Origin of the sequence: Emticicia sp. C21 (assembly GCF_003418935.1) — a bacterium.
In the GTDB taxonomy this organism is placed as follows: domain Bacteria; phylum Bacteroidota; class Bacteroidia; order Cytophagales; family Spirosomataceae; genus Emticicia.
Genome location: NZ_QVMT01000013.1, coordinates 115,344 through 173,014, shown reverse-complemented (window position 1 = coordinate 173,014; position 57,671 = coordinate 115,344). Strand labels below are relative to the sequence as shown.

General features: G+C 37.7%; 36 protein-coding genes (1 of these 36 only partly in view). 18 read left to right on the top strand and 18 right to left on the bottom strand.

Annotated elements, in window-relative coordinates; genetic code table 11:
* The first annotated feature begins 49 nt into the window (after positions 1–49).
* The 3 genes from D0T08_RS23280 (at position 50) to guaA (ending at position 4,254) form a co-directional block, all read left to right on the top strand.
* Positions 50–952 (top strand): aldo/keto reductase family oxidoreductase, encoded by a 903-nt coding sequence (locus D0T08_RS23280; RefSeq protein ID WP_116985156.1) that lies wholly within the window; start codon positions 50–52, stop codon positions 950–952.
* Positions 953–1,068: 116 nt separating this feature from the next.
* Positions 1,069–2,658 (top strand): M1 family metallopeptidase, encoded by a 1,590-nt coding sequence (locus D0T08_RS23275; protein ID WP_116985155.1) that lies wholly within the window; start codon positions 1,069–1,071, stop codon positions 2,656–2,658.
* Positions 2,659–2,724: 66 nt separating this feature from the next.
* Complete coding sequence (guaA, locus tag D0T08_RS23270; RefSeq protein WP_116985154.1) at positions 2,725–4,254, top strand: glutamine-hydrolyzing GMP synthase; 1,530 nt, start codon at positions 2,725–2,727, stop codon at positions 4,252–4,254.
* A 102-nt stretch (positions 4,255–4,356) separates the two neighbouring features.
* Here the strand turns inward: guaA and D0T08_RS23265 are convergent, their stop codons facing one another.
* From D0T08_RS23265 to D0T08_RS23255, 3 genes are all read right to left on the bottom strand, one after another.
* Entirely contained in the window at positions 4,357–5,562 is a 1,206-nt protein-coding gene (locus tag D0T08_RS23265) for a glycosyltransferase family 4 protein (protein WP_116985153.1), read from the bottom strand.
* A gap of 105 nt (positions 5,563–5,667) precedes the next feature.
* Positions 5,668–6,231 (bottom strand): WcaF family extracellular polysaccharide biosynthesis acetyltransferase, encoded by a 564-nt coding sequence (locus D0T08_RS23260; RefSeq protein ID WP_116985152.1) that lies wholly within the window; start codon positions 6,229–6,231, stop codon positions 5,668–5,670.
* Between the two features lie 52 nt (positions 6,232–6,283).
* Positions 6,284–7,540 (bottom strand): prephenate dehydrogenase, encoded by a 1,257-nt coding sequence (locus D0T08_RS23255; RefSeq protein WP_116985151.1) that lies wholly within the window; start codon positions 7,538–7,540, stop codon positions 6,284–6,286.
* A 148-nt stretch (positions 7,541–7,688) separates the two neighbouring features.
* Here D0T08_RS23255 and D0T08_RS23250 point away from each other — a divergent pair, with 148 nt between their 5' ends.
* Complete coding sequence (locus D0T08_RS23250; RefSeq protein WP_116985150.1) at positions 7,689–8,015, top strand: DMT family protein; 327 nt, start codon at positions 7,689–7,691, stop codon at positions 8,013–8,015.
* A gap of 573 nt (positions 8,016–8,588) precedes the next feature.
* On the opposite strand, the gene D0T08_RS23245 is transcribed toward D0T08_RS23250, so the two are convergent.
* The gene (locus D0T08_RS23245) at positions 8,589–9,893 is read right to left on the bottom strand and encodes an amidohydrolase family protein (protein ID WP_116985149.1); all 1,305 of its coding nucleotides are present in this window, start codon (positions 9,891–9,893) and stop codon (positions 8,589–8,591) included.
* 40 nt (positions 9,894–9,933) lie between these two features.
* A complete protein-coding gene (locus tag D0T08_RS23240) occupies positions 9,934–13,002 on the bottom strand; it encodes an amidohydrolase family protein (RefSeq protein ID WP_116985148.1) in 3,069 nt (1,022 codons plus the stop codon).
* Positions 13,003–13,122: 120 nt separating this feature from the next.
* Between D0T08_RS23240 and D0T08_RS23235 the strand changes: the two genes are divergently transcribed.
* The 6 genes from D0T08_RS23235 (at position 13,123) to D0T08_RS23210 (ending at position 23,610) form a co-directional block, all read left to right on the top strand.
* Entirely contained in the window at positions 13,123–14,196 is a 1,074-nt protein-coding gene (locus D0T08_RS23235; RefSeq protein WP_116985147.1) for an aminodeoxychorismate synthase component I, read from the top strand.
* A complete protein-coding gene (locus tag D0T08_RS23230) occupies positions 14,174–14,749 on the top strand; it encodes an aminotransferase class IV (protein WP_158561337.1) in 576 nt (191 codons plus the stop codon). Before D0T08_RS23235 ends, D0T08_RS23230 begins: the two co-directional genes overlap by 23 nt.
* Positions 14,736–15,860, top strand: a complete 1,125-nt coding sequence (locus tag D0T08_RS23225) for an NAD(P)/FAD-dependent oxidoreductase (protein ID WP_229239034.1) — start codon at positions 14,736–14,738, stop codon at positions 15,858–15,860. Before D0T08_RS23230 ends, D0T08_RS23225 begins: the two co-directional genes overlap by 14 nt.
* A 197-nt stretch (positions 15,861–16,057) precedes the next feature.
* Positions 16,058–18,835, top strand: a complete 2,778-nt coding sequence (locus tag D0T08_RS23220) for an ELWxxDGT repeat protein (protein ID WP_116985145.1) — start codon at positions 16,058–16,060, stop codon at positions 18,833–18,835.
* Positions 18,836–18,866: 31 nt separating this feature from the next.
* A complete protein-coding gene (locus D0T08_RS23215; RefSeq protein WP_158561336.1) occupies positions 18,867–21,626 on the top strand; it encodes a 3-coathanger stack domain-containing protein in 2,760 nt (919 codons plus the stop codon).
* Positions 21,627–21,813: 187 nt separating this feature from the next.
* Entirely contained in the window at positions 21,814–23,610 is a 1,797-nt protein-coding gene (locus tag D0T08_RS23210) for a tail fiber domain-containing protein (RefSeq protein WP_116985143.1), read from the top strand.
* A gap of 56 nt (positions 23,611–23,666) precedes the next feature.
* Here the strand turns inward: D0T08_RS23210 and D0T08_RS23205 are convergent, their stop codons facing one another.
* The 8 genes from D0T08_RS23205 to D0T08_RS23170 form a co-directional block, all read right to left on the bottom strand.
* The gene (locus D0T08_RS23205; protein WP_116985142.1) at positions 23,667–25,793 is read right to left on the bottom strand and encodes a PQQ-binding-like beta-propeller repeat protein; all 2,127 of its coding nucleotides are present in this window, start codon (positions 25,791–25,793) and stop codon (positions 23,667–23,669) included.
* A 54-nt stretch (positions 25,794–25,847) separates the two neighbouring features.
* Positions 25,848–29,156, bottom strand: coding sequence for a hypothetical protein (locus D0T08_RS23200; RefSeq protein WP_116985141.1), 3,309 nt, complete (start codon positions 29,154–29,156; stop codon positions 25,848–25,850).
* Between the two features lie 293 nt (positions 29,157–29,449).
* Positions 29,450–30,589: a Gfo/Idh/MocA family protein gene (locus D0T08_RS23195; RefSeq protein ID WP_199538211.1), complete on the bottom strand. Its 1,140-nt coding sequence runs from the start codon at positions 30,587–30,589 to the stop codon at positions 29,450–29,452.
* Between the two features lie 189 nt (positions 30,590–30,778).
* Complete coding sequence (locus D0T08_RS23190) at positions 30,779–32,902, bottom strand: heavy metal translocating P-type ATPase (protein WP_116985140.1); 2,124 nt, start codon at positions 32,900–32,902, stop codon at positions 30,779–30,781.
* 38 nt (positions 32,903–32,940) lie between these two features.
* Positions 32,941–35,118, bottom strand: a complete 2,178-nt coding sequence (locus D0T08_RS23185; protein WP_116985139.1) for a TonB-dependent receptor — start codon at positions 35,116–35,118, stop codon at positions 32,941–32,943.
* A 104-nt stretch (positions 35,119–35,222) separates the two neighbouring features.
* Complete coding sequence (locus tag D0T08_RS23180) at positions 35,223–35,546, bottom strand: DUF6660 family protein (protein WP_116985138.1); 324 nt, start codon at positions 35,544–35,546, stop codon at positions 35,223–35,225.
* Positions 35,547–35,691: 145 nt separating this feature from the next.
* The gene (locus tag D0T08_RS23175) at positions 35,692–36,156 is read right to left on the bottom strand and encodes a hypothetical protein (RefSeq protein ID WP_116985137.1); all 465 of its coding nucleotides are present in this window, start codon (positions 36,154–36,156) and stop codon (positions 35,692–35,694) included.
* Between the two features lie 353 nt (positions 36,157–36,509).
* Positions 36,510–38,360 carry a CocE/NonD family hydrolase gene (locus D0T08_RS23170; protein WP_116985136.1) on the bottom strand — a complete coding sequence of 617 codons (1,851 nt, stop codon included), beginning with the start codon at positions 38,358–38,360 and terminating at the stop codon, positions 36,510–36,512.
* Positions 38,361–38,802: 442 nt separating this feature from the next.
* Here D0T08_RS23170 and hisG point away from each other — a divergent pair, with 442 nt between their 5' ends.
* The 4 genes from hisG to D0T08_RS23150 all read left to right on the top strand — a co-directional run bounded on the left by hisG (position 38,803) and on the right by D0T08_RS23150 (position 42,590).
* The gene (gene hisG / locus D0T08_RS23165) at positions 38,803–39,672 is read left to right on the top strand and encodes an ATP phosphoribosyltransferase (RefSeq protein WP_116985135.1); all 870 of its coding nucleotides are present in this window, start codon (positions 38,803–38,805) and stop codon (positions 39,670–39,672) included.
* Between the two features lie 21 nt (positions 39,673–39,693).
* Positions 39,694–39,909, top strand: coding sequence for a phosphoribosylpyrophosphate synthetase (locus D0T08_RS23160; protein ID WP_199538210.1), 216 nt, complete (start codon positions 39,694–39,696; stop codon positions 39,907–39,909).
* 89 nt (positions 39,910–39,998) lie between these two features.
* The gene (gene hisD / locus D0T08_RS23155) at positions 39,999–41,291 is read left to right on the top strand and encodes a histidinol dehydrogenase (RefSeq protein WP_116985134.1); all 1,293 of its coding nucleotides are present in this window, start codon (positions 39,999–40,001) and stop codon (positions 41,289–41,291) included.
* Positions 41,292–41,318: 27 nt separating this feature from the next.
* The gene (locus D0T08_RS23150) at positions 41,319–42,590 is read left to right on the top strand and encodes an amidohydrolase family protein (protein ID WP_116985133.1); all 1,272 of its coding nucleotides are present in this window, start codon (positions 41,319–41,321) and stop codon (positions 42,588–42,590) included.
* A 55-nt stretch (positions 42,591–42,645) separates the two neighbouring features.
* On the opposite strand, the gene D0T08_RS23145 is transcribed toward D0T08_RS23150, so the two are convergent.
* Positions 42,646–45,456: a hypothetical protein gene (locus D0T08_RS23145; RefSeq protein ID WP_116985132.1), complete on the bottom strand. Its 2,811-nt coding sequence runs from the start codon at positions 45,454–45,456 to the stop codon at positions 42,646–42,648.
* A 368-nt stretch (positions 45,457–45,824) separates the two neighbouring features.
* Here D0T08_RS23145 and D0T08_RS23140 point away from each other — a divergent pair, with 368 nt between their 5' ends.
* From D0T08_RS23140 to D0T08_RS23125, 4 genes are all read left to right on the top strand, one after another.
* Entirely contained in the window at positions 45,825–48,812 is a 2,988-nt protein-coding gene (locus tag D0T08_RS23140; protein ID WP_116985167.1) for a TonB-dependent receptor, read from the top strand.
* Between the two features lie 29 nt (positions 48,813–48,841).
* Complete coding sequence (locus D0T08_RS23135; RefSeq protein ID WP_199538209.1) at positions 48,842–50,374, top strand: RagB/SusD family nutrient uptake outer membrane protein; 1,533 nt, start codon at positions 48,842–48,844, stop codon at positions 50,372–50,374.
* Between the two features lie 75 nt (positions 50,375–50,449).
* Positions 50,450–51,352 carry a LamG-like jellyroll fold domain-containing protein gene (locus tag D0T08_RS23130; protein WP_116985130.1) on the top strand — a complete coding sequence of 301 codons (903 nt, stop codon included), beginning with the start codon at positions 50,450–50,452 and terminating at the stop codon, positions 51,350–51,352.
* Between the two features lie 85 nt (positions 51,353–51,437).
* Entirely contained in the window at positions 51,438–53,078 is a 1,641-nt protein-coding gene (locus tag D0T08_RS23125; protein ID WP_116985129.1) for a glucoamylase family protein, read from the top strand.
* Between the two features lie 66 nt (positions 53,079–53,144).
* Here the strand turns inward: D0T08_RS23125 and D0T08_RS23120 are convergent, their stop codons facing one another.
* The 4 genes from D0T08_RS23120 to D0T08_RS23105 all read right to left on the bottom strand — a co-directional run.
* A complete protein-coding gene (locus D0T08_RS23120; protein WP_116985128.1) occupies positions 53,145–53,918 on the bottom strand; it encodes a cupin domain-containing protein in 774 nt (257 codons plus the stop codon).
* A gap of 111 nt (positions 53,919–54,029) precedes the next feature.
* The gene (locus tag D0T08_RS23115; protein WP_116985127.1) at positions 54,030–54,401 is read right to left on the bottom strand and encodes a DUF4406 domain-containing protein; all 372 of its coding nucleotides are present in this window, start codon (positions 54,399–54,401) and stop codon (positions 54,030–54,032) included.
* 89 nt (positions 54,402–54,490) lie between these two features.
* Positions 54,491–56,248 (bottom strand): glycoside hydrolase family 9 protein, encoded by a 1,758-nt coding sequence (locus tag D0T08_RS23110; RefSeq protein WP_116985126.1) that lies wholly within the window; start codon positions 56,246–56,248, stop codon positions 54,491–54,493.
* 266 nt (positions 56,249–56,514) lie between these two features.
* Positions 56,515–57,671, bottom strand: the 3' portion of a protein-coding gene (locus tag D0T08_RS23105) for a glycoside hydrolase family 44 protein (protein WP_116985125.1). It continues 724 nt past the right edge of the window; 1,157 of the gene's 1,881 nt are visible here — the last part of the coding sequence; the start codon falls outside the window, past its right edge; the stop codon is at positions 56,515–56,517.

Below are 57,671 nucleotides of genomic sequence, written 5' to 3'. Positions count from 1 at the left end.
AATTTGTAAAATTTGACTATTTTTGTGGCGATACAATTAATCTGACCTAATGAAAAAAGTTTACCTAAGTGATTCGGGACCTAAAGTATCAGAAGCAATTTATGGTTTCTGGAGATGGAGTGATGAAGGACAAAGTACCACAACAAAAATTGAGAAAATAATTAATCTCTGTTTAGAATTAGGCATCAATACTTTCGACCACGCCGATGTCTATGGTAATAATACTATAGAGGAACATTTTGGTAAAATTATTAAAAGTAAATCGTTCAAGCGTGAAGATATCGTGTTATTTAGTAAATGCGGTATCAGACATTCTGATGATGGTTCTTTCGATTATTATGATACGTCCAGAGAGCATATTTTGAAGAGCGTAGATAATTCACTTAAAAGACTTAAAACCGATTACTTAGATATTTTTCTTTTACATCAAAGTGATTTCCTGGCAGACCCTGAACAAACTGCTATGGCATTAGCCCAGGTTGTTAATTCGGGTAAGGTAAATCATATTGGTGTAGCTAATTTTACAGTTTTCCAACATCAATTATTAGCTTCATATCTTACGATACCAATTGTAACTAATCATATTGAACTAAACTTGATGAATACGGCTGCTATTGAAGATGGCCGGATAGACTTCATCAAACAAAGTTTTAGTAAACCCTTGGCCTGGGCTCCTTTAGCAGGAGGAAGAATACTTAATGGTGATGATGAAAAGGCTGTTAATATAAGAGCCAAATTAGAAAAAATCGGAAACAGATATGATGCTAATATTGAGCAGACAGCTGTAGCCTGGTTAATGAAATTAGGTACATTACCTATTATCGGATCAATTTCTGAAAACCGGATCAGGAATGCGGCAAGTGCTACAGGAGTAAAACTAAACCATCAGGAGTGGTATGAAATTTATAATGTAGTATGTCCTCCAAGAAATACTGATATTTCGCATGAGTAAGTAAGTATCTTAAAATTATATTTTTAATCCATTACCAGGTCAACGCTTTGTAATGGATTTTTTATTTGATTTATTTATCTTTGTTAAATACAATCAAATACTTCATTCCCTGAACTATGAAATACTTATACTTCTTCATTTGTTTATTTTTAAGCGCTAGTATTTTTGCTCAAAAGAATAAATCAGGTGGTTTATTAAAGCCGGAACAGGCATTAATGGATATCCGTCATTATACAGTGGCCTTAGAAGTGAAACCAGTTACGCAAAGTATTAATGGTTATACAGAGATTGATTTGATAACCAGTAAGAGCACCGATGTACTTCTTTTTGATTTGGTAGAAAGTTTTACAATAGGTAAAGTCTGGGTAAATGGAAAGGAGGAGTTATTCAGGTTCGATAATGAATTAATCAGAATTTCATTGGCCTCACCCTTAGTGCCTGGAAAAGCAAAAGTTAAAATCCAATACGGAGGCAAACCAATTATTGCTTCTCGTCCACCTTGGTCAGGAGGTTTCACATGGGCTGCGGATACCACAGGTGCTTCATGGGTGTCTATTACCTGTCAGAGTCAAGGTGCAAAAATGTATTTCCCTTGTAAAGACCATCCAAGCGATGAACCAAATGAAGGTGCTGACCTGATTATAACTGTGCCGAAGGGTCTGGTAGTAGCTGGTCCTGGTCTTTTGCAAAGTCAGGTAACTAAAAAGGACAAAAGTACTTTTCACTGGAAAACCAATTATACCATCAATAATTACAGTATTCTCTTCAATGTCGGTAGATTTAAAGTGGTTTCAAGAAATTATACTACCATTGATGGACATACAGTACCCATGCAGTTTTATGTACTGGAAGAGCATGCTGATAAGGCCGAAAAACATTTGGATATTTTCGAAAGGATTGTTCGGACACAAGAGAAATACTTTGGAGAATACCCGTGGATAAAAGAGAAAATAGCTATTTGTGAAACCCCACACTTAGGGATGGAACACCAGACTATGAATGCGTATGGTAATAAATTCAGATACACCATGGTAGGAGGGAAAGAATTTGACTGGCTGATGCACCACGAATTTGGTCATGAATGGTGGGGCAATAAAGTAACGGGCATTGATTGGGCTGATATGTGGATTCAGGAAGGAATATGCTCGTTTGGTGATGCTATGTACACACTTGAACATGAAGGAGAAGAGGCATATCTGAAAAGAATGGAAAGAACAGGCCGTGCCACACAAAATAAATTACCGGTTGTATTGGGCGAACATATGAATGCCGATACGGTTTATCATGGCGATATTTATAGTAAAGGGGCATTTTTCATGCATACACTTCGCTATGTAATAGGGGATGATATTTTCTTTCCTGCTTTGAAAAAAATTGCTACAAGCCCTGAATACACTTATGATAATCTGGTGAATACTAATAATGTAGAGACTTTTTTTAGCAGAGAATCAAAACAGAATTTAAAACCTTTATTTGATTTTTATCTGCGTACAACAAAGAAACTAGAAGTAGATGTCAAGAGAACTGGTGATGAAGAGTATCAAATTACAACCCTTAATTACGCAGATACTTTACCTATTGATATTCAGTCAGATGGTCAGATTGAGCGAAAAATGATTAGCTCTATCCCCATAAAAGTCAAGAGTAAAACGACTCCTGTCATTGATCCGAAGACTTATTACCTTAAAAGAGTGATATATGAGTAATACTTTTTCAAAAACGTGTTGGAGGGAGTAGGTAAATCTGCTAATTTTGCATTTTAGAAACCTATCATGACAGAACAAATTCTTATTCTTGATTTCGGCTCGCAATTCACTCAATTAATTGCCCGAAGAGTTAGAGAACTTAATGTGTATTGCGAAATACATCCTTTCAATAAAATTCCAGCCATCACTTCCGAAATTAAAGGTATCATCCTTTCAGGTAGTCCATGTTCAGTGCGTGAAGAAGATGCTCCAATTGTTAATTGGCAAGACTTCCCGGCCGAAGTACCGGTTTTGGGTGTTTGCTATGGTGCCCAGATGATGGCACAGACAGGTGGTGGAGAAGTATTACCATCATCTATCAGAGAATATGGTCGTACGATTCTGAATAAAGTTGATAATCGATATGCCTTGTTTAAAGATGTAGCTGATAATACGCAAGTATGGATGTCACATAGTGATACTATCTCAAGTGCCCCTTCAGGTTCTGATATTATTGCCTCTACTGATACAGTAAAAGTAGCTGCTTTTAAACTCCATGATCAACCTCGATATGGTATTCAGTTTCACCCGGAGGTTACACATACACTACAGGGTAAAACTATTCTGAAAAATTTCGTGGTTGATATTTGCGAATGTTCTCAGAACTGGACACCTGATTCATTTGCAGAGGCATCAATCAAGGAATTGAAAGAGAAATTAGGGTCTGATAAAGTAATTATGGGCTTGTCTGGTGGTGTGGATTCGTCTGTGGCGGCTACTCTAATTCATCATGCCATTGGCAAAAATCTCTACTGTATTTTTGTAGACAATGGCCTTTTACGTAAAAATGAATTTGAAGAGGTTTTAGAATCATATAAAGGCTTAGGGTTAAATGTAATAGGTGTCGATGCTAAAGATCAATTCTATAAAGCCTTAGAGGGCTTAACAGACCCGGAAGCTAAACGTAAAGCCATTGGTAAAACTTTTATTGATGTTTTTGATGCTGAATCACATAAGGTTGAAGGAGCTGCCTGGCTAGGTCAGGGGACTATTTATCCTGATGTTATCGAATCTGTTTCAGTAAAAGGCCCTTCAGTAACCATTAAATCGCATCATAATGTAGGCGGGCTGCCAGATTTTATGAAGTTGAAAGTAGTTGAGCCATTAAGACTTCTATTTAAAGATGGTGTTCGCGAAGTTGGTAAATCTTTGGATATTCCTCAAAATATCCTTGGTCGTCATCCATTTCCGGGCCCAGGGTTAGCTATCCGTATTTTAGGTGATATTACTGCTGAAAAAGTACAGATTTTACAAGAAGTTGATGCTATATTTATCAATGCTTTAAAAGATAGTGGTTTGTACGATAAAGTATGGCAGGCAGGAGCTATCTTATTACCAGTACAAAGTGTTGGGGTAATGGGAGATGAAAGAACTTACGAAAAAGTGGTTGCGCTTCGTGCCGTTACCAGTGTTGACGGTATGACAGCTGATTGGGCACACTTGCCTTATGAATTCTTAGCTGATGTATCGAACGAAATCATTAATAGAGTAAAAGGGGTGAATAGAGTGGTATATGATATCAGTTCAAAACCACCGGCAACTATTGAATGGGAGTAGGATTTCAAGAATATTCATAAAGTAAAAAAGGCTCTTTCACCGAAAGAGCCTTTTTTACTTTATGAATATCTTCAAACACGATTTGAAAAATCGTGATACATTTTAATTAGCACTTATTTCTCCGAATTGTAATTTTTCCGGATTAGGTATTTTATCTGCTGTTTTGGCATCTGCTGGTTTCACTTCAGCTCCGGCTATAATTCCTTCTTTGGCTTTCCTGGCTTGAAATCGTCTTACTTCCAGCCAATTCGCAACTAAGAAATAACAGACCAAAAGGAAAAGAATAAAGAAACAAAGCTCTGTATTGCTGAAATAGAGTCTCGCCGAGTAAGTCATAACAGTTAATACAATGGTAACAGCATAAAGCGTAAATGATGCCTGCATATGTGTCAGATTGTTATCAATCAACAAATGGTGCATATGCATTCGGTCTGCTTTAAATGGAGATTTGCCTCTTAAAATACGTATTGAGAATACCCGAATAGTATCAAAAATCGGAACGACTAAAATTACAATGGCAATAATTGGGGCACTTACAAAAGAACTTGATGGATCCCAGGCATGTAATACGTTAAAATGAATGAATTTCACCGCAAGAACCGTAATGATATATCCAATAATCAACGAGCCGGTATCGCCCATGAAAATCTTATTATTCTGCGAGAAATTGAACCTTAGAAACCCTAACAAAGAGCCAGAAAGACATAGAGCCAAACAAGCCAATGAATAATGGTGGTTAATTAAGAACCAAAGTCCGAAACCACCGCTGGCAATCATACCAATACCTCCGGCCAGACCATCAATTCCATCAATCAGATTGAAGGCATTAATCATGGCAACAAATATAAAAATGGTAAGCCCGATACTAAGCAAATAAGGTATCTCACCGACACCAAAGATGCCGAACATATCAGAAATCCTTAAATCACAACCTACAACAACAATAGCCGAAGCAATAATCTGAATACCTATTTTTTTGGTAGGAGATAGAGCATATAAGTCATCTTTAATTCCTAAGAAGAAAAGAATGGTCATTCCGGCAAAAACTTTATGGAGCAAAATCCCCTCATCGCCAAAATTCCATATCATGTAGCCGATTAATATACCTGCAAAAATGGCAACGCCACCGAAAGTAGGTGTAGGGGTGCTGTGTGAACTTCTTTTAACCGGATTATCCATCAGGCCACGAAGACCGCTTATATTAATAATAACAGGTATTGAGCGCAGACTTATAAAGAGTGCGATAATAGCTGAAATAAGAATCTGGATGTTTTTATCAGGTATTAGTGATTCAAATGTGGGAAACATTAGATTTTGATTTAGAAAATACTTTTGGGGTATCTAATTTTACAAAATAAACACTTTTTTTTGTGTTTTTAGAAAAAAGTGAAATTCTTTTTGTTGAATTTTTTATCAAATGGTGATAATTCTTTCTCGAACGGCTTTGGCAGGGTTGCCCTGATATATCTGATAGGCATCAAGATTATGTGTGGCAACAGAATTTACAGACAGCACAGCATGTGAAAAACAGGTTACACCGGCACAAACAACAGCTCTGGAACCTATCCAAACACCATCTTTGAGTACAATATCATCAATAATAAGGTCAAACGTCTCTTTTTTATAATTATGGTTGCCAGAGAGTAATAAAGCACCTTGCGAAATACAAACATTATTGCCAATTCTGACTTTTCCTATATTATCTATCCAAACGCATTCACCTACCCAAACATTGTCTCCGATTTCTAAGTTCCATGGTGCTTTTATATTTACCATGGGTTTTATAGTTATACCTTTACCAATTTTTGCGCCAAAGAGTTTCAAAATGGCTACTTTAAGAGAAATTGGGAGCGGTAGATAAGAATTTATAAAAATACTGTTGGTAATAAACCATAAGATTGTTATCAAAGAACCTTTGGTAAGAGGCGATTCCTTATACCAGTCATTGTTATATTTTGATAAATCTGTTTTATTCATTGAGAAGTGGTTTTATGAAAAAGTAACAATGTGTATATTCAATTGTTGATTTTTAAATACTGCGTAGTTTATTAATTAATAGTCCACTTTTATATCTACCTTCCTCCAAACGCGGAGCAAGATATTCTTTAGTCGCTTCAAAATGTTTTTTATAGCTTTCTTTATCGCCCATTTCTACAATATTTGCCCATTCATGCACGGCCGTATGGAAAGCTAAATCTTCACCTCTGATACTTTTATCAAACAAAGCTGTTTTGATGGTTTCCTCTAACAAATCTTCGTTCATAAATAAATATTCGGCCATTCCTACTCTTAATTTGAATGGGGGAGTCTGACAGACGAGATTTTTATAAGGATTTGTCCCTAATCTATGCCAGGTATCAACCATTGCTAACAGACTTAAATGCGAATTTGGTTTATGTCCGGTATCCAGGCTTAAACTAAATTCACTCATGATTTTATCATCAAGCATCAAGGTTTCTTCTTTGTCTTTGAATACATGATCACGAGCAGTGTAAATGCGTCTGCGGAATTTTTTCTCATTTTCTTCAATCATCATCTCAAACAATTCCATCTCAGAATTGGCATACTTCCTCACATCTTTTCGAGCATAAGGATTCTGTAAAGCCAGACCCGAGTACACATGGAATTTATAGCTATAGATTCTTAAAGTCATAAGAAACTTTACATTATCCAAACCATTTGGGTGTAATGGATTTTCCCAGGGATATACTTTTCTATGCATGCAGGCGGTACCAATGCTTTCAAAGCCCACATGGGTAATTGCCTGAATATCAGCCATCATTTTGTCATGCTCGTGATAATCCTTTAATTCATGGATAATAGAGCCTATTTTACTGAAAACATTCACGGCCTCATCAAATGCCTGATTACTTGCCCGATGATTAATTATAACTAAAGTCTGAGTTTCCGGATTTACCCCAGGACCATATAAAGCATGACAGGTGACAATCTGAGTATCTTTCGGAAGATATTTTTCAAAGGCAGCTATTTCAGGAGTTTTTACAGAAGTTTGTCCGGCTACAATGGCTCCGAACTTAGTAGAACCACCACATTGTGCTACTACTTTTTCAATATTTTCGGCTTCAACAGAGTATAGTATAAAATCACAAAGGCGAGAAACTGCTATCCCATCTTTTAAAACTTCGATTCCAAAAGGGCTTAGTTCGGTTTGTAAACTTTCGTAATTTTGTGGGAGGTCACAACCAAAAACCTGAAAACCTGCTTTTGTCCACAATCGGGCAAACATTTTTCCCATATCTCCCAAACCAATAATTCCTATCTTCATTTCGTGCTTTTAATTAGGCGGTTCAGATTTATGCCATATTTTTGTGCGATTTTAGCAAAATCATACAAACTTTTCGTTTTTGCATAAATCGATTTACAAATTAACAACAAATCTGAATCAATAAGAACCCAATTTCTAAATTTTGCCCATGCGAACTATCCTGTTGCTACTCGTTTCAAATACATTTATGACCTTTGCCTGGTATGGCCACCTGAAAAGACCTGATTTGCCAATATGGAAAGCTATTGCCATCAGTTGGGGAATTGCCTTTTTTGAATATCTCTTCATGGTGCCTGCCAATAGAATTGGTTACGGACAATTTAATGCTTTTCAACTCAAAACTATTCAGGAGGCCATTACGCTTGTAGTCTTTGTCGTTTTTGCCGTTTTATATTTAAAAGAACCCCTTAAATGGAATTATTTAGTTGGTTTTGGACTGATATTTCTGGCTGTTTGGGTGGTTTTTAAGAAATGAAATTACTGAATATTTACCCCTTTAAAAAAGGTTCCCACTAGATTGGTAACCTTTTCTGATTCAACCTTATTAGTTGGTATTTGGAAGCCATTCCTGTCGTTTTTTGAAGGTTCCTACCATACTGGTAACCTTTTTGGACTTCACTTTCGTGGTTGGTAATTGGAAAAAATCGCTGTCCTAATCAAAAAGGTTCCTACCAGATTGGTAACTTTTCATGAAGCAGTCAGTTATGCCTTTGCCACTTGTATTCACTTTCTTTTCGCTTTCATCATGAAAATAGTTGTTATTTGGATTGAAATTCAAGCCTCGACGTTCTCAACTCAGCGTCTTCTAAATTTCTGACTTAGAATTGTGCTTTCAAAGCGTTTTACAGGTCTTTGATATAATCAGACTGTTTAGTGGTAATTATATACTGATTATGTTGTCTGGTACTAATATAGTTTTGTATAAACGTAGTGTTAGGTGATCAGGAATTGGGTAAATAGAAGTAAAGAAAAACACTTTCAATAATGTGTTTAAACAAAAAAAGGATTGCAAATTTCTTCGCAATCCTTTTTTTGAATGTCAGGCAGACTATTTTTCTGTCAAACCATATTTACCCACATACTTTTTATACAATCTCTTTTGTTTATCATCAAGGTCAATTTTCTTGCCTCTGATAAACGCTTGTTCAACTTTGCTCGTACGCATATCCAGAATGTCACCTGCAGAGACAACGATTGTTGCCAGTTTACCAACTTCTAAAGAGCCCACTTGCTTGTCGATTCCTAAGATTTTAGCATTGTTAAGCGTAATCATTTTCAGAGCATCCTCCTGTGCCATGCCAAAAGCAGCGGCTGTTCCAGCTACGAAAGGCAGGTTACGTGTGCGCCAGAATTCTTCTGTATAATACATACCCACAGTCAATCCTGCTTTCATTAATACATTTGGTAACTTGTAAGGATTCCATACATCATCATCCGTTGTATTTGGCAAGCGGTGTGTTCCATTCACAATTACCGGAATATTGTTTTCTTTCAAAAAATCAATCGCTAATTCAGCTTCTTCACCACCAACTACTACAATTTTAGAGATTTTGTATTGTTTCGCCAGTTTTACGGCTTCAATAATTTCTTTACCACTATTCACACGGATAAACAATTGTTTCGAACCATCAAATAAACCTTTTAATGCCTCTAATTGTGCATTTTTCGGGCTAGGGTTACTGATTTCAGCATAAGCAAGTCCCTCAGAGAAAAGTTGAGCCAATTCATTTTTTTGCTCCATATACTTTTCATTTTTCTTAATGGTAAACTTCAATTCTTCAAAACTGAATTGGCGGCTCACCAAAGCAGGGTAGTTTAACCAAACACCATCATCTTTTTTCAAAGCGGCATCTTCCCAGTTCCAGCCATCATATTCCATAATAGCCGATGTACCTGAAATAATACCACCTTCTGGGGTACTTTGGCCAATCAGTATACCATTTCCACGAAGCGTTGGAATAACTTCCGAATCTGTATTATGAGCAATCAATGCTCTCACATGCGGGTTGAATTGACCAGTTTCCTGATTATCTAAAGTGGCTCTTACCGAAGCAATTTCAACCAGACCTGCCAAAGCGGATGGAGCAATAATACCCGGATAAACCGATTTTCCTGCTACATTAATTGTTTCTGTAGCTGGTTTGTCATAATTCAATGAGGCATCGCCGATGGCAGTAATAACACCTTTATCGAAAACAACGACACCATTTTGAATGATTCGGCCGTCTCCCACGTGGATAGTGCCACCTACTAAGGCTATAGCTCTGGTTTGAGGTTGAGCAGGTGCCTGATTCTGGGCTTTAATCCCAAAACCTGCCAATGCTAACCCAAGAAGTATTATATATTTTTTCATTTGAAATCTTGTTTTGAACTGTATTTGCTTTGATTAATGCTTATTTTTTGTCTGAAGAGTTTGAATCCATCATTACCTCGCTTGACTCACCACGATTTTCGGTTACACCCATTTCCATGATTGTATCGCAGTGAATTTGTAGGTTGCGACGTGGCATTGGTCTTTGGGTTGGATTCCCTGCCGATTTCTCAGCCAACATTTTTAACATTAATCTATTACGTTCTTTTGCTACACTCAGGCGCATTTGGTCATCTTTCTCTGCATCAAAATAAACTGTACCATCCACTATAGTTTTTTCAGGACGCGCATAAATCGAAAGAGGATTGTTGTTCCATAATACAACGTCAGCATCTTTGCCTACCTTAATACTTCCTAAACGGTTGTCGAGATGCAGCATTTTAGCAGGATTCAGGGTTACCATTTTCCATGCATCTTCTTCTGAAACGCCACCATACAACACAGTTTTAGCGGCCTCCTGATTCAAACGACGAGCCATTTCAGCATCATCAGAGTTGATGGCAGTATTTACGCCCATTTTGGTTAAGATAGCTGCATTGTAAGGAATCGCTTCTTTTACTTCCATTTTGTAAGCCCACCAGTCAGAGAAGGTAGAAGCCGCAACACCATGATTTTTCATTTTGTCAGCTAGTTTATAACCTTCCAGAATGTGTGTAAAGGTATTGATATTGAAGTTGAAAGTTTCAGCTACTTTCATCATCATATTAATTTCAGACTGTACATAAGAGTGACAAGTGATGAAACGCTTTTTGTTCAGTATCTCAACCAAAGCATCTAACTCCAGGTCTTTCTTAGGCGGCGTAACACCATTTTTATTACTTAGACCATTGTAGGTTTTCCATGCTTTTTCATACTCTGTTGCTCTCTGGAACGCATCCATATAGATTTGCTCTACACCCATACGAGTAGCAGGGAAACGGGTAGTTTGTTGAGCACTGTTACCTTGTTTTACGTTTTCACCCAAGGCAAATTTGATGAAACCGTCAGCACCTTTGATTAACAGGTTATTTGGATTTTCACCCCATTTCAATTTAATCAAAGCTGATTGACCACCGATACAATCGGCAGAACCGTGTAATAATTGAGAAGAAGTTACACCGCCCGCTAATTGACGATAGATGTTAACGTCTTCTGAATTTACCACATCTTCTTGACGAACCTCTGCCGATACACTTTGTACCTCGTTGATTGAGAACAAGGCAATATGTGAGTGCTCATCAAAAATACCGTTTGTCAGGTGTTTACCAGTTCCATCGATAGTTTTAGCACCTGCAGGAGCAGAAAGGTTTTTACCAACCTGTGCAATTTTGCCGTCTCTAAGCAATACGTCTGTATTTTGTACAATACCTTCTTTTTCGTTAGTCCATACCGTAGCGTTTTTAATCAACATCGTTTCCTGTTGAGGCTTGGTTTCACTACCATAAGCTGTAAATGGGAATAATACTTTACCAATCTCCGCAGTTTTTGCTTTTGTGGTATCTTTCTTAGTAGTTTCTTTAGCTGCCTCTTTATAAATAGCCGACCATTTTACTTGTCTGCCATCTGGCAACACGCCTTCACCTTTGATATTTTTACCATCATAATAACCACTCAAACGCGTATCATTCGGGTCTCTTCTTTCCAGTTTAGTAGTGATAGTAAAGAGGTCCGATAATCTGGTAACTTTAGTCGCAATTTTTACTGTATCATTTGCCAATACCTGATATTCAGGTTTGTCAATTTTACCCGAGATATTCAGTTTCAAGCCTGTTTTATCACCAATTGTCAAATCATATACCCCTCTTACATCAGTAACATTCATATCGCTGATGATATATCTTTTACCCTGAATCCAGTTTTCGTAAATTACATTGTCTTTGCTGAAAAGATTATCAGAAGTGATAATGAAGTTGGCAACCATGCCTTTTTTAAGGCTTCCCAGCATATTATCAACTTTTAATAATTTAGCAGGAGCACTTGTCAAAGCCTCAAGAGCTTTGTTTTCTGGTAGACCATTTTCAATCGCTTTTCTCAGATTTGTCCAGAAATCAGTTTTGTTTCTCAAACCATTAGTTGTTAAAGCAAAGTTGATACCTGCTTTCGAAACATATCCGGCGTTGTATGGAGCCATTTCCCAATGTTTCATTTCAGTTAAAGAAACCTGTGAGGCATCAAATGGGTCTTCAACATCATAAGCAGTCGGGAAATTCAGAGGAAGAATCAATGGGCTACCTAATGCTTTGATTTCGTCCAGACGTTGGTATTCATCACCAATTCCTTTAAAAATATACTGAATACCAAATTCTTTGCCGATTTTATCACCTCTCAAAACGGCTAACTTATCAGTAGCTTCATAAATCTGTGGTAGGCCCTGAATCTCATTGAAAGCTTCTAACGAAAGGTTCCTTTCTTCTTTATTCCCACCTTTTTTATACCATTCAGCATCATAGTAAGTCTGGCGAAGCAATGCTACCGAACCCATCATAGAAACCGGATAAGTTTGCGTTGATGTACCTTTGCTTAGTGAATAATGAGCAGATGATTTTTCTTTAATTAATAAATCATGTTCTTTACCATCACCCAAAGCAACTAAAGCACCTGAACCACGCACAATACCATCAGCAATATGAACACCTGCTGCACCAAAACCGATTTTTCTCATTTCTTCGGCTTTTTGAGCATTAGCTTTAAATTCTTTACCTGCTTCTACTTCCGGCTTTACGGCCTGATTCCAGTCGTAAGCACCTTTTTTGCTGCTTTCCATTTGGCCACCACCAAAACCACCACGACCACCCTGTGGACGAACGATTTCCGGCATGCCATAATCTGAATAAATGTCAATCAGACCCGGGTAAATTCTTTTACCTTTTAGGTCATAAACTACAGTTCCGTTCGGAACTTTAAGGTCTTTGCCAACTGACTCGATAACGCCGTTTTTGATATAAATCATGGCGTTTTCAAGAACCGTTTGGGCGTCAACTACAATGGTTGCATTTTTAAAAGCATACTGTCCCGGACGTTCGTCATAAACGCCATTGCGGGGAAAAGTAACTTGTGAAAATGCTTGAATGTTGATGAGTAGAATGAAAAAACTGAGAAGGATTTTCTTCATGGATAGGTTTGTGATGTTTGGTTATTGATATTGCGAATTTGATAATTTTGCCTTAATAAACAAAACTATTAATACTTTTGCAGTTAGAATCGTCTAAATGTTATAAAAACGCTTTTAAAAGTGAAAATCAATAGACAGAGCGCAATCTCAAAATTTAACTTTTTTTCGACTGAAAGTACTCCGTTTTTGTTCATAATTGACTTTCAGGGAGAGAATTGTGTGGTAGAACCGCTTGACAGGATAGATCGTAAAGTGCTTAAGTTTTGGGTAAATGGGAAGACAAATGAAGTTTTTGAAACAGATGATTTTGAGGAAAAGGAAGAAGTAAGATTGGAAAAATTTCCAATAGAATTTGAGCAGTACGAAAAGGGTTTCGATTATGTGCAGAAGAATATTTTTCAGGGAAATAGTTTTTTGACTAATTTAACTTGTGAAACGCCTATCAGTTTGAATATTAACTTGTTGGAGGTTTTCAAACGAAGTCAGGCTAAATACAAATTCTGGTGGAATGACCAGTTTGTCTGCTTTTCACCTGAAATTTTTGTACAGATTGATGAAACAGGCAGGATTTCGTCTTTCCCGATGAAAGGGACAATAGATGCCTCTATACCCAATGCCGAAACTATTCTGCTAAACGACCGGAAGGAGTTTTACGAGCATACAACTATTGTCGATTTGATTCGGAATGATTTAAGCAGTGTGGCAGAAAAAGTATGGGTTGAGAAATTCAGGTATCTTGATAAGATAGAAACTCAGGATGGAAGCGAGCTATTACAATTAAGTTCGCAGATTAGCGGAATATTGCGTAATGATTGGCGAGAAAATTTAGGTGACATTTTATTCAGAATGTTGCCCGCGGGGTCAATTAGTGGTGCGCCTAAAGCCAAAACAGTTGAAATCATTCAAACAGCGGAAAAAGAAACTTATTTAAAGTCAGACACAGGAATAGACAAGAGAGGCTTTTATACCGGCATCTTCGGCATTTTTGATGGCAAAACTTTAGATGCCGGGGTAATGATTCGATTTATAGAACAAAAGCCTGATGGAAGTCTGACCTTTAAAAGTGGGGGTGGCATTACAGCTAATAGCCTTGCAGAAAAAGAATACGAAGAAATGATTCAGAAGATATATGTCCCTATTGTTCGAGACCATACAATTGCAAAACAGAAAATTGCACAATCTTGCTTACCATAACCAAAGGGTAAAGCAAAGCAGGAGGGATTTATTAGGAATAAATGAAAACCCAGATTTAGAAAAACTCATTCATATACCTGATTGGATAGGAGAGGGTATCTATCGGTGTCGGGTCAGTTATAAAGAGGAAATTGAGAAAATTGAGTTTTTTGAATATCATTTCAAGCATCCTAAAACTATTCAATTTGTAGAAGATACAAGCATTACCTATCCTTATAAATATGAAGACAGAAGTCAATTTCAGCAAGTTCTGGCACAAAACCCAAAGACAGATGATGTATTTATCTTGCATAATAGTTATCTGACAGATGCTACCTTTGCTAATATTGCTTTTTTTGATGGGCAGGATTGGCTAACACCAGATACACCATTATTAAAAGGTACAAAAAGACAATATTTGCTGGATAATAAAATCCTGAAAGAGGCAACAATTAAGGTTGAAGACTTGGAGCATTTCAAAAAACTATCGTTAATCAATGCTATGCGGGATTTGAATATCGTTTATGATTTCACTATACACATCAACCACCTTGTAATACATGGCAATCATTGAAAATCTTATTATTGGTGCAGGTCCATCAGGTTTGTCTATCGCAGGTAGGTTCAGTAAATCAGGTATACCTTTCGAAATAATAGAGAAATCAGATACCATTGGCATTGCCTGGAGAAGTCATTACGACCGATTGCATCTGCATACAGATAAAAAATATTCAGAATTACCGCATTTGCCCTTTCCAAAAGACTATCCAACCTTTGTGCCCAGAAATCAATACATTGCCTACCTTGACCAATATGTTAAGCATTTCAACATAAAACCTATTTTCAATCAGGAAGTAACTTCAATCAAGAAAAAAGGCAATAACTGGATAGTCCAAACTAAAGATGAAACCTTTGAAGCAAAAAATGTACTGGTAGCCACTGGCTATAACCGGGTGCCTAAAATACCAACTTTCAAAGGTCAGGAAGATTTTAAAGGCGAGATATTTCACTCAGAAAAATACAAAAACGGCAAACCCTACAAAGATAAGAGTGTGCTGGTAGTGGGATACGGCAACTCAGGTGCCGAAATAGCACTTGATTTATATGAAAGCGGTGCCATGACTTTTGTGTCAATCCGCAATCCGGTTAATATTATTAAAAGAGAATTTGCAGGTCGTTCAAGCCAAAGCCTGGCTATATTCTTTATTCGCTTTGGTAATACCTTTTATGATTTCATTGCCCGACAATTCAAGCGCCTGCTTCTCAAAGCAGCTAAAGGAACGGGTATACCGATTTCACCCCAGGCACCCTCTGAACAATTACGGACACAAGGTAAAGTAGCAGTAATTGATGTGGGGACATTGGCACAGATAAAAGCAGGCAATATAAAAGCAATGCCTGATATAAAAGAATTGACACCCAATGAAGTGGTATTTGTAAATGGTGAAAAACAACCCATTGATATTATCGTTATGGCAACAGGCTACCATGCACGGTTAGAGCAGATTGTTGAAAAAATAGCACCAATTCTCAATGAAAGAGGCTATCCCAAAGCCATGTGGTTTGATGAAGAACCTTATAAAGGCTTATATTTCGTAGGCTTTAATTTGCCTTTAACAGGTATCTTAAGAGATATCAATCTAAGCTCAGAGAAAATAGTCAATCATATTTTGAAAGGTAACTGACAAATCCCTGCCATCGTCATTTCAATGTTATTTTAATTCTCCCAATTATATAGACTTGCCTTTTAATAAATAATTGGCCAATTATTGGAGTGAATGCTTTCGTTTTTTTTATCCAGCGGTTAAATTAGTTGTTTGGTAGCAAAGTTATTGTCTTGACTATTAGCTACTTATGTGTACTCTACGCAATTAACTAAGCCATGAAAAAAAAACTTTACTTTCTTACTCTCCTTTTCTGCTATGGCGTATCTGCCCAGACTCCCAAACTTGTCTCTGATTTAATTGGGAATGCGTATCGACCCAATAAGCCCATGATTAATGTGAATGGTATTATATACTTTCGGGCAAATGATGGTGTATATGGAGAGGAACTTTGGAAAACTGACGGTACTTCTGCAGGTACGGTTATGATAAAAGATATTTATCCATCATCTAATGGAAGTCGCCTCAATTATTTCGCCAATATAGGGAATACTGTATATTTTGCTGCTTCTGACCCCGTTAATGGCAATGAGTTATGGAAAACAAGCGGTACCACGGCAAGTACTGTTCTTGTAAAAAATATCGTCCCTAATTCGGACGGCAGTTTCCCGCGTGAACTAAAAAACTTCAATAGTACACTCTATTTTTCCGCTAATAGCGGCGAGCTATGGAAATCTGATGGTACAGAAGCAGGTACAGTTCTGATAAAAGTCTTTCCGGTCAATAATACTATTCAAAGTATCATTCCAGGCATCAATACTTTATTCTTTACGGTGGATACACCGTCCGGGGCTCAGCAATTGTGGAAGACCAACGGTACAGAAGGAGGGACGATTATACTGAGAGAGTTTGTTTCTTCTACTTATGCACATATTACTTTCAATAATGAGCTATATTTTGCAGCAGATGATGGAATAAGTGGATCGGAACTCTGGAAATCTGATGGTACAATTGCCAATACCAAATTGGTAAAAGATATTAATGAAGGTCCGTTTGGCAGTGGGCCAGGTTATCTGACGGTCTTTAACGGATTCATTTATTTCTCAGTTTATGGCAATATTTATAAATCTAATGGAACAGAAGCAGGTACGACACCAGTTTCGAGTTTAGATGGTTATTACCTGACTAATGTAAACGGAGCACTGTATTTTGTCGATTTTGAGAATGAATATACAGTTTATAAGTATAATGGCACTACTTTCACCCTGCTCAGGAATTTTGCCAGATACGATAATGCAAGTCCCTACATTACATTTTTTGGTTTAGCAGACGGAAGTGTTTTTTTTACGGCAAAAGAGCAGGAACATGGTGATGAATTATGGAAGACAGACGGAACACCTGCAGGGACAGTTATAACACAAGATTTACGGCCAGGTATTCAGGGTAGTTTTCCGGGCAATTTCATCATCGACGATGGGAGTATTATTTATTTTTTAGCTAATGATGATAATACAGGTTTTGAAATCTGGAAGAAAGCCGGAAACGCAAATATGACTTTAGTCAAGGATGTCGAACCGAATAATTTCGATGGTAATCCATACAATTTAGCTAAGCTTAATAACTTCCTTTTTTTCGGCGCTACAGACCAATACAGCACCCATCTTTTTGCTGTAAATAATAATAATTCAAGTTCTTATGCTCAGAGCCTTCCTGGTAAAAATCCTTCAGATTTTCTGGCATTTAATAACCTGATGTACTTTAGTGGTGAGTATTTCAATGGGAGAGAATTGCTGATGTCGGATGGTGTCAATTCAACGCAGATAAAAGATATATATACTGGAACAGGTGGGGGAGGAATACAGAATAGCAGTAATCCTACGGAATTAACCGCCGTAGGCAGCAGTTTTTATTTTGCTGCTACAAATTTAGGTGATAGAGAGCTCTGGAAATCCAATGGTACCGACGTCGGAACTGTTCTCGTAAAGAATATCAATGCCACTGGCAATAGTTCACCTAATCACCTCATAGAGTTTAATGGTAATCTATACTTCTTTGCGAATGCAGGATCAGCAACGAATTTATATGAATCAGATGGGACAAGTGTAGGAACTGTCGCCATCGGCCCCAGTAATTATACAGTAGATCCCATTAATGGAGAAATAGCCAGAACTTCAACAAAACTATATGTACAAGCCTTTTCTTCTACCAGCGGAGAAGAATTATTTTACCTTGCCGGGAGTACTTTGACCTTATTGAAAGATATTAATGCCGGTTCATCCGGCGGTACACCGCTTAGCAGTAATCCATCTAATTTTACACCAGTCAGTGACAGGCTTTATTTTACTGCCGATGATGGAATAAATGGTACAGAACTCTGGAAAACAGATGGAACACTGGCAACTACAACCATAGTAAAGGATATTAAACCGGGTAATAGCTCTCCAAATATCAATAACCTCATTAAGTTTAATACAAACCTTTTTTTCTCAGCCGACGATGGGATTAACGGTCAGGAACTCTGGAAATCGGATGGAACACCGCAAGGAACATTAATGATAAAAGATATTGTTGAAGGCAATGGCAGCAGCAACCCAAAAAATTTCTGTGTGGTAGGCAATACACTTTATTTTAGTGCTTATCACCCAAGATTGGGTACTGAACTCTGGAAAACGGATGGCACGGCAGGAGGGACAGTACTCGTCTATAACCTGAACGATGAAAATGATTCAGAATTAAATGACGCCAACCCCACACAATTGATTAATATGAACGGGACATTATATTTCGCTGCCGATAATGGGTTAAATGGAAACGAACTATTCAATTATAAACCCTGTCCTTTAACTGGTTCTTTCAATCAATATACTTTTGCACCAAGTTATACTTATCATGCTGTTCAGACCATAGAAGCATATCACAAAATTACACAAGGGAGAACGTTGAATTATTTCGCAGGAAATTCGGTGCTGCTTACACCCGGCTTTAGTGTTTCCGCAAATGACGCGGTATCGACAAGAAACAATGTTTTTCGTGCAGAAGCCAGAGGGTGTAATTAATAAAATCTCACAACATAACTTGCAGATTGTCATGAAAAAATCTACTCAATTAGCTGTTCTATTGTGTTTTGTTTACTCCTGTGTCGCAGCACAAACTACCGCTGCCTTAGATAATTCCTTTTCAGGAAACGGATTATCAACAACAGACTTTTCAGGCTCTGATAGAGCTAATGCAATAGTTTTAGATAAAGAAAACGCGAGATTTGTAACTGTCGGCAAAACCGGAAGCAACGTAGCCATAGCTCGATATCTTATAGATGGTACATTAGATACCCGTTTTTCTGATGATGGAAAACAAACCATTGCGCTCCCTACTATCAGTGGGCCGGGAATAGCAGAAGCATTTGGCGTTGCTATTCAGGTTGATAATGTTGGTGATGAAAAAATAACTGTTGTGGGTACTACGCGTTCAACATCAAGTGGAACAGGCTATGAATATTTTATCGTAAGATATAAGGATAATGGTGATTTAGACCCAAATTTCAGTGGAGATGGCAAACTCGTTGAGGGTGAAAGCAGCACTGATATTTTTTATGGGGTAGCCATTGATAATCTGGGGAGAATAATTGCCGTCGGGCAAAGATACTCGGATGTGGGGAATCAGTTTTCTATCAGAAGATATTTGCCTAATGGAGATATAGATTTAAGTTTCTATGGTTCCACCTTTGGAAGTACCAATTATCCGGCTGGTATTGCTCGTGCAATATTACTTGCTCCCAATGGTAAAATAATTGTAACAGGGGAGTCTAATGGAGATTTTATGACCATCCGTTTGAATGAGGATGGTACTTTGGATAATAGCTTTAGTGGCGATGGTAGAGTTTCAACTAATTTGAGTGGCAGTACAGATTTTGTACGGGCTGCCACTTTACAAAAAGATGGGAAAATTGTTGTAGCCGGAGCAAGTTTAGTTAATGGCAAATATAATATTGGCATGGCTCGCTACCATATTGATGGAACGCCTGATGATGGATTTGGCATCGGTGGCGCGCTATATACCCCGGTAGGTCAGGGCCATGATTTTGCCAATGCAGTAGCCATTCAGGATGATGAAAAAATAGTGGTGGCAGGAACCACCCATATTAATGCGTATAGTTATGAAGTAGTAGAAATAGACGGAACACGCCATACGATTAATGTGCCTGCCAACGATGATATATTGGTAGCACGATTTAATACTTCTGGCTTTTTAGATGCTACTTTCTCAGGCGATGGACATACTAATATTTCTTTCACAGAGGGCATGAGTGAAGAGGGAAATGCTATGATTCTACAAAATGATAATAAAGTATTGGTCGCAGGAAAAAACAAAAATGGTAGCAATGATGATTTTGCTTTTTGCCGGTTGCATGGGCATTATCGATTTGAGAGCCTCACTAATAGGCTATACACTTCTTTCGGGAATTATGACGACAGAGCCTATGATATCGCTATTGACGCACAACGCAGAATAGTTATTGCAGGGTTTAGCTATAATGGATTAAGAAAAGTAATTGCTGTTGCCAGATATATGAAAGACGGCCGCTTAGACACTTCATTTGGAAATAATGGAAGAATGACCTATTACACAGGTGGCTATGATACTATTGCTTATGCGTTAACTATTCTTTCTGACGGAAAAATTCTTCTGGCTGGTACTATTTCAAATATAGACCCAAATGATAAAGACTTTTTTGTGATGAGGATTCTGGCCGATGGGAGTACTGATAATACTTTCGATGGAGATGGAATGGTTAAAATTAATCTGGTAGGTAATGATGAATGTAATTCGATGGTGCTTCAACCAGAGGGTAAAATTATTCTTTGTGGGAATGTCATCGATGTAAATGATGCGAGCAAATCAGTGGCATTAGTCAGATTAAATGCAAACGGCACCATAGATAATACTTTTGATACTGATGGGAAAGTGTATGTCACTAATGCCCCTGAAGGTAAAAATGCCCGTTCGGTAACAGTAAGTGCAGGGAAGATTTATGTTTGCGGCATAGGGAATGAGGGTGGGGGCTTTATTGCAATGAAATTTAATGATAATGGAAGTCTTGATAATTCTTTTGGAGGCGATGGCATTGTGAGCATCGGAGGATTATTGGCAGGGGCACAGGATATAGCTGTACAAGCTGACGGAAAAGTAATTTTGGGTGGAGCATTAGGGTCTGACATGGCTGTTGTGCGCCTGACAACAAGCGGAGCATTAGATAATACTTTTGCCGGTGACGGGATATTTACCATTAGTGCCCCGTCTTTTGCGGCTGTTCATTCTGTAATTTTACAAGCCGATGGTAAAATTTTAGCCGGTGGTAATTTTGTCGACCAACTTGGCAGGGGGGAGTTAACCTATTTCAATATAGAGCTTTTCAGAATAACAACTAATGGTGAATTCGATAAGAGTTTTGGAAACGAAGGAATATTTCTTTTTCCGAAATTAGGATATACTGACGATAGCTTTCAAAGTATGGTCCTAAATAATTCTGGAAGGGTTTATATTACTGGCCATTACTATAATGGCTATGATACAGATATGACTCTGGCTATTTTTGAACAATGCAAAGTTCCACTCATCACATTAACACACCCTGCTTATGATGTAAATATGGTGATAGTTCAACCCTACGAAGCTGCTACTATTGAAGCTACTAACTGGGTTGTTGGGACAGGAAAAGTCTTCTATAAAGCAAGTGATGGTATTCTTCTCATGCCAGGATTCAGAGCCGATGCCTCCACAGTTTTCAGGGCAGAGATAAATAAAACATGTAGTTTCGTTTATGACCCAGACGATCTATTACAAAATTGATGCTAAATCTATCTATTATCTTCTTTAAAAAGCTGCAAGCAAAGGATTTGACTTATACGTTTAAGCAATGATTTTGACCGCTTACTAAAAAAATAGATAGATTTCGCACGCTTTTCAATAATCGTAATTTTTTGCCCGGTATTTTTATTGAGCAATAAATCCTTCAAATTTTTAACGAATAACGACCATGAAAAATCTTTTATCTGTCTTCACTCTTTTTTGTTTGATGGCCTATCTTGAAACCAACGCGCAGGTTTATGTTCAGGAAGCTACCGATGGATCTGTAACCATTACTCCAAAGGGAGTCAGAGGGAAAAATGGAAATCCGGGTAATAACGATACAAATACTTCTCTAGGGGCACAATCTTTGAAATCGACTACTGGTAGTCAGAACGTAGCTATTGGTTTATCTGCTCTTTTTGATAATACTTCAGGTAGTAGAAATACAGCTGTGGGTAGTCAGGCAGTTACAAATAATTCCACTGGTCAGGGCAACACAGGAATTGGTTATAATAGTTTATTGAACAACACCACTGCTTCGGGAAATGTCGGGGTAGGAGAGTATTCATTATACAATAATACTACCGCTTCTGGTAATATTGGTATTGGCCAATATTCCGCCTATACTAATACGACCGGTGCAAATAATGTAAGTATAGGAGATTATTCATTATATATAAATAATGGAGGAAAAGAGAATACTGCTGTTGGCAGTAGAAGTTTGTATAATAACACAGGTGATTATAATACAGCTGTAGGAAGCAGGGCGCTAAGTTCATCTTCAGGTGGAGCAGCAAATGTTGCTATTGGTTATAGAACAATGTATGCTACCACTTCGGGTATTAACAACACAGCAAGTGGATATCAGGCAATGGATGATAATACCACAGGAAACCATAATGTGGCTATAGGACAAGGAACCCTTGGAAGTAACACTCAAAGGAGTTTTAATACGGCAGTTGGATCTAATGCGCTTGGAATAGCTTATAGCGGAGCAGGTAATCAGGATGGACACAACACGGCTGTAGGCTATGCGGCATTGAGAGGAAGTGGAACAGCTGCAAACAATTCAGGTACTTACAATACAGCGATAGGTAGTAATGCCATGATAAATACTACCAGTGGTGATAATAACGTGGCTGTTGGTTCCCAAACATTATATTTAAATACATCAGGACAAAATAACGTAGCTATTGGTTACCAATCTCAATATAGTCCTTCTATTGCTATAAATAACGTAAGTGTTGGTACAAGTACTTTATACTCCCTTACCTTTGGTGCTTCTAATACAGCCATTGGGCACAATGCCTTACAAGGTGTAACTAGTGGTAATTCAAATACCGCACTTGGAAGTTTCGCAGGTGGAAGTATTGCAGGTGGTAGCCAGAATGTTGTTATAGGAAATAGTGCAGGACAAAGCATTAGTTCAGGATCTGAGAACATTATTATTGGGGCAAGCGGTAATGTGTCGTCAGGCACTAATAACATTCTTATTGGGGTTGGAGCTAGTGTTCCAAACCTTTCCACAACTAATAATCAGATACGCCTGGGTAATGCTTCTATTACCTACGCAGGCATTCAGGTAGCATGGGATGTCACTTCAGATAGAAGATGGAAAGAACAAATTCAGCCTTTGCCATTAGGAATTGAATTTATTAAGTCTCTGAAGCCAGTGCAATATGTACGCAAGAATGACGCAACTAAAAGCGTTGAAATGGGCTTGATTGCGCAGGACTTAGAAAAAACTTTGGTTGATTTCAGAAAAGACAATTTGGGACTATTGAAAAAAGATGTGGATGGCTATTTTACCGTGCGCTACAATGACCTGATGGCACCCATGATTAAAGCCATGCAAGAGCAGCAAGCCATGATTGAAAAATTGATGAAAGAAAATCAAACTTTAATGGCAGAGGTAAGAGAAATAAAAAATACATTGGTAGCTAATGCTGGCGAAGTAAAAACAGTTTCTGAATCAAAAAAATAATAAGATAAGTATAAACAAAAGCGAGCCTTTCAACTAAAGAAAGGCTCGCTTTTGCTCTAAGGCAAGGCAAATGCTACATATTGATTCCCTTTTTTAGCGCCTAGCTTAGTTCCTCCGCAAGCCAGTACTATGTATTGCTTCCCATTCACCTGATAAGTCGCCGGGGTAGCAAAAGCTGCTGCCGGAAGTTTAGTTTCCCAAAGTAAAGCCCCCGTTTTTTTATTAAACACCCTGAATTTTTCATCTTTGGTGGCTGCAATAAATAATAGACCATTGGCTGTTACAACCGGGCCTCCATAATTTTCAGAACCTGTTGTCGGAATACCCTTTTGTTTTAAAGATTCATATTCGCCAAAAGGAATTTTCCACAGATATTCACCTGTATTCAAATCAATTGCATTTAACGTTCCCCAAGGAGGTGAAATGGCCGGTAAGCCTTTATTATCCAGAAATTTATTATAACCTGTACTCACAAAAGGTAAATAAGGGTTTTTAAAGCCACTATTGTTAGTAGCACTTACTTCTTTCTTCTCTTCCCCAAACAAAAAGGCAACAACTGCTTGTTTTTCTGAAGCACTAAGTGTGGTGAAGCCCGGCATCATGCCTTTGCCATTAGTGATAATCTGAGTAACAAAAACCTTATCACGACGTTTCTCAATATCTATTAAGGAAGGATACCCGCTTTTTGTATTCCCTTTTCTATCTACACCATGGCAAGTAACGCAAGAAGTAGCATAGATTCGCTCACCTGTGCTTAATCCGGCTAAGGCATCTTGTTTAGGAGTAGGCTTCATGGTCAATATCCAGGCCATCTCGTTGCTATTTACATACAAAATACCCTCTTTAGGGTCAGCGGCAGCACCTCCCCACTCAGCACCCCCATCAAAGCCCGGTAGAATAACTGTTCCTTCTTTACTCGGTGCTGCAAATCTGTTGCGCTTATAGGTTTTAAATTTTATTAGTAAAGAGTCTCGGTCTTCAGCATAAGGGCTTATATCATTCTCAGTCAACAGATGAGCCTGACGGGCAAATGGGGCAGGTTTAGTTGGAACAGGTTGAGTAGGCCACGAAACTTCCCCAGGTAAATCTGATTTAGGCGCAGGAATCTCCTGAATCGGAAACAATGGTTTGCCTGTTACTCTATTAAACAAATAAATGTATCCCTGCTTACTGGTTTGCGCCACTGCATCAACCATTTTGCCATTGTGTTTTACGGTAATCAGGTTTGGTGGAGCCGGCAAATCTCTGTCCCACATATCATGATGTGTTGTCTGAAAATGCCATAATAATTTACCTGTTTTTGCATTCAAGGCTAAAAGGCAATTGGCATATAAGTTTTTGCCAGATCTTTTGCCACCATAAAAGTCGTATCCTGCAGACCCCGTCGGTACATAGATAATGCCCCGTTTTCTATCAACAGACATCCCTGCCCAGTTGTTAGCGGCACCCACTTCTGTATTTTTATAGGCTTCTTTAGGCCAGGTATTATAGCCGGGCTCATCTGGATAGGGGATGGTGTGGAATGTCCAGGCTAATTTCCCTGTTTTTACATTAAATGCTCTTATATCTCCAGGAGCTGCATCTGCACCCTCTGAGAGACGCACAGGCATTACTATCAGATCTTCAAAGATTGTCCCCGGAGTATTCGAAATGATAAATTTCTTTTGGGCTATTTCAGGTAAGCCTGTATGTAGGTCAACTCGTCCATTATCTCCAAAAGAAGCAATTGCTTTACCGGTTGTGGCATCAATGGCATATAAATATTCACCGATAGTATGCAAAATTCGTTTATCAGTTCCATCAGTCCAATAAGCCACTCCGCGACTTGTACTTGCAAAACTTTTCAGCTTATCACCAAAGCGCCAGATTTCCTTACCTGTGGCAGCATCTAAAGCAAATGCTTGTACCGTTGCAGTTACCCCGTAAAGCACACCATTTACAATAATAGGATTCACCTGCATTTGCCCTGAATCAGGTGTAGAGTAAGTCCAGGCAACTTTCAGATTCTGAACGTTTTCGGGCTTAATCTGGTCTAAAGTAGAGTAATGATTTCGATCTGGACCGCCTAAATATTCATTCCATTCGGTGTAATTTTCATTATCCGGCTGATAGCTTTTTTGAAGAGCCGTGCCAATCAAAAAAATACCGAGCGATAGCAGGGCAGTATAAATGCTTTTTTTCATAGGTCGTAGTAAGTGTTAGGTTTTATAAGGGAATAGATAGCAGTCAACTATTTGCTAATTCTTGTTTTTATCTTCAATTTTATCGGAATCATACATGCGGGTATCTTCCTCATTCTCAAAAATATCAGGATATTTGTTTTTTATCCAACGGTACTGTTTGGCTGACAAAAAAATGAATTGTGGGCCTGATAAATCTTCATCATCATCGCTACCCGATAATTCGTAAAAAGCATAATCAGAATTTTGTTCAGTCAATGCCTTATTGACCAATTCAATCAGTTTAGCTGTATCAAACTCAAAATAATCATAGTCTGATTGCAAATCTTTGCTTTTAGTTTTAGGAACACCCTTAATAAACTGACTTTCACTATATTTTTTATTGTTCAGTTCGAAGCTAAACTTAAAAGTACGGTCAGAGCTTTCTCCTTTTTTGAGCATTTTCTGAAAATTGTCCTCTACCTTTATTGGGTTAAAATGCCCTTTTGAAATAGTTTTCAGAGAATCAATCATTGATTTATACACATCTTTATAATTATCCAACTCCCACATATTGCTTTTCACTATTACTTTAGGAAGTGCCTCCAATAAAGATTTTCCGGAGCCCTGAAGACGGCGGAATTTCAAAATAAATGTTTCTTTTTGTGAATCATTCATTGGCTCAATCAATCCCACTCTCCCAAATTCAAAAAGAGTATTTTGTAAACTATCCCGACTGAACTCACGATTATACATACTAAAATCAACATAATTGTTCGGGAGTGTTTCTGCCACAAGATTGGCCTGAGTGCTATCAAATAATACAAACGAAAGTATTGGGCTTCTGTAATCACAAACAATCACTAACCTATGCGGAGAAGAGATGTCTGTCAGATAATCATTAATAACCTTAAACTGATTTTCTCCAATGCCCGGGAAATATTGGGATTTTTCATTTTTAAGCGAATCAATGGCGTTCTTAACTAATTGAGAAAGAGAAACATACAGGCTTTGTTCGTAAGCTTTACCATTGATTTTTAATGAGAGAATATATTCATTATACTCGGTCGAGTCTGAATCCTTAGAGGTCTTTTTATAATTGATTTCTCCAAACTTGGTATCAGGTAATAATTTTGAGCCAAATTTATTCAAAATATAACTATAGATTTCTGTATTGTTTTTACCGACCAGTTCATTTAAATCAATCAATACTGCCCGCCCACTCGCTTTCAAAACATCAGATGGCTCTTTGCTTTTTTTCAAATCAAGCGTTTTCTTAGCTTCCTCCGTAAGCATATTTTCTCTCTGCAAAGCATTTGCAAAGTCTTCTGTACTGAAAGCTGCTATTTGTTCTTGATAAGAATGATAGGCATTTTCAGCAACCGGTTCATTAAATACCTCACTATAGTTTTTATCAATATAATCGTATTGTTTCTTAGTCAGAAAAATATAGTTACTTTGATTGTTCAAAGTAAAAGTGCCGATATTTCCATTAATTTTATAATACGTGCCATCAATTTTGTTTTCTTCTAAAGCAGCATTAATCAATTCAATGAGTTGATATTCATTCAGGCTGACATTATCGAAATTCAGATAACTGTTTGCTTTCATCCCCTTTTGTGCTACAAGCAACTCTTTGTCTATTCTAGGTATTTCTTGCTTGTATTCATATTTTTTATCCTTAACTCTGAAACTCATAACCAGATTTCTATCTTTTTCATTGCTTTTAACGATTTCGGTCTCAAAATTATCAGTAACTTTTTCGGGTTTAAACTGATTATGAGAAACACGAGCTAATTCGGCAATAAATGATTTAAAAGAATTTATTTTTTCAGTTTCAGTTTTAGGAGTGAAATTGACTTTCGCAATTATATCAGGAAAACTAAGTAATAGGCTTCTCTTAACATTGTTTCTATTACCTGATTCAAATCTGAAATCAACGATAGCCTTATCAATAGATTCTTTTGTATCAACTTGTAAAATATCGTTATCCTGAAAATCTTTAATAATTGCAGTTAATTTTTCTCTACTGAACTTGTCAGAAAAGTCACTTTTCTCTGAGCCAAGCAAATTCGCTAAAAAGGCATTATCCTGTATTTTAGTTTTAAAAACTAAACTCTGAGTACTATCTACCAATATCAGGGCTTTACGGGCATCTCTTACAGGCAGTAGAGGATTAATCTCATTGGCAACAATAATTAATCTTTTATCCGACTTTGTGTCTATAAGGTAATCATTGATTGACTGAAAATCTTTGGAATTAATGCCTATTAACGGAGAAAAGAGAATGGCATAAGATTTAATAATATTGGTGTCTACATACACATCAGGAGGAATACTTTTTTGTAAAGTTTTAAACCACGAAAAATCAGTATCTGCTTTCTGTGCATAGTTAAGCCCCTTAACAGAGTATTGTAAACGGTAGGACTTTTTATCCTTATCCATTGGGTTTCTGAAAGGCAAACCCATTGGACTATCAAAAGATAATTCATTATCACTCTTAACGAGTTCTTTTACCGAAAAATCTGAGAATGCAAATTCAGGGAGAAGTTTGGTTTTTACTTCATTAAAAAGATTCTCATAGATTTCTTCACGTGTAAAATTTCCTTGCTCTTTTGGAATTACTACTACATTATTGCATAATGAAATAATATCTATTTTACTTTTTAATTCATAGGGTTTATACGATTGCTTAAGTAAGTCTGCCTTTTCTTTAGATAGCATCTTTGCAGTTTGCAGACTGTCTATAAACTTAAACTGAATATTTTTCTGAGAAGCATAATTATCATAAAACCACGTTTGCTTAGCCGCATAAATAAAGAAGCCAAAATCATTGATCAGTTTGATGCGATCTTTTTCAAGCCATTTCAGTAATTCATCGTAAACATTTTTATCGATTAATTGAATCGCCCTGAGTTTATCAGCAAGTAACTGGTAGTTTTCCTTTGATGGTTTAAGATTTTGCTCTAAGCCTAGAAAAGAAAGCGGATTTTTAGCATTAATTTCTCCCTCAATATCGGGCTTGAAATACATACTTTCACCCAATATCTTTTCTGACATTTCCCGAAGTTGTACTAATTCATCAGCTGCAGAGCCAACATTACGCATCACTTCAAAAATGCCTACAAAGCCCAAAATAGCTGCTCTTGACTTAAAAAGTGAATCGGGGATTTTATTTAAACCTGCAAACGGTATTCCTGAGAGACGTTGCTTGATGGCTGCATTATCTTTAGAGACAGCTTTTAGAAATCCATCTTTACCAAACTCCGAAATAATCTCCTCTTTTTGTAGTGCATTAAGGTATTTTTGGAGCTGTTCTTCTGATAAACTTTGTGCAAAAGCTGTAAGTGAAAAGAATGAAAATATAATCAAAAGTATGTGTTTCATAAAGCAAGAACATTTTTATCCAAAAGTAATTCACTTTCTGATAATTAACTATATATGGAGGGAAATATTGAGTGATTGAAAGATTTCGTGATTGAGTGAATGTGTTATTGACTGATTAATCTTAAATTATCATTAAACCGATATTTATTAATAATTGGCAAAGGGAATCTTTGAGTAAAATAGAATCAATGAAATCAGATCAATTGAATAAATCAAAATTCAAAACTAATCACTCAATCACTAACTCAAACATTCATCAACTATTCACACTATTGGCCATTTAAAAGTACTGGTTAGCTTATTTTCATCCCGTTAGCCGAAGATTTTCGGGCGGCTTCAATGATTTCTAATACGTGCAAGGCGTGTTCTACATTGATGCGTGGTTCAATTCCTTTGATAAGGCTTTCTCCAACCACTCTGGCTCCTTCCTGCCATTCATAACCTCCCTTATCGGTAGAGGTTAATACAGGAGGCTCTGTCCAGGAAGTATCCAGTATCACGCCATTGGTTTCCCAGTCATAACCAATCAAACGCATATTACCATAGTCTCCAAAAATCTGAATCGAATGCAGGCTTTGCGCACCTGCTTCATGTCCGTGTGGGTCGAAATAATTAAAACCACACATCACATGTGAGATTATTCCTTTGTCATGCTCTAGCAAGACATGTGCATTATCTTCAGCTTCTACTTTTATTTTACCCTTGTCGTCCACAGTTCGTTCCGGATTTACAATACTCGTCATGGCCATTACACTTTTAGCAGGGCCAAGTAACCCTGTCAATGTTGCCATATTATAAACTCCTAAATCTGGCATACTTCCACCACCTTTTTCATAAAAGAAAGCACTCCAGGTGGGGCCTGTATGGCCATATTGTCCATGAGCGGAGGCTATTCTTCCCAATTTCCCCTCCTGAATAGTCTTGCTCATAAAAGCAAACTGAGGACTATTAACTACGGCAGGAGCTCCCCATATTCTTAACTTTTTGCGTTTAGCCAATTCAAGTAATGCTTTTCCTTCAGCATATGTATTAGCCATCGGTTTCTCACTCCATACATGCTTTCCTGCCAATAATGCTTTTTTATTCAAATCACCATGCACCTGCATATCTGTCAATGTTACCATCATATCAAATGGCACACCTGCCAGCATTTCATCTAAATTTGCATAGGTTTTAGCATTGACTTTATATTGTTTGTTTTGCTCAATAGCTCTCTCTGGTTTTATATCGCATAGACTCACAACTTCAATTAATGGAGAAGACAGTAGTTGAGGTAAATACCGATTACTGACACTCCCACAGCCAATTATGGCAACTTTTAATTTTTTATCGACTATTTCATTGGCAAACCCCTCTAAAGAAGAGAGTAGGAGGGCAGCTCCTGCCGAGGCTGTGTATTGCAGGAACTTTTGTCTTGAAAGGGTATCGTTCATGGTTATTTATTTTGTAGGTTGAGTGCTAATAAGGAAGCTAAATTTACAATTTTTAAGCTTAAATTTTAACTTTTGAGGCAGTATATTTTCAAGGTCAATTATCCGTATCAGACACAAGCTTGGGTTATATAAACGAGAAAGAGGTAATCCAAAACTGAACTACCTCTTTAAAAATTATTTGAATATTGTTTAAAACGTCATTCTCTGGATTCTGACGGCATTTAGAATAGCCAGAAGAGCTACACCAACATCAGCAAATACTGCTTCCCACATGGTTGCTAATCCTCCGGCGCCTAATACCAGTACAATTATTTTTACGGCAAATGCCAATACAATGTTCTGAATAACAATATTCTTTGTGGCTTTACCAATCTTGATAGCAACAGCAATTTTTGATGGCTGGTCAGTTTGAATCACCACATCGGCTGTTTCAATGGCGGCATCACTGCCCATTGCACCCATAGCTATACCAACATCACTTAGTGCTAATACAGGTGCATCGTTAATTCCATCACCAACAAATGCCGTTACTTTAGAAGTATCTTTCCGTAATTCTTCCACTTTCTGTACTTTATGCTCTGGTAATAAATCTCCATAAGCTGTATCAATACCAATAGACTTGGCTACCTTTTGCGTAATAGAATTTTTATCACCGCTTAGCATTACTGTCTGATTGATACCATTCTTATGCATTTCTTTAATAGCTTCGATGGCATCTTCTTTTATTTCATCGGCAATAATGATATAGCCTGCATACTTGCCATCAATTGAAACTACCACAATAGTCTCTACAATCTCTTCCACGGTTTTATCATAGCTTATCTTAAACTTTTGTAGTAATTTAAGATTACCCACCAGCACCTCTTTGCCGTCAACTATGCCTTTCAAACCATGCCCTGAAATTTCTTCAACCTCAGATACTCTAAGTTTAGAGCTAATCGACGCCTGCTCAGCAATGGCTTTGGCAATCGGGTGGGTAGATTTACTCTCTAAAGCCGCAACAATTTGAATAAATTCTTCTTTGTTAATTATTGGGCTCGCAATTTTCTGCACCTTAAATACACCTTTAGTCAAAGTACCTGTTTTATCCATCACAACTGTATTTACCTTAGTCATCAGGTCAAGATAATTGGAGCCTTTAAACAAAATACCGTTACGTGACGCAGCCCCGATACCACCAAAATACCCCAGGGGAATAGAAATAACCAAAGCACAAGGGCAGGAGATAACAAGAAAAATTAAACCCCTGTACAGCCACTGGCTGAATATATAATTTTCTACAATAAGTGCAGGTGTCAGAACAACTGCCAACGCCAGAAAAAATACGATAGGGGTATAGATTCTGGCAAATTTCCGAATTAATAACTCGGTTTTAGCTTTTCTGGTTGTGGCATTCTGTACCATATCGAGAATACGGGCTAATGAGCTGTCAGCAAATTTTTTACTTACCTTTAACTCAATTACTTTGTCTAAATTGAGCATCCCTGCCAACACCTGCTCACCTTTTTTAATCGTTTTAGGTTTGCTCTCACCAGTCAAAGCTGAGGTATTGAAACTACTACTTTCAGTGAGCATTTCTCCATCCAGAGGGACTTTCTCACCTGCTTTAATCTGAATTGTTTCGCCTATCTGCACATTTTCAGGTTTTACTTCCTGGTAGGTATTATTCCTAGATACATTGGCAGATGCCGGACGAATATCAAGCAAGGCTTTTATATTGTTTTTGGCTCTATTAACAGCGGCACTTTGGAATAACTCTCCAACAGCATAGAATAACATAACTGCCACACCTTCGGGGTATTCACCAATGGCAAAAGCACCAATCGTTGCTAATACCATCAAGGTAAACTCAGTAAAAAACTCTTTCCGGGTAATAGCCTCCCATGCCTCCTGCATTACCGGAAAGCCGACGGGATAGTAGGCAACTACATACCAACCCAATCGGAAGTAATCTTTAAAAAAGCTGTTTTCAATAAAATTGTCGAGAGTAATCCCTATCAATAACATTATGAGACTAAAAATCGCAGGTAAGTACTGCTTCAAGCCTACAGCGCCACTGTGGTCATGATTATGATCGTGCTCATGGTCATGTTCTCCATCATGAGTATGATCATGTCCATGATGGTTATGCGTGTTTTTCGAACTCTCTTTTGGAATTAACAAATCCTTAGCGTTTGCTTGTGTGTAAATCTTTTCTTCCAAAGAACAACAAGTCATTCTTCCCTGCTCATCATACGTATGTACGTGATTCGCATCGGTATTAACACCCGGTGGATGCTCGTGCTGATGTTTATGGTCATGCTCATGTTTCATATATTGCTAGTTTTTTAGACCTGTATTTAGTGAAATTATTACAACTTTATCTTTATCCCTCCATTGAATGAGCGTCCTTCGGTATGGGTAAAGACCTCATTAAATTGTGGCGCATTATGTGCACCGGAAACGACTTTTTCAAAACGGTTTTGTCGGGTATCTGTAAAATTTTCAGCGTTAACAAATACGCTGATTTTACCGAAGCTTTTTTCTAAAAACAATCCAAACTCCCAAAAAGATCGTGTTAATCGTCCGTCGCTTAAAACTTGCCTGTCAGAATAATAACCTTCCAGTCCGACTTTGAAATTCTGATGCTTTTCTGCTAGCAATGCCATATTTACCTTATTTTTTGGCAATAACGGAACCGTCTGATTCGTACTTTTATAAGTAGCCTTTGCATCTGTAAAAGTATATCCTACAAAAAACTTTATCCAATCTGCAAAAGTGAATCTTACATTCGTTTCAAAGCCTTTTGATAATACCGGTTTCGCGGCGTTCTCAAAATAAAATTGATTATTGGCATTCATTCTCAAAACCAATGGTTGATTAATTTGAGTGATAAAAAACATCTGGTTAGCTGTAAAACTGAAATTCTCGCCGCTCGTATTCTGATAATTAAAATCTAAAGTACTTCCATAAGATTTCTCAGCTTTGGCATCACTACCAATCGCCAATACATTCTGAAAAGCCAATGTCTCAGTTGCCTCTGTAAACATAGTAGGTAGTTTATAACCCAATCCTCCCCCTAATCGGCTGCTCCAATGTTCAGAAATTTTATACAGTGCCGAAATACGAGGCAAAGCAAAAAAATCATGACGTTTTGCATAATCCAATCTGAATCCACCTTCAAGCAAAAACTTTTCAGTTATATCCCAGTTGTCCTGCGCATAAACTCCGGCAATAAAATTATTCTCAGTGCGTGGTTTAAGGCTTTCTTTTTCTTTGAAATCGTCAAAAATCAGATTCGCACCAACTACAATGGCATGCTTTGCCTGATGTATTATATATGAAAAATCGGTATAAGCGTTGGTTTGCAAACCTCTGAAACTATAATCCGGTATTTTAATCTGCCTGTCGAATAGACTAAAGCTTTGCTTGAAAATCAATTGTTTGCTTTCAGAAATCTGTCTGCTGAATTGCAACGTTGAAATGTTCCGTACTGACTCGTTTTTTTCAAAATAACTATGCTGACTATCTGCTTTACCATCAATCACAAATACGTCTCCACCAAATCGATTCTGAAATGTGGTTGAATTACCCAGTATTAATTTGTTCTTCTCATTAAAATAGACAAAAATTCGAGGATTAATATTTAAATCCCTGCTTTTCGGAATTTCAGTAAAGTCATCTTTGTCCACATCATAAGGTTTCTGAATAGTACCAGAAACCAACATGGAATAACCTACTTTCTGATTTCTCTTTGCTGAAAAAGCACTGAAATTAGTTCCTCCTCCTGTACTTGTCTGATTGATGATGGCCGAGAACTCTGGTTTTTCTTTCGGTTCTTTCGAGATAAAGTTCACAACCCCGGCAATAGCTCCACCACCATAAAGCGTTGAAGCAGAACCTTTAATAACTTCAACCTGACGTAAGTCTAATGGCGGAATGTCTAATAAACTTAGTCCACTTGAAAAACCTCCAAAGGTCGGGAAACCATCTTTCAGAATCTGCGTATACCTACCGTCAAGGCCTTGTATTCTTATACTCTGATTGGCAGAGGTATAACTCGTTTGCTGCACCTGAATCCCAGTACTTTCGTGCAAAATCATAGATACATTGTTGGGTCTCATATTGGCCTTTTCATCAATTTCTTCTAATGAAATGGCTTCAATACGTGTAGGTATATCCTCAATATTTCTGCTGATACGAGTTGTAGAAACCACCACCTCTTCCAACTCCTCATTGTCACTTTCTAAAAGTATTTCTACGTCATTACTCAAAGGAAAAATAATTTTCTGTTCAGCATTTGCATAGCCGATGAATGAAATGAGAATGGTTTGCTCTCCATCAGTCGCACCTTTCAGGCTGATTTTACCCTCCATATCGGTAGTCCCACCAATTTTGCTACCTTTCAGAACCACTGTTGCACCAATCAGACTCTCTTTGGTTTTACTATCTTTTACAATAATACCAGGTATGATTATACCGGGTTGTGTTTGTGCTAAAGAGAGTTGTGTAAGTATAATGAATATATATAATAAGATGATTCTTTTCATTTGCCATAAATTAGTTAATACAATAAACCTTAAGGCTTACCGAAAAAGTAAGCACTATTCATTATCCAGGCTCTACCCTGGATAATGTGTTTCATTAAGTCGTATTAAACTAATTGTGGCGGCTGCCAGAGTAAGGATATATAGCTTGAGGTATCTTGAGTTTCGTAAGGGAATTTTACTTTGCCATAAAATACCTTAAAAACAGGGATTTGTGCAAAGTACGGTGAAATCATAAGCGTACCGCAACAGGCACAACTACAAAGAGGCGAACAGAAGTCTGAATCAACACCATGGCTTGCCTGAGAATCAGTATGACTACGAACAACGGTTTGAGCCTTTTCATCAACTTTCTCTGCCGTGTCATGACAAGGCATGCACGCCAGAAATAACAGATAAAAACTCAAAAATATGTTCGCAAACTGGTTCATGCAGCAAATGTAGGTAAGAAACCCGTGCAACAGGAGTGCAAGAAAAATATTTATTTTTTGAGCGAGATAATCGTCTGCCTGACTATTTAATAAACCAGTAAATACTAAAAACCCTTCTGAAATTATTCAAAAGGGTTTAAAGAGACTATCCAATCTTTTCAGCTTTAAAACTAAATCCTCCCGTTGAGCCATCAGGGTTTGGCCATTGCCATTTCCCTTCATAAGCAGTAAAATCTTCATTAAAAGTAGATTTACTATAATTGCCTGAGCCTCTATCGCCGAACCAATACCAAAAGGTATGACCTTCTATTTCGTAGGTGTAAGAAAAATTACTTCCGTCTATATCCATTAACCTCGACCGCAGTGATTGAGTGGCTTCGTTAAAACCAATATATTCTACCCCCTTATGCTTTTCTTGGCCTTGGGTGAGGTCAAAATGATGAATCAGAAAGAACCCACCCTCCATCCATTCATAATTAGACGTGGCTACCAAATTATCGTCACCTGTTATTTTCCATTTGCCAACCAGAGGTTGTAATTTTTTTAATTCTGGATAAGGAGTTTTTGGAAGTTTACCTGCCAGATCATTGTTATTTTCAATCATTGTCATTGTGTGATATGTGTTAGTTTGTAAGATTAACCAATTTCAACTAAAAGTGTTAAGATTAATTCCACACAAACAGGATTTTAAGTTAATCAAAGCAAAATAACCACAAAAAAAAACGCCACAAAATGCGGCGATTTTTTTGTTTAATACACGATGAATCTTACCCGTCGACATTAAGTAGAGTGTCGATTAGAGTAATAAAATTTTTAATATATAATTATCATATTATCTTGATTAATGCTACCTATTCTTACCTCTCATATCTCTTCGTATAGGTAATAAAGTATTACCAAAATACGTGCCAAAAATTATCGAGCGGTAGCATTTTTTTAAATATTTTTCAAATAACTAATCTACTATTTTAAAACCTCTACTTCGATTTTAGAATCTGAATAAACCTTATGGGTTGCCTTGATAAAGTCTGCTTCATCGGCTTTAAAAATGTTCGGTACAAATTTCTGAGGGTTGCGATCAATTAACGGGAACCAGGTGCTTTGTACCTGAATCTGTATTTTGTGCCCTTTCTTGAATGTATGTAATACATCCTGCAACTGGAAATTAATATCTGTTACCTTATTCGGCACAGTTGCTTCGGGTTTTTCAAAACTATTTCTGAATCTACCTCTCAATACTTCACTGCGTACCATTTGATGGTAATTAGCCATTAGCATTTTTTTATCAGGCATGTATGGGTGATTCGGTTCATTGGCAGGATACACATCTATCAGTTTTACTATCCAGTCAGCATCGCTTCCGGTAGTACTCACTTTCAGCTTGGCAAAAATCTCACCGCCTAAAGTAATATCATCTGTCAGCACATCTGTCTCAAATACCAACACATCAGGACGTCTGGCTGCAAAGCGTTGGTCTTCTGACATATAGGCAAATGGAGTGAAATTTGCCATAGAAGTTAAGTCTTCACTGTAAGGCACCGGCTTTTTAGGATCGCTTATATAAGTGCTGGCTGTTACTTTAGCAGATTTAGTCTGGGCAAGTTTGCCATCACTATTCAGATAAAAAGTCAGTTTCTGGGCAGAAGCCGATGGCCATTTGTCAAATTGTTTCCATTCTTTGTTTCCTGTATCAAATAAATAGGCATCAGGTAAACCTGTTTTTCCATCGCCTGGCCCTTTCAGGAAGTGGGTAAAAAACTGGGCTTCGATATTCTTCTGATAAAATGTAGCAATACTATCGCCAAAATATACATTGCTGTGCATAGTATGTCCTGTTTCAGCCGACCAGCGACCGTGTCCAAATGGACCCATTACTAAAGTGTTATAAGTGCCCGGATTATTCTTCTCAATTTTCTTGTAAACATTCAACGGGCCATATAAATCTTCCGCATCAAACCAACCACCTACGGTCATAACGGCGTGCTTTACGTTTTTTAAATGTGGTAAGATGCTTCTCTTTTGCCAGAATGAATCGTAATTTGGGTGTTCTACTGTTTCCTGCCAGTAAAAGTTGTCCTTATAATATTTATTAGCATTCTTCAACGGACCTAAATCCAACTGAAACTGATACCCATCTTTCATATCACTGATATTAATCATCTGATACCAGGCTTGCGTAGTTGGGCTTGAATGTTGCACACCAAAAACTGGGAATGTAAAAATATAAGCCTGTATGAAAGCACCATTATGATGAAAATCATCAAAGAAGAAATCACTTACCGGCGCTTGTGGAGAAGAAGCTTTTAAGGCCGGGTGAGCATCAACCGCACCAGCCACTGTATAAAAGCCCGGATAGGAGATACCCCATTGGCCAACTTTACCTGTATTATATTTCACATTGTTTAGTAACCATTCAATGGTATCATAGGTATCCGAGCTTTCATCAACCGGAGTTGAAGCCTCATTGCCCGGATTATTTGGAGTCATATTTGTCCATGTACCTTCCGACATCCAGCGACCTCTTACATCCTGATACACAAAAATATATTTGTCTTTCATTAAAAAGCTTGAAGGTCCAAGTCTTGTCGGATATTTACCTTCTCCGTAAGGCGCTACACTATAGCAGGTTCGCTGCATCATTATCGGATATTTAATCGTCTCAGATGCATTATTAGGTACATATACAGCTGTGTGCAATTTAGTACCGTCTCTCATTGGTATCTTGTACTCGTACTTGGTATAGTTTTGTTTGACAAAGTCGTTCTGTGCAATGGCCGCAAAAGAGACCAGCACGAAAAAGAGGATTTTTTTCATGAAGTGTTCGTTTAGAATTAAGAATAAGAGTAAAATCGGGGGCTAAGTTAGGCTAAAGGATGGTGATTTAATAAAAAGAGCACATAATTTTTAGATTATGTGCTCTTCATTTTCACTCACTTGAAATCAGAAAAAAATCGCTAACAAACAGATTGATGCAATAATAATTACTGAAATTACCTTTTTGGTTTTAGTGTAGGGTACCGCACGTGATGAGCGGTAGCTAAGATGTACCGATTGTCTCATGATTTCTAGAGATTACTTTAGTGTTTAGGATAGATTTGGAAACTCTTTACGACGAGGTAAAGTTAATATAAAACCAAAGTTTTTTCAAGTTAAATTAATATTAAAACTTGTACTTTTTTTTTATACTATTCTAATCACTTTGCAAAAACCGTTCCATAATGTATTTTTGCAGACTTTTCAATGAAATCACAAGTAAATGTTAAATAAAGATTCAATTTTACGTATAGCCCTTCAGAAATCCGGCAGGTTAAGTGAAGACTCATTTGGACTTTTCAAAGAATGTGGAATTAAATTCGAGAGTGGTACAGGCAAACTCAAAACCTCTTCCTCTAACTTTCCTGCAGAGTTCCTTTTTTTAAGAGATGATGATATTCCGGGCTATGTTGAAGACGGTGTAGCCGACATCGGTATTGTAGGTGAAAATGTATTTGTGGAGTCAAACCGCAAGGCAGATGTAACCTATCGCTTAGGCTTCTCAAAATGCCGCTTATCTATCGCCGTTCCTCGAGGAGTAGAATACAATGGAGTAGAAGATTTTAATGGCAAAAGTATCGCTACCTCTTATCCACGCATTTTGGGTAACTTCTTAAAAAGCAAAGGAGTAAAAGCAGAAATACATGAAATTAGTGGTTCAGTTGAAATTGCGCCAAGTATTGGCCTGGCAGAAGGCGTTTGCGATATTGTAAGCTCAGGTAGTACACTGCTAAGCAATGGTCTGAAAGAGGTAGAGGCTATCTTCAAATCTGAGGCCATTCTGATTACCAATAAAAAATTAAGCAAGGAAAAGCACGAAACACTTAATAAATTGTTATTCAGAGTAAGAGCCGTGCAAACAGCTCAGAATTACAAGTATATTCTGTTGAATGCGCCCAACGAAAAGCTGAACGATATTATCAATATGATTCCGGGTATGAAGAGCCCAACCATCGTGCCTTTGGCTATGCCGGGTTGGAGTTCAATTCATTCGGTACTAGAAGAAAATCAGTTCTGGGAAAACATTGAAGCAATTCGTGGCGCAGGAGCAGAGGGCATTCTTGTAATTCCTATCGAGAAAATGATTTATTAATAGAATCTAAACCAACCTACCATGACTACCTACGATACTTCCGCTGATGCCATCAACGCTTTAGTGAGCCAGGGCTATAATCATAATTTTAATCTGAAAGAAGAAGTATTGTATTGCCATACCAATGATACCAGTCTGCAACCCGATGAGTTTCAGATTGATAAAGTGTATCGTTTTGAGGGAGAAACCGACCCTGACGATGAAGTAGTGGTATATGCTATATCTTCCCATCGGTAAATGTAAAAGGTGTTTTAGTAAATGCGTATGGTGTATATGCCGAAAGTGTATCAGCACAATTGGTCGAAAAACTGAAAATTATTCGTTAAATGAAAATAGTTTCTTTTCCTCCACGCACTGAGTGGAAACAATTATTGGCACGACCCGTGCAGGAAATGGCAGATATTGAGCAGAAAGTACAGCCTATTTTAGCAAAAGTAAAAGCCGAAGGAGACAAAGCCTTGAAGGAGTTTGCTTTAAAATTCGACAAAGTCGAATTAGAGACCATTCAGGTATCACAAGCTGAAATTGACGCAGCAGAGCAACAACTATCAGAAGATTTAAGAACAGCTATTAAACAGGCTTACAATAATATTTATACATTTCATGCGGCACAAAAGCAGGAGCCACAGGTAATTGAAACCATGCCAGGTATTAAATGTTGGAGAAAAAGCGTTGGCATTCAGAAAGTAGGTTTTTATATTCCAGGCGGAACAGCTCCATTATTTTCGACAGTATTGATGTTAGGTGTCCCTGCACAAATTGCAGACTGTCAGGAGGTAGTTTTGTGTTCACCTAGCAATCACCCAGCTATTTATTATGCTGCCAAACTGGTAGGTGTTACACAGGTTTTCAGAGTAGGAGGCGCGCAGGCCATTGCTGCGATGGCTTATGGAACAGAAACGATTCCACAAGTATATAAGATATTCGGACCTGGCAACCAGTATGTGACTGCCGCTAAACAATTATTATGCAAAGAAGGTGTAGCTATTGATATGCCCGCGGGGCCGTCAGAAGTAGCGGTAATGGCTGATGACACCGCTATCCCGGCTTTTGTAGCGTCTGATTTACTATCACAGGCTGAGCATGGAGCTGATAGTCAGGTGCTATTAGTCACAACCAGTAAAAAACTGGTTTCTGCGGTTAATCTGGCTGTTTCAGGGCAATTAAATCGCTTGCCAAGAAAAGACTTAGCGACCCAGGCAATTGAAAACTCAAAAATGATTTTACTAGAAAGTGAAAAAGAGTGCATTGATTTATTGAATGAGTATGCACCTGAACACTTAATCTTATCAGTGAATAATTATTCAGAAGTGGCCGAAAAAATAGTGAACGCCGGCTCGGTATTCTTAGGCAACTATACCCCTGAATCTTGTGGAGATTATGCTTCGGGTACGAATCATACCTTACCTACCAACGGTTATGCCCGTGCCTATAGTGGTGTTTCACTAGATAGCTTCGTGAAAAAGATAACCTTTCAGGAAATTTCAAAAGAAGGTATCAGAAATATCAGCAAGACAGTTGAACTGATGGCTGAGGCTGAGTCTTTAGAGGCGCATAAACGTGCGGTGACGCTTAGAGTTGAAAGTTTATCAGAAACGAAATCTTCGGTTTATCATTAATTCATCTCCAATTATATCTGTTATTTTATGAAGAAAATCCTTTTTTTCTTATTAAGTGTTGTATACTCTTATGTTTTTGCACAAGAGAAAGTCACTGCCATCAAAGCAGGTAAACTATTTGATAGTGAAAAAGGAATATTTTTAGAAAATCAGGTGATTCTGATAAAAGATAATCTGATAAGTGAGGTAGGAAATAATGTAAAAATTCCGTTGAATGCACAGCTAATAGATTTAAGTAAGAAAACGGTATTACCGGGTTTAATCGATTGCCATACCCATATTACTTTCCAACCTGAGAATTATATGGAAGATTTATTCCGTAAATCTCCGATTGATGTAGCCGTTACTGCCCACATTTATGCTAAACGTACTTTACAGGCAGGTTTCACTACTTGCCGTGATGTCGGTGCCAGTGAGTTCATTGATATATCTCTACGCAATGCCATTAATTCTAGTAAAGTAGAGGGACCAAGATTATACGTAGCCGGATTTTTCATCGGTGCAACCGGAAGCCACGGAGATTTAACAGGTTTTTCTCCATATGTACATTTTCAACAAGAGACAGGTGTAGCCGATGGAGTAGATGGTGTAAGGAAGATGGTGCGTAAAAATATTAAATACGGTGCTGACTTAATCAAATTCGGAGCAACAGCGGGTGTATTAACTGAAGAAGAATCAGTAGGAGCGCCGCAATACTCACAAGAAGAAATGAATGCGATTGTGGAGGAAGCCAAATTGTGGGGCAAAAAAGTGGCCGCCCATGCGCATGGTGCAGAAGGAATTAATATGGCCGTAAAAGCAGGAGTCTCGTCAATTGAACACGGAAGTTTTTTGAATGATGAAGGCATACGCTTAATGAAAGAAAAAGGAACTTATCTGGTAGCTGATATTTATAATGACGATTATATCTTATCGGAATATTCTAAAATGGGTGTTCCTCAAAAAATAATTGATAAAGAGAAACTGGTAGGCAGAACCCAGAGAGAGAATTTTCAGAAGGCCGTCAAAGCAGGCGTAAAAGTAGCTTATGGTACCGATTCTGGTGTATATCCGCATGGTGATAATGCCAAACAATTCTTTTATATGGTTAAATATGGTCTTACGCCTGTACAGGCTATCCAGGCAGCGACTATCAATGCTGCGGACTTAATAGGAATTAAGGACAAAGCAGGTTCTATTGCAATAGGGAAATGGGCTGATATTGTTGCCATTGATGGAGACCCACAACAAGATATTACATTGATTGAAAAGAAATTGACTTTCGTCATGAAAGATGGTAAGGTTTATAAAAATCAGTAAGAAATATTTCAAATAAAAAAGTGCCTGACAGAATTTCCAGATAGGCACTTTTTATTTAAAACTCTCCTATCAACCATTCCACCAGATTCTCTTCTGTTTCAAGATTTAGTTTTTTCCTGAGCCTGTAACGTTTCAATTCAACACTGCGAAAGGTGATATTTAATAATTGAGCAATTTCTTTAGACGAAAGATTCATGCGAAGATAGGCAGACAACCTTAAGTCTCCGGGTGATAAATCAGGATAACGCTCCAAGAGCTTCTTAAAAAACTCTTCATGCACCCGATTGAAATTCTGTTCAAATACTTGCCAATCATGCCCTGATGAAATATTATTATCAATCAACTTAATAATATGATTTAAAGATCCTGCTTTCGTATGGCTTTCTAATTCCTGACTTTCAGTTTTAAGTTGTTGTAATAATTCATTCTTTTTAATCAATTGCATGGTCGAATTTGCCAGCTCCTCTGATTTTCTGATAATGTCCTGTTCTAATTGTTGATTTCTTAGGGTTACTATTTCCTGCTTACTTTTCTCTTGTTGCCTTTTCAATTCTTCTTCTTTCTCTTGGACCAGCTTCTTATTTTGTTCTTTCAATCTTTTCAAGTGCAGTTTATAGAGATAATAGTATATGCTGATGAATAGAATTAAATACAATGCCTTACTCCAGGGATTCCAGTACCATGGGTCTTTAATTACAAAGTGAAGTACGGTCTCTGTATCACTTGTATTAGTGCGTAAATGCAGTATATAAGAGCCGGGAGATAAATTATTAAACTCTTTTTCATAATTCTCAGAAAACTCAGACCAACGTGTCATATTATTTTCTAACCAATAACTGAATCTGACCGAAGATGAATAATCGGAAGAACTAAAGGTAAATTGTAGTGTATTCTGGTTATACTTAAATTCCAGATTTTGCCTGGAATCGTTTTTTGTAAAATACTGATTTAAATCTGGTTGGTTTTCAACTTTTACGCTTCTGATGATTGGCTTCTTTCCTTTTAATCCTAAGAGATTTGGAATACTATTCCGTTCAAGAATAGTAAAGCCGTTTTCTTTGCAAAAGAAAAAAGTTGAGCCAAAGACTTTTAAGTTTTCATAATCACTTACCCATGTATCTTTCTTAAGAGGCAATTCCAGCCAGACACTTTGTGGTGAAATGCTGCCAAAAGAACCATTGGTTTTCAGATACCACTGCTCGCTATCACTGATAGGGAATATGTTTTGCATATTCGTATATTCTTTCAATGACTCTACAGGCTGAAAAGACTGGCTTTTATTGTCATATTCTAAAACCCCCTTATCTGTTGTAACTACAATTTTGTCCCTAACTTTTGTTAGGTTTTTTGGAATAAAATCCTGCTTGATGGCTACATATTTATCCGCCTTTCTTAAATCGCCAGAAAGTTGCATTTTATAAATGCCATTGTTTAAGGTATTGATAAAAATCTCTCCCTTCTCATTTTCTTCGAGTTGCTTAACTGGTGCGGAAAAATTGTCTATGGTATGAGAGAAAGCCCATTTGCCCGATTTATCCTTTTCATAAATACAGAGTTTGGTATAAGTGCCTTGTATGAGATGATTAGGATAATTCTTTAACGATTTTATCACTAATCCTCCTGTAATGATAGAAATAGGAGTTGCCTTCAGGTTATCGATTCTGAATGTGCCATTGTTGTGGCCACAAAGCAATTGGTTATCAATTACCTCTAAATCCCAGGTCTGGCTTTGGGTATTTGGCACAAGACTGAATTGTTTATTAGGTTTAATTACTGAAGTATAAAACACTCCATGATTAGTTGCCAGATATAAGTTATTTTGAAAAATTGCGGCATCGAAAACCGTACCCAATTCTCCCTCAATATCTTCAAAATACTTAAAAGGAGAGCTTAGAGCTATCATAGCAATGCCTTTATCCAATCCTAACCATACATTACCATTTTCATCGCTTTTTAATGAAAGGACTGTATTATTCTGTAAACCATTTTTTTGGTTGAAGTAGTTAGTGATATTTCCTTGGGCATCAGTTATGATAACTCCGTTTAGTATTGTCCCGAATACATAGCCACCATTATTAAGCCTTACTCCTGTATTTAATTGATTTTGTTGAACAAACTGCTGCAATTGCTGATTGAAAGGTTTAAAAGAGCTACCATCATATTTGTATAAGCCTTTGTTAGTACCAATCAGAAAACTTGAAACCTCTCTATCAGGGAGAATGGTATGTACCAATTCATTTCTTAGAAATTCGCTATTCTGTATAAAAATAAATTGATTATTAATAATTTCGTAAAGCCCTTTATCAAGTACTTCCAGAAAGTATCTACCATTCACATCAAATGCAAAGAGGATGTTACCGGGAGTCGGTAGTTTCTTTACAGCATTATTCTGCAAAATGTACATATAGGCAAACGATTGGAAAATGATGCCGTTTGAAGTTTCAACAATATGCCAGATTTCTTCCTGACTAAACTGACTCTCTTTGATCAATGATTTTAGTGAATGGTAAGTTAGACTACCGTTGGCTGATTTCTCCCAATAACCAAATTCTCCCAAAGCACCTGTATAAATTCTTCCTGTTTTGTCACACGCTACTGAACGTACAATTTGCTTGGCAGGTAATTCATAAGTGGTCCATTGCGTTCCATCAAATTCCAGTAGTCCTTTCGAATTAGCAAAATACATAAATTGGGTAATAGGGTTCTGTGTAATCCCCCAGTTTTGCCGATGAGCCTTATAAGTCTGATGCGAGTAATTAAATAAGTCAGGCTGACATAAATCAGCAAGCCTTTGTGAATAAGATTCACCCCAAAGCAGCAGTAGTATAAATGACCGAAAGAAAAGATTCAATTTTTTAGCTAACATCTTTATGATGTGTCAGTTTTTATACATGATGTGGTAAAAGTAACTAAAAAACGTAGAAAATAAGTAAAATGATGTAGTATTGATGTGGCAATTTTTTAGGATAATGAAATTAAAAACCTGTACTTTGCGTCAGATAAATCAAATAAAATCTTTGTTTATTTCAATAAATCAGATTTTTTAAACATTAATACTTTATAGATAGTTAATTAGTATTCTTCCGATGTTCGTTGGTTAAACACAGAGAATGATGTGCTAACCCAATCGCTTCTCTGGTTTTTTGTAGCGCTTATTTCATGTTAAAGAACACAACAAAACAATTTCTTACATTCGTTAATTACCGTATGAATAAAAATTCTCTCATCAAATCTATGAAAGGAGGCTTGGTTATTTTCCTCTTTTTGTTTAGCTGTTCCATTACTTTTGCCCAGACTAAAATTTCAGGAAAAGTTATTGACCAGAAAACAAAAGAAGGCATTCCCGGGGCTTCTGTCAGAATTAAAGATACTAATTCCGGAGCCGTGGCAGACTTCGAGGGAAACTTCAGTATCAATGCATTGCCTAATGCCACTTTAGTTGTTTCTTTTATTGGTTATACTAATAAAGAAGTAGCAGTAAATAATCAGACAACCTTAACTATCGGGCTTGAAGAATCAGCCAATGAATTGGAGCAGGTTGTAGTAATAGGATATGGTGCACAGCGTAAGGTAGATGTAACCGGGGCGACATCAAGTGTGAAAGGAGAAGAATTAGCCAGACAACCTGTTATGACCCCAACTCAGGCCATTCAAGGTAAGGTTGCTGGGGTTCAGATTATAAGTAGTGGCCGTCCGGGTAGTTCACCAAATATTCGTATTCGTGGTACAGGAACAGCCTTAGCCGGTACAGCAACTCTTTTTGTGGTTGATGGTGTATTAACAGATGATATCAGCAATATCAATACAGCAGATATTACCAATGTTGATATCTTAAAAGATGCTTCTGCTACCGCTATTTATGGTTCTCGTGGAGCAAATGGTGTAGTAATTATTACGACCAAAAAAGGTGTGGCCGGAAAGATGGCAGTTAATTATAATGTACAGGCAGGTATGCGTTCGGCAGCAAATCTGGTGAAGATGGCTAATGCCGCAGAATATGCCAACTATGTGAGTGCTGCTAGCGGTGGACAACCGTTTCCTGCCGGAACAGTTTCAACAGATTGGTATGGGCAGATTCTGAGAGAAGCATTTATGCAGAATCATAATTTATCTATTTCAGGTGGTACTGATAAGTCAAAACATTATTTGAGTCTTGGATATCTGGGTGATGAAGGGATTATTATCAAGAATAATTTCAGACGCTTCACTGCACGCCTGAATGATGATTTTACACTTCATGAAAAACTGAGAGTGGGTATTGCCACCTCTTTCTCAAATAGCCGTGATCAGAACGTGAATCTGAATGCTGCCTATAACAATGCATATAGAGCTTCACCTACCATTGAAGCCATGAAAGATGGTAAATATGGGAATACTTCCCTCTTTCAGAATGTAGGAAATGCAGTGTTAGATATTAATAATAATGATGACTATGCTGTTATAAATCGTTTGCAATCATCTGCTTATCTTGAATCTAATCCCATTAAATCGTTGACGTTCCGCAGCAGCATTGGGGGAGATGCAAATTACAGAAATGCCCGTGAATATAATTATCAGTTTAATAATGACCAGACCACTTTTATTCTGGCTGGTGGAAATCAACGTAATCCAAATAGTAATCTGACAGTTACCAATGAAAATATCTTCCGCTGGGTATGGGATAATACGCTTACTTATAACCAGACATTCGGAAAGCATACTTTAGGGGTAATGGTGGGGACAACTGCTGAGCAATATAGCCAGAGTAAATTTTCTGCATTCCGAAGAGACGTACCTGCTTCCAAAAACCTTTGGTATATCAACACTGGTAATGCCAATACTTCAACTAATAGCGGAGAGGGGGACAGATGGGCAAGAAATTCTTATATCAGTCGTTTAAATTATAACTTTAACGATAAGTACCTTTTCACAGCAACTATGCGTGCAGATGGTAGTTCAAGATTTCCTGTTAATAATCGTTGGGGTTATTTTCCTTCGTTCGGTGCAGGTTGGGTTTTGACGAATGAAGAATTTTTGAAAGGACAATCGATATTCCAGACTATTAAGCTTCGCGCAAGCTGGGGTCGTGTAGGTAATGACCGTATCAGTTCTGATGGGTATATCGTAACCGTTGAGCCAAACCTTGCTTATCCGTTTGGTGGTGGTGTCGCTACACCTGGTTCAGCCATTACCCAAATCAAAGACCCGAATCTGAAATGGGAAACGACCGAAGAAGCAGATTTAGGTTTAGAATTTAGTGCGTTGAACGGCAAATTGCAAGGAGAATTAGGGTTTTATGACAAAAAATCGCATAACCTCTTAATCAATGTAAAAGTGCCATCAGTAACCGGAGATAAAGATGGGGTTGTATTAACTAATGCTGCTTCCATCAGAAATACAGGTTTTGAAACGGCCTTGAATTGGAGAGATAAGATTAATGATGATATGAGTTATCGTATTGGTGGAAATATCACTTTCAATAAAAACACAGTAATTGGTCTGAATGGAGGTCAACCGATTATTGATGGTGGTATTGGGGCTGGACAACAGTATACTACCAAAACTGATAACGGACAACCTGTGGGTAGCTTCTATGTTTTACAGGTATTAGGCGTTTTCCAGACCGATGATGAAGTTGCTGCTTATAAAGGTACAAACGGACAAGCAATTCAACCAAATGCATCTGCCGGAGATTTCAAGTATCAGGATACAAACGGTGATGGAAAAATTGATGACAACGACCGTGTATTTGTTGGCTCATATCAACCTAAAGCTTATTTCGGTCTGAATTTAGGATTTACCTATAAAGATTTTGATTTAAGCGTAGATGCTTACGGTAACTTCGGCAATAAGGTTTATAATGGTAAACGCGCATTCAGACAAGGATTATATGATAACGTGGAAGCATCTATGGCTTATGGACGTTGGTCAAGAGGAAGTGGAGTAAATGACGAACCTGCAGCTAACTCAGGCAATCTGCCAGCCTCTACCTATTTCGTTGAGTCAGGTGATTTTATCCGTATCAATAATATTGCCTTAGGTTATAACATTTCATCAACACTTCTCAACAAACTAAAAATTGCTTCTGCCAGAGTGTATGTAACGGCACAAAACTATTTCACATTTAAAAAATACTCAGGATTTACGCCTGAATTGCCTGGTGACCCAACAAAAGCGGGGATTGAATTGAATGCGTATCCAACAGCTAAAACATTAGCGGTTGGACTGAATGTAGGGTTTTAATCAACACAAGACTTTTAATTATGAAATCAATGAAAAAAAATATTTTAAAAATCAGTACTTCTGCTTTTTTGCTTCTATGGGCATCGTCGTGTAGCAGCGATTTCCTTGAGGTTCCTCTACAAGGCAAGCCGACTGCTGATACAGACCCTAATCTGGTTCAGAACTTGGTAATAGGTGTTTATAATAGCCTGTTGACAGGCGAATCATTCGGAGCGGAAGGAGATATACATGGTTTTGCTTTTGTATCTGCTACCAATATTCTGTCGGATGATGCCGAAAAAGGTAGCACACCTATTGACCAGCAGCAGACAGCCGGGGTACTTGATGATTTTTCGGTAACATCAACTAACTCTTTTGTGCAGGCTCTTTGGAGTGGACACTATAATGGTATTGCTAAAGTAAATAATGCTTTGGCTATCATTGAGGCTTCAAATCAGGACGATGCCACTAAAAAGCGTTTAAGCGGAGAAGTAAGATTCATTCGTGGTTATTATTATTTCAATCTGGTAAGATGGTTTGGTGCAGTACCTAAAATTACACGTGTGCCAAAGGATGCCAGCGATGCCAACAACGATCCTGTTTTTCAGACCAGAGCCAGTGTTGATGAAATCTATCAGTTAATTACTGACGACTTGCAATTTGGCGCAGATAATCTGCCATTGAAAACTCAAACCGGACCAGGTAGAATCTCTAAGGGAACTGCCCAAGCTATGCTTGCTAAGGTATATATGTATCGCAAACAATGGCAGAAAGCCTATGATTTATCAAAAGAAGTAATGAACTCAGGTCAGTATGATTTATTACCTGATTATTCTACTATCTGGCGTCAGGCCGGTGATAATAGCAGAGAAGATGTTTTTGAGGTGCAGACCGGGCAATTCAACAATTCTGATTTTGGTATAAGCAATTATTCGATGTCTCAAGGACCACGCGTAGGAGGCCTAGGCGGTTGGACTGACTTAGGCTGGGGTTTTGGTACACCATCACCAAGCCTCGTGAGTGCCTACGAACCCGGAGACTTGCGTATGAATTCTACCATTATCTTTATAGATAATAGCGGAAAACATACCGGAACAACCTTATTTGACGGCTTCCGTATTCCAAGTGCCGATTCAGTTCAGAACCTTCGTTACAACTACAAAGCTTATCATTCAGAAAACAAAAACGTAGAAAACTGGTTAGGTAATCGTGACAAAAAGCAGAAAAATCTTCACTTGCTCCGTTTTGCTGAAGTATTATTAATCAATGCTGAAGCTGCCAACGAATTAGGTAAGCCTGCTGAAGCAATAGTCAATTTGAATAGAGTACGGCAGCGTGCCGGGCTAAAAGCTTTGACAGTTGGCTCTCAAACACAAGTGAGAGAAGCTGTGTGGCAAGAGCGTCATGTTGAATTAGCATTAGAGCATGATCGATTCTTTGATTTAGTGCGAACAGGTAGAGCTGCTCAGGTTTTATCGGTTACTAATAAAAATTTCAGAGCCGGAGTGAATGAGTTACTGCCTATTCCGTCTTTGCAGATTGCCTTAAGCGGTGGAAAACTTACACAAAACAACGGATACTAAAAACCAAAGGAGCCTGTAAAAACAGGCTCCCATTCAACCAACAATTATTTACAATTTAACAAATTTTTTCTATTTATGAAGACGAGTAAAATTTCATTGGGAATTATGGCAGGCGTGCTGACTGCGGGTATTTTTTTTGCATCATGTTCTGATGATACTCCTAGTTTGCCACCAATCGGTGGGTATAATAGTGCAGACGAAGTTGGTTCTTCAAGTCTGGTAGCTTACTGGGGTTTTAATGGTGACAATAAAGAGGCAAAATCAGGAATTGCTGCTGAAAAATCAGAAAATGCCACGTTTACTACTGGTGTTAAAGGACAGGCAGTTAACCTGACTAACGGTTATCTACGTTATCCGGCGACTATTACGGCATTAAACAGTGCGAATGGTTTTGGAAATTTCACAGTTTCTGCCTGGGTAAATACAAAAAATAACGGTACTTCTGCTTCAAGTATTTTTGCATTGAACGAAACTACCACTGCTGCTAAAGATTGGGGCGGGCCTATTGAAGTAATGTTAGAGACAGCTTCTTACAAACCAACGAGTGATACATTGGTATTGAAAGGTGTAATAGGACAATATTCTAGCGGAACAAGAGAAGGACATGATAACCTGAATAACTATGGTGTAATCGGAACAGATTACAAAATTGTAAAAGGTTCAGGTAAATGGACTCAAATCGTAGTGAAATATGATGCATCTACTTCAGCTATTGATATTTATGGTAACGGTGAAGTAGTTTCTAATAAAAACTTCAGAATTAGAAAAGACGGTAAATTAGGTGCCTTAGTTTTCCCTGCAACAACGTCGGTTCTGGTGGGTGGTTTTGCTAATGCAAATACAGGATACGCTAATTCTCCTGCTCAGGTTTGGCAAACCTTATTCAACGGACAAATTGATGAAATCCGTGTGTTTAATAAAGCTCTTTCTGATGCTGACATTAACGCATTATATCAATTAGAAGTAGCCGGAAGATAATTCATTATCGGTTAATTCAATTATTCCGAAGCACCTATCCTTGTGGGTGGGTGCTTCTTTATTTATTATTTTAAAGAAAATTCGCATGAAAATCTTCCATTTGGGTATTGTATTAGCAATAATCCTGTTTTCATGTAAAACCCAGAGCGTAGTTGCACCAGAGCAGTTTTTTTACAAAACTGTGGCAGTTAATGGTAGTCAATCTGCTGGGTTTAGCGTGAATAACCTTAATCTTTTGCCCAAAGTCGACATTTCCTTTTCCGCTCCTTTGAATAAAGAATCCGCTCAGACGAATATCACTTTGCAGGAAAAAAACTCATCAGTTAAAGTACCTTTAAATCTGTCATTTTCAAATCTTGACAGTTCTGTCAGCATTGTTCCGCAACAACCATTAAAAAGTATAACGCAGTACGATTTAACGGTTAATCCGGAATTAGTATCAAAGAATAAAACCTTATTCAATACTTCAATCAAAGTTGGGTTAACCACTCAGGTGGATACGACCGATAAATTTCCTCGTATCAGTGATGAAGAATTATTGACTTTGGTTCAGAAACAGACATTTAAGTATTTCTGGGATTTCGGCCATCCGGTTTCAGGTTTAGCCCGTGAACGTAATACTTCTGGTGATATTGTCACCTCAGGTGGTTCGGGATTTGGCGTCATGACTATTCCGGTGGCAATTGAGCGAGGCTTTATTACACGTAAAGAAGGTTTGGATCGAATGTTAAAAATCACAGACTTTCTTAAAAATAAAGCAAAAAGTTATCATGGTGTATTTCCTCACTGGCTGAATGGAGCTACCGGAGCAACTGTCCCTTTCAGTACTAATGATAATGGGGCTGATTTAGTAGAAACTGCCTATCTGATTCAAGGGCTATTGACCACCCGTCAATACTTTAATCAAGGGAATGCGGATGAAACCAAATTAAGAAAAGATATTAACGATCTATGGGAAGCAGTAGAATGGGATTGGTTCACTAAAGGCAGCGAAAAAGTATTATACTGGCATTGGTCACCAACTGTTGAATGGAAAATGAATCACCAGATAAGAGGTTGGAATGAATGCCTGATTACCTACTTCTTAGCTGCTGCATCACCAACGCATCCTATTCCTAAAGAAGTATATGATAATGGCTGGGCAAATAATGGCGCAATGAAGAATGGAAAAACCTATTATGGTACGGTATTACCATTAGGTTTTGAATATGGTGGCCCGTTGTTTTTCTCACATTATTCTTTTTTGGGTTTAGACCCTCGTAATCTGAAAGATAAATATGCCAATTATTGGGAGCAGAACGTAGCACATACGAAAGTTAATTATGGCTACTGTCTGGCTAATCCGAAAAAATACAATGGCTATGGCCCGAATTGTTGGGGTTTAACAGCCAGCGATACCAATACGGGTTATGCAGCTCACTCGCCAACTGAAGATTTAGGGGTTATCAGCCCGACGGCGGCTTTATCAGCTATGCCTTATACACCTAAAGAATCAATGGCAGCTTTGCATTTTTTCTATTATAAATTAGGAGATAAAATCTGGAAAAACTATGGTTTTGCAGATGCCTTTAATCTGACAAATATCTGGTTTGCCGATTCATTCTTAGCAATCGATCAGGGACCAATTATATGTATGATTGAAAATCATCGCACCGGATTACTCTGGAAATTATTTATGTCGTGTCCGGAAGTAAAAACCGGAAAAACTAAATTAGGTTTTGAATAATTAACCCAACCATAAAAGTAGATTTGTTTCATACAGGCCTTTGGCAATGCCAAAGGCTTTGTTTTTTTATTCAAACTGAAACGCAAAATATGTGACAGTTCCTTTGCTAATATTTCTGATAGCATGAGGCACATTCGACTCTAAAAAGATAATATCTCCAATGCCCGCTTTTATCCATGTTCCGGCGATGTGCTCTTCGGCTATATTATCAATAGGCAATAATATTTCTGCCGCTTTATGCGTATGGGGTGGATGGCTTTCTAAACCCTCTTTTAAGGTAGTTACGTGCATTTCAAAACGCTTTGTCATGGAAGTAGGCTTATCAAAAAACTTCCTGATACCACCTTTGTCATGCGCCTGAAAGGGTATATCTTTCCAGTTAATCATAAATGAACCACCTGCCTGCTTACCCCTTTCAAGATTCTTAGGTTCTCTTGATTCATAGCGCATCACATAATAGGTAAGATACTTATCACCTTTGTTCGTAAAGCCATGTTCTTCACCGGAATTAATTAATACTACGCTTCCAGTGCCTAAAATCTGAGTTTTACCCTCAATGGTTACAGTTAATTCTCCTTCTTTTACAATAATCATTTCTTCCTCCTCGTGATTATGACTTGGGTGTGGTGATTGATGCGGATAAACTGTGGTTGCATGTATTTTGATATGCTTAAAGTGTACTGAACTTCCTTCCAACAAAGGCCTTTGCTCCATATTCTCTTTTTTGGTCACAGGTGCATCGGCCCAATGATAAATTTTTGCTTCAATGGGCTTAAAAGCATCCTGCCCGATACCAACTAATGCACAGCAAAAAAAGGAGAGAAGTAGAGGAAATTTCATAAGGTTGATAGTTAAAGATCAATTGGAATTAAAACTTTTTGTATAATCACCCAATCACTCAACACCGGATCGTGCAGACTAAATCACTAATTAACTCAATCACACATTCACTCAATTCCTCAAATCAGGAATCTCGTTAATATCATGATAAATGATTTTACCCTTTGCTTGTCCTGTGCTTGTCATTTCATCTGCCCCATTTGATGGCCCACCAACTCTTAATACTGCCGTACAGAAACTAATCAAATCTACAGCAACCGGATGGAATATCTGATTGAATATCTCATCACCCATTTGTCTAGAACCTGCTGTTGCTATTAATGGTAAAGCAAACCATTCACCTAAAACCGGAAGATGTCCTTTTTTATAAACTTCTAAAGCCATCTCATGCATGAAATGCACGTTTTTTTCAATCAGGGCCGGATCATCGTTTGTTCCGGAACGGTATGGCCCGGCAATCAGAATCATTTGTTGTTTCTCCATCAGGTAAATTATATTTGAGTAAAGGTTAAAGTTACTCAAATATATCTCTTCTCATAAGCAGAGTGATTTAATTTTAGCTAATGGTAAAATCAGAATTTCTTTTGAAGCGCCTCAATAGCCGCTGCCAGATACACCATTGGCGCATTCCAGTTAATGGCAATTTCATTAGAGGCATAAGAACAAACGTCATCTGTAAATGACTCATCGGCAATTTTGGTCGTATAAGTTGTGCACTTATCCTGCTGACCTGGATTTGGACCACCAGAAAGTAACCCTGGAACTGGTTCAGCTATACTATCAGCTTCCGAAGGACGGTGGTGTGGGTGCATCACTTGCTTAGAACCAAAACCTGTAAGTAGGGAGTATCCGATAGCATTTCTGCCTAATAGGTAATCTAAATTACTTAATGCGCCCTCAAGATACTTTTTATCAGCTGTAATTTTGTAAGCTTGTAAAAGGGCTATTCCTTGGTTAGCCGCATGCGAACTACTCCCCCACATGTAATCCCTGGCAGTTTTACCCATCACCGTGTTAAAAGCCTGTTGATTAACTCCATTAAGAAGATTGTCTGCAAAGCTGGTAATCTGTTTTTTAAGCTCCGGTAATGTCTGCTTGCCTTTAGGAGTTAAGATTTTCTCTGATCGTATTAAACTATAATACCCAAGCATTCGCACCTGACCCCACGTTGGCAATGGGAGATTGTTGTCAGGAAATAAATTGGTTTGCAACGAATAACTATCATCTTTAGTAGTAATCCATAATTCAGTCGCTGCCCAGATCCATTCGTCTGCACTATTTCTGTCACCATACTCTCCTGTTACCACATCAGGGTCAAATTGCTTGTTATTTTCATTTTGTAAATACAATGCTTTCGGATTGGCCTTTGCCCATTCCCATGCTTTTAGTGCCGCAGTCAGACAAGAGTCAGCTAAACCCGGCAATTGTTTTTCAAAAGGCTTGAAAACTCTGTTAGCTTGCGCCATCACTGCCGCAAAATCAAGTGCGGCAGTAATACTTTTCTGAACCACATAGCGAGGCTTAACAGCTTTATCAGGCATTACCATTCCATCAAAAGAAGGATTTGTTAATTTATGATAAACTCCCCCATCGTTCGGGTCTTGCATGGTAAGCATCCATCTTAAATTCCAAAGAGATTCATCCAATAAGTCAGGGATACCATTCTTGCTTTCAGGAATATTGATTTCAAAGCTTTTGAAATAAGAAGGATGGTCTTCATACAAGGAGAATAATGTGCCCATTGTGATACCTGAGTTCACAATATACTTATTATAATCCCCGGCATCATACCAGCCTTTTGGCGAAGAAATAACAGTATTTTCAGGACGCTCTCTACTAGCTGCTGATGGGTGTACCAGAACCTTATCATCTGGGTGTCCAGCGTTTCTATGCCATTTTTCTGCAAATTTTTCAGGCAAATCTGTTGAGACTCTTTGATAATAAAAGCCTTTCAAAGATGCTTTTGCTGCTTCTCTATGAATATCGTTTTTGATTTCAAATGGGTAGGAGATACCTTTATCGGGAATAGAAATATAATACTTTCCTGGTTTTTGAAAGGCTGAGAAATCTGCTATCTGTGTTGTTTTTTGAGAAATCGCATTTGTTCTTTGTGCAGATAGTTTTCCTATGAAGACAACATCTTTTTTGTTTTGCGCCAATATTACAAAACCAGTTTGGATATCGCCAACCCAAACGGCTGTTTTTGGCCCTTTCGGATAAAAGCCAACCTGATTCAATCTGATATTTTCAGGTTGGGCTAATACTTGTTGCAAACAAAACAATAAAGTTAATTGTAACGATATTTTCTTGAGGTTGAATAATTGAGTCATGGTAGTAGGGAGTTTAAAAATAAAGCCACACTCGCTTCAAATTTATCAGAAAGTGTGGCTGGTATTTGTGGGCAAAGTTATAATTTGCCTATCGTAATTTACTTTGGTTATCTTTTCAGACCTGGGATTGCTTAATTTAATTTTATATCAGTTCTGATTTCACGGAATCAAAACGTATGCTAATAAACTAAATAACTGTCAACTTGACAATTATTTATTAGGCTTAAAAGAAAAATATCCTATTGACTTGATGGTTTAATGCCAGATTACCTTTGAATTACTATTTTCTTAACTACAACTTTCTCATTTTGTATCAATCTTGCCAAATAAACTTTTTCTGTCAGGCTATGATTAATTTCGGTTGTTTTAGTGCCTTTTTGGATCGCTTGTTCATAAACCTTTCTTCCCTGTACATCAATCAACTCAATTTTCTCAAATGCCCCAGTTTCCCATTGAATAGTTATTTTATCGCTTGATGGATTAGGAAATACCTTGATAGCTAACTCTTCTTCTGTTTCTTTTCCTAAAATACTTACCTGGCCCACTTTGCCTGACAATTGAATTGAAGTAACAGAAAATGGTGGCAGAGAGATATTAATTTTATTATCAGTAATAGTCAGATTACTTTCTACTAAAGCATTTTTAGTATCAGAGAAGAATGTTTCTGTATTAGGCAAAGACTTCAGACTCAATGCCTTTAACTGCTGATTATTCAGTACAAAATTATCAAAGCTCAAATTGATATTCTGAGCGGCAGTACCAGACCTATTCACTAAAACCACTGTAATTGAGTCTTGTTTGGCATTAATGCTTGGATAAGCTGAAACCAGAGTTTCATTAGAAGACTCGCCTTTAATTGAACTGGTTTTATTGTATTTACTTAATAAATGAAGTGTTTCCCACATACCTGGTTTCCAATACCAGGGAGTAAAAATCTCAACCCCATTTTTCATAAATTCACCAATAGTAGATGCATACCAGACAGCTGTTACATTTGCATTATCACCCTCAATTCCCATTTCTGTCAAGCCAAGTGTTATGCCATGATTAGCACCCATATATTTAGTGAGCCAATCATTTATCCGACCAAAAATGTACTCTTTATTCTGACTATTATCCCATGAACCATTGACATTTTTTACTCCGTTGGACCCCGGGTATATATAGTTTCTATCGAAAAATACTCTATGCAATTGTACAATTTCATCATTCACTTTGGTAGGAGGGTAGAAGTGAATATCAAACACATCGAGTAATTTAATACCGCTTGCTTTTTGCTCTTCTGCTACTCGCTTAATAAAATACTCTAACCACGGATAATTTCTGCCTTCATGATTGATAGTAGTGGGCCAGTTATACCATTGCCATTCATTGGCAGTAACAGGTCCAACTAATTTAATGTCAGGATATTTCTTACGGGCTT

Coding starts and splice junctions, on each gene's coding strand:
- D0T08_RS23175 (WP_116985137.1), bottom strand. CDS start 36,156: ATGACAATGATTGAAAATAACAATGATCTGGCAGGTAAACTTCCAAAA.
- hisG (WP_116985135.1), top strand. CDS start 38,803: ATGTTAAATAAAGATTCAATTTTACGTATAGCCCTTCAGAAATCCGGC.
- D0T08_RS23185 (WP_116985139.1), bottom strand. CDS start 35,118: ATGAAAAGAATCATCTTATTATATATATTCATTATACTTACACAACTC.
- D0T08_RS23160 (WP_199538210.1), top strand. CDS start 39,694: ATGACTACCTACGATACTTCCGCTGATGCCATCAACGCTTTAGTGAGC.
- D0T08_RS23170 (WP_116985136.1), bottom strand. CDS start 38,360: ATGAAAAAAATCCTCTTTTTCGTGCTGGTCTCTTTTGCGGCCATTGCA.
- D0T08_RS23225 (WP_229239034.1), top strand. CDS start 14,736: ATGGCAATCATTGAAAATCTTATTATTGGTGCAGGTCCATCAGGTTTG.
- D0T08_RS23135 (WP_199538209.1), top strand. CDS start 48,842: ATGAAAAAAAATATTTTAAAAATCAGTACTTCTGCTTTTTTGCTTCTA.
- D0T08_RS23150 (WP_116985133.1), top strand. CDS start 41,319: ATGAAGAAAATCCTTTTTTTCTTATTAAGTGTTGTATACTCTTATGTT.
- D0T08_RS23110 (WP_116985126.1), bottom strand. CDS start 56,248: ATGACTCAATTATTCAACCTCAAGAAAATATCGTTACAATTAACTTTA.
- guaA (WP_116985154.1), top strand. CDS start 2,725: ATGACAGAACAAATTCTTATTCTTGATTTCGGCTCGCAATTCACTCAA.
- D0T08_RS23220 (WP_116985145.1), top strand. CDS start 16,058: ATGAAAAAAAAACTTTACTTTCTTACTCTCCTTTTCTGCTATGGCGTA.
- D0T08_RS23210 (WP_116985143.1), top strand. CDS start 21,814: ATGAAAAATCTTTTATCTGTCTTCACTCTTTTTTGTTTGATGGCCTAT.
- D0T08_RS23250 (WP_116985150.1), top strand. CDS start 7,689: ATGCGAACTATCCTGTTGCTACTCGTTTCAAATACATTTATGACCTTT.
- hisD (WP_116985134.1), top strand. CDS start 39,999: ATGAAAATAGTTTCTTTTCCTCCACGCACTGAGTGGAAACAATTATTG.
- D0T08_RS23130 (WP_116985130.1), top strand. CDS start 50,450: ATGAAGACGAGTAAAATTTCATTGGGAATTATGGCAGGCGTGCTGACT.
- D0T08_RS23240 (WP_116985148.1), bottom strand. CDS start 13,002: ATGAAGAAAATCCTTCTCAGTTTTTTCATTCTACTCATCAACATTCAA.
- D0T08_RS23140 (WP_116985167.1), top strand. CDS start 45,825: ATGAAAGGAGGCTTGGTTATTTTCCTCTTTTTGTTTAGCTGTTCCATT.
- D0T08_RS23190 (WP_116985140.1), bottom strand. CDS start 32,902: ATGAAACATGAGCATGACCATAAACATCAGCACGAGCATCCACCGGGT.
- D0T08_RS23115 (WP_116985127.1), bottom strand. CDS start 54,401: ATGGAGAAACAACAAATGATTCTGATTGCCGGGCCATACCGTTCCGGA.
- D0T08_RS23200 (WP_116985141.1), bottom strand. CDS start 29,156: ATGAAACACATACTTTTGATTATATTTTCATTCTTTTCACTTACAGCT.
- D0T08_RS23215 (WP_158561336.1), top strand. CDS start 18,867: ATGAAAAAATCTACTCAATTAGCTGTTCTATTGTGTTTTGTTTACTCC.
- D0T08_RS23255 (WP_116985151.1), bottom strand. CDS start 7,540: ATGAAGATAGGAATTATTGGTTTGGGAGATATGGGAAAAATGTTTGCC.
- D0T08_RS23245 (WP_116985149.1), bottom strand. CDS start 9,893: ATGAAAAAATATATAATACTTCTTGGGTTAGCATTGGCAGGTTTTGGG.
- D0T08_RS23260 (WP_116985152.1), bottom strand. CDS start 6,231: ATGAATAAAACAGATTTATCAAAATATAACAATGACTGGTATAAGGAA.
- D0T08_RS23195 (WP_199538211.1), bottom strand. CDS start 30,589: ATGAACGATACCCTTTCAAGACAAAAGTTCCTGCAATACACAGCCTCG.
- D0T08_RS23205 (WP_116985142.1), bottom strand. CDS start 25,793: ATGAAAAAAAGCATTTATACTGCCCTGCTATCGCTCGGTATTTTTTTG.
- D0T08_RS23180 (WP_116985138.1), bottom strand. CDS start 35,546: ATGAACCAGTTTGCGAACATATTTTTGAGTTTTTATCTGTTATTTCTG.
- D0T08_RS23120 (WP_116985128.1), bottom strand. CDS start 53,918: ATGAAATTTCCTCTACTTCTCTCCTTTTTTTGCTGTGCATTAGTTGGT.
- D0T08_RS23125 (WP_116985129.1), top strand. CDS start 51,438: ATGAAAATCTTCCATTTGGGTATTGTATTAGCAATAATCCTGTTTTCA.
- D0T08_RS23275 (WP_116985155.1), top strand. CDS start 1,069: ATGAAATACTTATACTTCTTCATTTGTTTATTTTTAAGCGCTAGTATT.
- D0T08_RS23280 (WP_116985156.1), top strand. CDS start 50: ATGAAAAAAGTTTACCTAAGTGATTCGGGACCTAAAGTATCAGAAGCA.
- D0T08_RS23145 (WP_116985132.1), bottom strand. CDS start 45,456: ATGTTAGCTAAAAAATTGAATCTTTTCTTTCGGTCATTTATACTACTG.
- D0T08_RS23265 (WP_116985153.1), bottom strand. CDS start 5,562: ATGTTTCCCACATTTGAATCACTAATACCTGATAAAAACATCCAGATT.